Annotated in this window: 56 protein-coding genes and 1 pseudogene; 30 read left to right on the plus strand and 27 right to left on the minus strand. The window is 69.6% G+C overall.

Going from position 1 to position 55,540, the window contains the following annotated elements; genetic code table 11:
- Window positions 1–232: 232 nt before the first annotated feature.
- Window positions 233–457, minus strand: a complete 225-nt coding sequence (locus tag ACNAVT_RS27885; protein ID WP_416300482.1) for a hypothetical protein — start codon at window positions 455–457, stop codon at window positions 233–235.
- Window positions 458–631: 174 nt separating this feature from the next.
- Between ACNAVT_RS27885 and ACNAVT_RS27890 the strand changes: the two genes are divergently transcribed.
- A complete protein-coding gene (locus ACNAVT_RS27890; protein WP_416300484.1) occupies window positions 632–931 on the plus strand; it encodes a hypothetical protein in 300 nt (99 codons plus the stop codon).
- Entirely contained in the window at window positions 895–2,064 is a 1,170-nt protein-coding gene (locus ACNAVT_RS27895; protein WP_416300485.1) for an MFS transporter, read from the plus strand. Before ACNAVT_RS27890 ends, ACNAVT_RS27895 begins: the two co-directional genes overlap by 37 nt.
- Here the strand turns inward: ACNAVT_RS27895 and ACNAVT_RS27900 are convergent.
- Window positions 1,998–2,828, minus strand: a complete 831-nt coding sequence (locus ACNAVT_RS27900; protein ID WP_416300487.1) for an alpha/beta fold hydrolase — start codon at window positions 2,826–2,828, stop codon at window positions 1,998–2,000. The two genes, ACNAVT_RS27895 and ACNAVT_RS27900, sit on opposite strands and share 67 nt — an antisense overlap.
- Before the next feature lie 132 nt (window positions 2,829–2,960).
- Here ACNAVT_RS27900 and ACNAVT_RS27905 point away from each other — a divergent pair, with 132 nt between their 5' ends.
- Window positions 2,961–3,938, plus strand: coding sequence for a sigma-70 family RNA polymerase sigma factor (locus ACNAVT_RS27905; protein WP_416300489.1), 978 nt, complete (start codon window positions 2,961–2,963; stop codon window positions 3,936–3,938).
- Here ACNAVT_RS27905 and ACNAVT_RS27910 read toward each other — a convergent pair.
- Window positions 3,852–4,244: an STAS domain-containing protein gene (locus tag ACNAVT_RS27910; protein WP_416300491.1), complete on the minus strand. Its 393-nt coding sequence runs from the start codon at window positions 4,242–4,244 to the stop codon at window positions 3,852–3,854. The genes ACNAVT_RS27905 and ACNAVT_RS27910 overlap by 87 nt on opposite strands.
- 45 nt (window positions 4,245–4,289) lie before the next feature.
- On the opposite strand from ACNAVT_RS27910, the gene ACNAVT_RS27915 reads away from it, so the two are divergent.
- Window positions 4,290–5,537, plus strand: coding sequence for an FAD-binding oxidoreductase (locus ACNAVT_RS27915; RefSeq protein ID WP_416300492.1), 1,248 nt, complete (start codon window positions 4,290–4,292; stop codon window positions 5,535–5,537).
- A 15-nt stretch (window positions 5,538–5,552) separates the two neighbouring features.
- Here the strand turns inward: ACNAVT_RS27915 and ACNAVT_RS27920 are convergent.
- A protein-coding gene (locus ACNAVT_RS27920) for an IS5 family transposase (protein WP_416300563.1) occupies window positions 5,553–6,418 on the minus strand; the annotation gives its coding sequence in 2 pieces (ribosomal slippage) (window positions 5,553–6,073 and window positions 6,073–6,418; 867 coding nt in all).
- A gap of 113 nt (window positions 6,419–6,531) precedes the next feature.
- Here ACNAVT_RS27920 and ACNAVT_RS27925 point away from each other — a divergent pair.
- Together ACNAVT_RS27925 and ACNAVT_RS27930 are read left to right on the plus strand one after the other, a co-directional pair.
- Window positions 6,532–6,744 (plus strand): annotated as a pseudogene (locus ACNAVT_RS27925) (phosphatase PAP2 family protein); the annotation flags it as partial.
- A 90-nt stretch (window positions 6,745–6,834) separates the two neighbouring features.
- Window positions 6,835–7,710, plus strand: a complete 876-nt coding sequence (locus ACNAVT_RS27930) for an alpha/beta fold hydrolase (protein WP_416300565.1) — start codon at window positions 6,835–6,837, stop codon at window positions 7,708–7,710.
- A 79-nt stretch (window positions 7,711–7,789) separates the two neighbouring features.
- On the opposite strand, the gene ACNAVT_RS27935 is transcribed toward ACNAVT_RS27930, so the two are convergent.
- A complete protein-coding gene (locus tag ACNAVT_RS27935; protein WP_416300493.1) occupies window positions 7,790–9,049 on the minus strand; it encodes a cysteine desulfurase-like protein in 1,260 nt (419 codons plus the stop codon).
- Between the two features lie 133 nt (window positions 9,050–9,182).
- On the opposite strand from ACNAVT_RS27935, the gene ACNAVT_RS27940 reads away from it, so the two are divergent.
- Window positions 9,183–9,794 (plus strand): helix-turn-helix domain-containing protein, encoded by a 612-nt coding sequence (locus tag ACNAVT_RS27940; RefSeq protein WP_416300494.1) that lies wholly within the window; start codon window positions 9,183–9,185, stop codon window positions 9,792–9,794.
- Between the two features lie 76 nt (window positions 9,795–9,870).
- Here ACNAVT_RS27940 and ACNAVT_RS27945 read toward each other — a convergent pair whose 3' ends face one another.
- Window positions 9,871–10,743 (minus strand): LysR family transcriptional regulator, encoded by an 873-nt coding sequence (locus ACNAVT_RS27945; RefSeq protein WP_416300495.1) that lies wholly within the window; start codon window positions 10,741–10,743, stop codon window positions 9,871–9,873.
- Window positions 10,744–10,812: 69 nt separating this feature from the next.
- Here ACNAVT_RS27945 and ACNAVT_RS27950 point away from each other — a divergent pair, with 69 nt between their 5' ends.
- The 5 genes from ACNAVT_RS27950 to ACNAVT_RS27970 all read left to right on the plus strand — a co-directional run bounded on the left by ACNAVT_RS27950 (window position 10,813) and on the right by ACNAVT_RS27970 (window position 16,652).
- A complete protein-coding gene (locus tag ACNAVT_RS27950) occupies window positions 10,813–11,799 on the plus strand; it encodes an EamA family transporter (protein ID WP_416300496.1) in 987 nt (328 codons plus the stop codon).
- 150 nt (window positions 11,800–11,949) lie between these two features.
- Window positions 11,950–13,032 (plus strand): CapA family protein, encoded by a 1,083-nt coding sequence (locus tag ACNAVT_RS27955; RefSeq protein WP_416300497.1) that lies wholly within the window; start codon window positions 11,950–11,952, stop codon window positions 13,030–13,032.
- A 271-nt stretch (window positions 13,033–13,303) separates the two neighbouring features.
- Complete coding sequence (locus tag ACNAVT_RS27960; protein WP_416300498.1) at window positions 13,304–14,083, plus strand: ABC transporter ATP-binding protein; 780 nt, start codon at window positions 13,304–13,306, stop codon at window positions 14,081–14,083.
- Entirely contained in the window at window positions 14,068–15,990 is a 1,923-nt protein-coding gene (locus tag ACNAVT_RS27965; RefSeq protein ID WP_416300499.1) for a hypothetical protein, read from the plus strand. Before ACNAVT_RS27960 ends, ACNAVT_RS27965 begins: the two co-directional genes overlap by 16 nt.
- Window positions 15,991–16,271: 281 nt before the next feature.
- Window positions 16,272–16,652 (plus strand): VOC family protein, encoded by a 381-nt coding sequence (locus ACNAVT_RS27970; protein WP_416300500.1) that lies wholly within the window; start codon window positions 16,272–16,274, stop codon window positions 16,650–16,652.
- A gap of 90 nt (window positions 16,653–16,742) precedes the next feature.
- On the opposite strand, the gene ACNAVT_RS27975 is transcribed toward ACNAVT_RS27970, so the two are convergent.
- On the minus strand, window positions 16,743–18,047 hold the full coding sequence (locus ACNAVT_RS27975; RefSeq protein ID WP_416300501.1) for an APC family permease: 1,305 nt from the start codon (window positions 18,045–18,047) through the stop codon (window positions 16,743–16,745).
- A gap of 67 nt (window positions 18,048–18,114) precedes the next feature.
- Here ACNAVT_RS27975 and ACNAVT_RS27980 point away from each other — a divergent pair, with 67 nt between their 5' ends.
- Genes ACNAVT_RS27980 through ACNAVT_RS27990 form a run of 3 tightly spaced genes read left to right on the plus strand, consistent with a single transcriptional unit; the run spans window position 18,115 to window position 20,053 of the window.
- Window positions 18,115–18,885 (plus strand): ArsR family transcriptional regulator, encoded by a 771-nt coding sequence (locus tag ACNAVT_RS27980; RefSeq protein WP_416300502.1) that lies wholly within the window; start codon window positions 18,115–18,117, stop codon window positions 18,883–18,885.
- 13 nt (window positions 18,886–18,898) lie between these two features.
- Window positions 18,899–19,294: a VOC family protein gene (locus tag ACNAVT_RS27985; RefSeq protein ID WP_416300503.1), complete on the plus strand. Its 396-nt coding sequence runs from the start codon at window positions 18,899–18,901 to the stop codon at window positions 19,292–19,294.
- Window positions 19,295–19,315: 21 nt separating this feature from the next.
- A complete protein-coding gene (locus tag ACNAVT_RS27990) occupies window positions 19,316–20,053 on the plus strand; it encodes a SanA/YdcF family protein (protein WP_416300504.1) in 738 nt (245 codons plus the stop codon).
- Between the two features lie 311 nt (window positions 20,054–20,364).
- On the opposite strand, the gene ACNAVT_RS27995 is transcribed toward ACNAVT_RS27990, so the two are convergent.
- The gene (locus ACNAVT_RS27995) at window positions 20,365–21,150 is read right to left on the minus strand and encodes an aminoglycoside adenylyltransferase domain-containing protein (protein WP_416300505.1); all 786 of its coding nucleotides are present in this window, start codon (window positions 21,148–21,150) and stop codon (window positions 20,365–20,367) included.
- Window positions 21,151–21,230: 80 nt separating this feature from the next.
- Window positions 21,231–22,154 carry a ketopantoate reductase family protein gene (locus tag ACNAVT_RS28000; RefSeq protein ID WP_416300506.1) on the minus strand — a complete coding sequence of 308 codons (924 nt, stop codon included), beginning with the start codon at window positions 22,152–22,154 and terminating at the stop codon, window positions 21,231–21,233.
- Between the two features lie 86 nt (window positions 22,155–22,240).
- Here ACNAVT_RS28000 and ACNAVT_RS28005 point away from each other — a divergent pair, with 86 nt between their 5' ends.
- Window positions 22,241–22,804, plus strand: a complete 564-nt coding sequence (locus tag ACNAVT_RS28005; RefSeq protein WP_416300508.1) for a CGNR zinc finger domain-containing protein — start codon at window positions 22,241–22,243, stop codon at window positions 22,802–22,804.
- Between the two features lie 133 nt (window positions 22,805–22,937).
- Entirely contained in the window at window positions 22,938–23,552 is a 615-nt protein-coding gene (locus ACNAVT_RS28010; protein WP_416300510.1) for a TMEM175 family protein, read from the plus strand.
- A gap of 165 nt (window positions 23,553–23,717) precedes the next feature.
- Here ACNAVT_RS28010 and ACNAVT_RS28015 read toward each other — a convergent pair whose 3' ends face one another.
- Window positions 23,718–24,659, minus strand: a complete 942-nt coding sequence (locus ACNAVT_RS28015) for an aminoglycoside phosphotransferase family protein (protein WP_416300511.1) — start codon at window positions 24,657–24,659, stop codon at window positions 23,718–23,720.
- A gap of 294 nt (window positions 24,660–24,953) precedes the next feature.
- On the opposite strand from ACNAVT_RS28015, the gene ACNAVT_RS28020 reads away from it, so the two are divergent.
- Entirely contained in the window at window positions 24,954–25,112 is a 159-nt protein-coding gene (locus ACNAVT_RS28020; RefSeq protein WP_416300513.1) for a hypothetical protein, read from the plus strand.
- Window positions 25,113–25,127: 15 nt separating this feature from the next.
- On the opposite strand, the gene ACNAVT_RS28025 is transcribed toward ACNAVT_RS28020, so the two are convergent.
- Window positions 25,128–26,543, minus strand: a complete 1,416-nt coding sequence (locus ACNAVT_RS28025; protein ID WP_416300515.1) for a nitrilase-related carbon-nitrogen hydrolase — start codon at window positions 26,541–26,543, stop codon at window positions 25,128–25,130.
- 152 nt (window positions 26,544–26,695) lie between these two features.
- On the minus strand, window positions 26,696–27,112 hold the full coding sequence (locus ACNAVT_RS28030; protein WP_416300517.1) for an SRPBCC family protein: 417 nt from the start codon (window positions 27,110–27,112) through the stop codon (window positions 26,696–26,698).
- Between the two features lie 284 nt (window positions 27,113–27,396).
- Here ACNAVT_RS28030 and ACNAVT_RS28035 point away from each other — a divergent pair, with 284 nt between their 5' ends.
- From ACNAVT_RS28035 to ACNAVT_RS28045, 3 genes are read left to right on the plus strand one after another with little or no spacing between them, the layout of a single operon-like run.
- Window positions 27,397–27,759 (plus strand): DUF2089 domain-containing protein, encoded by a 363-nt coding sequence (locus tag ACNAVT_RS28035; RefSeq protein ID WP_416300519.1) that lies wholly within the window; start codon window positions 27,397–27,399, stop codon window positions 27,757–27,759.
- Complete coding sequence (locus ACNAVT_RS28040) at window positions 27,756–28,016, plus strand: hypothetical protein (RefSeq protein WP_416300520.1); 261 nt, start codon at window positions 27,756–27,758, stop codon at window positions 28,014–28,016. Before ACNAVT_RS28035 ends, ACNAVT_RS28040 begins: the two co-directional genes overlap by 4 nt.
- A 22-nt stretch (window positions 28,017–28,038) precedes the next feature.
- Window positions 28,039–28,470 (plus strand): SHOCT-like domain-containing protein, encoded by a 432-nt coding sequence (locus ACNAVT_RS28045; RefSeq protein WP_416300521.1) that lies wholly within the window; start codon window positions 28,039–28,041, stop codon window positions 28,468–28,470.
- 214 nt (window positions 28,471–28,684) lie between these two features.
- Here ACNAVT_RS28045 and ACNAVT_RS28050 read toward each other — a convergent pair whose 3' ends face one another.
- Window positions 28,685–29,800: a MerR family transcriptional regulator gene (locus tag ACNAVT_RS28050; RefSeq protein ID WP_416300522.1), complete on the minus strand. Its 1,116-nt coding sequence runs from the start codon at window positions 29,798–29,800 to the stop codon at window positions 28,685–28,687.
- A 245-nt stretch (window positions 29,801–30,045) separates the two neighbouring features.
- Here ACNAVT_RS28050 and ACNAVT_RS28055 point away from each other — a divergent pair, with 245 nt between their 5' ends.
- The gene (locus ACNAVT_RS28055) at window positions 30,046–30,978 is read left to right on the plus strand and encodes a GNAT family N-acetyltransferase (RefSeq protein ID WP_416300523.1); all 933 of its coding nucleotides are present in this window, start codon (window positions 30,046–30,048) and stop codon (window positions 30,976–30,978) included.
- Window positions 30,979–31,191: 213 nt separating this feature from the next.
- Here ACNAVT_RS28055 and ACNAVT_RS28060 read toward each other — a convergent pair whose 3' ends face one another.
- Complete coding sequence (locus ACNAVT_RS28060) at window positions 31,192–32,349, minus strand: citrate synthase (protein ID WP_416300524.1); 1,158 nt, start codon at window positions 32,347–32,349, stop codon at window positions 31,192–31,194.
- Between the two features lie 68 nt (window positions 32,350–32,417).
- On the opposite strand from ACNAVT_RS28060, the gene ACNAVT_RS28065 reads away from it, so the two are divergent.
- Window positions 32,418–33,617, plus strand: coding sequence for a citrate/2-methylcitrate synthase (locus ACNAVT_RS28065; RefSeq protein WP_416300525.1), 1,200 nt, complete (start codon window positions 32,418–32,420; stop codon window positions 33,615–33,617).
- 168 nt (window positions 33,618–33,785) lie between these two features.
- On the plus strand, window positions 33,786–34,997 hold the full coding sequence (locus ACNAVT_RS28070) for a glycoside hydrolase family 3 N-terminal domain-containing protein (RefSeq protein ID WP_416300526.1): 1,212 nt from the start codon (window positions 33,786–33,788) through the stop codon (window positions 34,995–34,997).
- A 69-nt stretch (window positions 34,998–35,066) separates the two neighbouring features.
- On the opposite strand, the gene ACNAVT_RS28075 is transcribed toward ACNAVT_RS28070, so the two are convergent.
- Window positions 35,067–36,263, minus strand: coding sequence for an acyltransferase family protein (locus ACNAVT_RS28075; RefSeq protein WP_416300527.1), 1,197 nt, complete (start codon window positions 36,261–36,263; stop codon window positions 35,067–35,069).
- 319 nt (window positions 36,264–36,582) lie between these two features.
- Between ACNAVT_RS28075 and ACNAVT_RS28080 the strand changes: the two genes are divergently transcribed.
- Window positions 36,583–37,479: a lysostaphin resistance A-like protein gene (locus ACNAVT_RS28080; protein WP_416300529.1), complete on the plus strand. Its 897-nt coding sequence runs from the start codon at window positions 36,583–36,585 to the stop codon at window positions 37,477–37,479.
- 216 nt (window positions 37,480–37,695) lie between these two features.
- Here ACNAVT_RS28080 and ACNAVT_RS28085 read toward each other — a convergent pair whose 3' ends face one another.
- Window positions 37,696–38,331 (minus strand): HNH endonuclease family protein, encoded by a 636-nt coding sequence (locus tag ACNAVT_RS28085; RefSeq protein WP_416300531.1) that lies wholly within the window; start codon window positions 38,329–38,331, stop codon window positions 37,696–37,698.
- Window positions 38,332–38,751: 420 nt separating this feature from the next.
- Between ACNAVT_RS28085 and ACNAVT_RS28090 the strand changes: the two genes are divergently transcribed.
- On the plus strand, window positions 38,752–39,030 hold the full coding sequence (locus ACNAVT_RS28090) for an SHOCT domain-containing protein (protein WP_416300533.1): 279 nt from the start codon (window positions 38,752–38,754) through the stop codon (window positions 39,028–39,030).
- A 150-nt stretch (window positions 39,031–39,180) separates the two neighbouring features.
- On the opposite strand, the gene ACNAVT_RS28095 is transcribed toward ACNAVT_RS28090, so the two are convergent.
- Window positions 39,181–39,783: a TetR/AcrR family transcriptional regulator gene (locus tag ACNAVT_RS28095; protein WP_416300535.1), complete on the minus strand. Its 603-nt coding sequence runs from the start codon at window positions 39,781–39,783 to the stop codon at window positions 39,181–39,183.
- Between the two features lie 252 nt (window positions 39,784–40,035).
- On the opposite strand from ACNAVT_RS28095, the gene ACNAVT_RS28100 reads away from it, so the two are divergent.
- A complete protein-coding gene (locus ACNAVT_RS28100) occupies window positions 40,036–40,905 on the plus strand; it encodes a class I SAM-dependent methyltransferase (protein WP_416300537.1) in 870 nt (289 codons plus the stop codon).
- 113 nt (window positions 40,906–41,018) lie between these two features.
- On the opposite strand, the gene ACNAVT_RS28105 is transcribed toward ACNAVT_RS28100, so the two are convergent.
- A complete protein-coding gene (locus ACNAVT_RS28105) occupies window positions 41,019–41,477 on the minus strand; it encodes an iron chaperone (protein WP_416300539.1) in 459 nt (152 codons plus the stop codon).
- A 113-nt stretch (window positions 41,478–41,590) separates the two neighbouring features.
- Window positions 41,591–42,046 (minus strand): carboxymuconolactone decarboxylase family protein, encoded by a 456-nt coding sequence (locus ACNAVT_RS28110; RefSeq protein ID WP_416300541.1) that lies wholly within the window; start codon window positions 42,044–42,046, stop codon window positions 41,591–41,593.
- Window positions 42,047–42,210: 164 nt separating this feature from the next.
- Here ACNAVT_RS28110 and ACNAVT_RS28115 point away from each other — a divergent pair, with 164 nt between their 5' ends.
- Complete coding sequence (locus ACNAVT_RS28115; protein WP_416300543.1) at window positions 42,211–44,460, plus strand: ATP-binding protein; 2,250 nt, start codon at window positions 42,211–42,213, stop codon at window positions 44,458–44,460.
- 113 nt (window positions 44,461–44,573) lie between these two features.
- Here ACNAVT_RS28115 and ACNAVT_RS28120 read toward each other — a convergent pair whose 3' ends face one another.
- Both ACNAVT_RS28120 and ACNAVT_RS28125 read right to left on the minus strand, forming a co-directional pair.
- Window positions 44,574–45,548, minus strand: a complete 975-nt coding sequence (locus ACNAVT_RS28120; RefSeq protein ID WP_416300545.1) for a BtrH N-terminal domain-containing protein — start codon at window positions 45,546–45,548, stop codon at window positions 44,574–44,576.
- 55 nt (window positions 45,549–45,603) lie between these two features.
- Entirely contained in the window at window positions 45,604–45,996 is a 393-nt protein-coding gene (locus ACNAVT_RS28125; RefSeq protein WP_416300547.1) for a VOC family protein, read from the minus strand.
- Between the two features lie 77 nt (window positions 45,997–46,073).
- On the opposite strand from ACNAVT_RS28125, the gene ACNAVT_RS28130 reads away from it, so the two are divergent.
- Together ACNAVT_RS28130 and ACNAVT_RS28135 are read left to right on the plus strand one after the other, a co-directional pair.
- Window positions 46,074–47,615 (plus strand): MFS transporter, encoded by a 1,542-nt coding sequence (locus ACNAVT_RS28130; protein WP_416300549.1) that lies wholly within the window; start codon window positions 46,074–46,076, stop codon window positions 47,613–47,615.
- A gap of 2 nt (window positions 47,616–47,617) precedes the next feature.
- Window positions 47,618–48,232 (plus strand): TetR/AcrR family transcriptional regulator, encoded by a 615-nt coding sequence (locus ACNAVT_RS28135; protein WP_416300551.1) that lies wholly within the window; start codon window positions 47,618–47,620, stop codon window positions 48,230–48,232.
- A 127-nt stretch (window positions 48,233–48,359) separates the two neighbouring features.
- On the opposite strand, the gene ACNAVT_RS28140 is transcribed toward ACNAVT_RS28135, so the two are convergent.
- The 6 genes from ACNAVT_RS28140 to ACNAVT_RS28165 form a co-directional block, all read right to left on the minus strand.
- Window positions 48,360–50,249, minus strand: a complete 1,890-nt coding sequence (locus ACNAVT_RS28140; RefSeq protein ID WP_416300553.1) for a CocE/NonD family hydrolase — start codon at window positions 50,247–50,249, stop codon at window positions 48,360–48,362.
- Window positions 50,250–50,452: 203 nt separating this feature from the next.
- Window positions 50,453–50,929, minus strand: coding sequence for a response regulator (locus ACNAVT_RS28145; RefSeq protein WP_416300567.1), 477 nt, complete (start codon window positions 50,927–50,929; stop codon window positions 50,453–50,455).
- Entirely contained in the window at window positions 50,821–51,699 is an 879-nt protein-coding gene (locus ACNAVT_RS28150) for an ABC transporter ATP-binding protein (RefSeq protein WP_416300555.1), read from the minus strand. The genes ACNAVT_RS28145 and ACNAVT_RS28150 overlap by 109 nt, the downstream gene beginning before the upstream one ends.
- A gap of 151 nt (window positions 51,700–51,850) precedes the next feature.
- Complete coding sequence (locus ACNAVT_RS28155; RefSeq protein ID WP_416300557.1) at window positions 51,851–53,680, minus strand: glycoside hydrolase family 15 protein; 1,830 nt, start codon at window positions 53,678–53,680, stop codon at window positions 51,851–51,853.
- A gap of 76 nt (window positions 53,681–53,756) precedes the next feature.
- A complete protein-coding gene (locus ACNAVT_RS28160) occupies window positions 53,757–54,230 on the minus strand; it encodes a hypothetical protein (protein WP_416300559.1) in 474 nt (157 codons plus the stop codon).
- Window positions 54,231–54,804: 574 nt separating this feature from the next.
- The coding region (locus ACNAVT_RS28165; RefSeq protein ID WP_416300561.1) for a hypothetical protein at window positions 54,805–55,540 on the minus strand (736 nt) is incomplete at its 5' end.

The following is a 55,540-nucleotide window of genomic DNA, read 5'->3' on the forward strand; positions in this document are numbered from 1 at the left end:
GCGCGGCGCCGATGATCGTTCTCGCGTTTCGCCCAGGTAATCCGCCGCGGTAAGCGCGGCGCCGCCATGATCATGATGCTTGCCGTAACTTCGCCGTCACATCTGGTACAACCGTCTATCGGGTCGATAGGAAACGCGTGGCGGATTCATGCTTCCGTTTGTTCCCGAACGAGGCTAATTGTTGCGGCTTTCCAACGCAGGTCGTGGGCTGCGGCGCTGCCCAGCGGCCGGGTCACTGTGCGCTGGACTCTCGACCCCGGGCGAGATAGGCCATCGGACCTGCGGGCTGGACGAACATGGCCAACCACCAGAGGGGCTTTGGACCGCGAACCAGATCGGCTGGCCGTCGAGCCAGGTCAGCCGCTGCGATGGCGGTGAGCACCAGCTCAACCGACGCCAGGGCGATGATCGCGCGGCGCTGCTCCCGGGAGAGGTCCTTCCACTTCTGCTTGGCCATGGTCAGTTCTTCCCTTCGCCGGCAGTTGCCCCTGACCCACGTTAGGCGGGCAGGCGCCAAAAGGTTCCAGGACCACCGGCTGGAGTCGGTGGAGGCACTCGGTTTATCCAGGTGTGCCGTGGGTAAGGCGCGCAGGTGCGCCAGGGACCTCTCGCGGAAAGTTACCCGGGGGCCGTGGCCCTCGTCGTCTGTTCCCTGGTCCCGTACCTGGTCCTGACGGTGGCCGTCTTTCCGCTCGGAGAGCTCATCTCCGCGAGCCTCGACACTTCCCGCCCCGCGTTGCAGATGACCGTGAGCCTGTCCGCCGGCGCGTATGCCGTCGGCACACTGCTGGCCGCGCAGTTCGCCATGCACCTCCCGCCGAGACGAATGCTCATCGGTTACGAGGTCTGCTTCTTCGCCGCGTCCAACTCGCTGCCGGGGGCCCGAACGCGGCGGTGTTCATCACGGCCTTCATCGCCCAAGGGCTGCTGACCAGCCTGATGCTGATCGCCGCGCTGCCCCCGCTGGTCACCTCCTGGCCAGCGACCAAGATGCCGATCAGCGCCGGCATCCTGAACCTGTGCATCTTCGGCGCCGTGGCCGTCGGCCCGACCATCGGCGCACTACAGGCTGCCGCGGGTAGCTGGCGGTTGCTGTTCTGGGGCGTCGCAGCGGTGGCCGGCGTGGCGCTCCTCTTCTCGGTGCTGACCTTCCCCGACACCCCGCCCCAGGACCCCAGCACGCCTTGGGACATCGTTGCGCTGGGTCTGGGTATCACCGGCTGCGGCGCAGCCTTCTATGGGGCGGGTGCACTGCAAGCCGGCATGAGCGCCGACGCGCGGTCGTTGGTCCCCCTCATCGTCGGAGTCGCCCTGATCGTGTTCCTGGTCGTCTACGAGTACCGGCTGCCTAACCCGCTCGTACCGGTCAAGGCGCTGACCACCTCGGTCCCCCTGGCGGGGCTCTTCGCCGCACTCGCCGCCAGTGCCGCCGCCTTCGGCGCCATGGTGCTGCTCCTGGGGGTGCTGCGTACCGTCGGCAAACCCATCACCACGGCGCTCGTCTTCCTCCCCGAGTTCATCGCCGCCATCGCCGTCGCCGGACTGTTCGCGGCACTGTTCCGTACCCGGTTCACCCCGCTGCTGACCGCGGGTGGGCTGCTGATGGTGGTGGCATCCGCGGCGCTGCTGGTGGTCGCGCTTCCGGCGATCGGTCCCGCCCTCGCGGGGGCCACGGGCCTGATCGGGCTGGGCGTCGCTGCGGCGGTCTCTCCAGCGCTCTTCCTGGTGGGCCTGTCCCTGCGGGCGAAAAGCATCCGGTACCCGCCTTGCGCTCTGGATCTGTCTCGCCATCGCCGCCGTCGGGATCGCCGGCGCAGCCGCGCTCTACCTGTCCGGCCGTCCACGCCTGGAAGCGCCGGACCTGGAACGCTGGCAGGGGCGCGGGGAACCCGCATGGGAATCCCCACCCCTGCTCAGCGCCCTGCCACGCAAGCGGCGGTAAGCGTGGGCAGAACCGACGTGCTCAGCCCAGAGCCGCCGGGCGGCGCAGCGGCAGTTCAGTCCTGCTTGTCCAGGAAATCGAGCGTGACCGCGGCGAAGAGCGGGGAGTCGGCGATGTCGTAGTGCGTCAGCCCGGGCAGGATGGCCAGCGCGTGACCACCCTTCGGTCGGCTCTCGCCCGTCCAACCGCCGTCGCGCAGTCCGCCGTCGAGCAGCTTGAAGACCTCGACGAAGTGGCTCGGAGGCGCCATGTCAGCGTCGGCGGCCACGATCAGTGCGGGCACCTGCAAGCCCCGGACCTCCTCGGTGTAGTCGAAGTCCTTCGCCATCGCCTCACCGATCTTGTCCAGCAGTCGAGGGAAGTCCTCGGGGCGGGGCGCCACCCGCTGATAGAGCTCGTACATCGGGGTGTCCTGCATGAACTCGGCGGCCGCCCCGCTGACCTGGCCCTGCTGCTGGAGCAGCTCCGGATAGATGGCGTTGCGGCGGATGTTCGCGGACGCCGCGACCAGGCGGCCCACCTGGTGCGGGTACTTGATCGCGACCTGGAGTGCGACCCCGCCGCCGAGGGAGTAGCCGACGACGTCCGGCTTCTGCAGCCCGAGGTGGTCGATGAGTGCGGCGACGTCGTCGGCCATCAGCGTCACGTCGAGCGGCCGGTCGATGTCGGCGGTCCGGCCATGCCCCTGTAGGTCGACCACGATGACCCGGTAGTGGTCGGCCAGCGAGGGCAGGATCGGCCCGAACATCTCGCCCGAGCAGAGACCTCCGTGCAGCAGGATCATCGGGCGTCCTACGCCGTACGTTTCGTAGTACAGGTTGATGCCGTTGACCTCGGCGTACTGCCCCGAGCCGGCGGATCCGGCGCTCCACTCCGTGCCTGTCATGGCGTGCTCCTCTGGGTTCTCATCGAGCTGACACCGGTACTGACCAGCCGGGCCCCGGAAACTCATCGCCGCCGACACGGCGAGGTTCGAGAGGTGCACGTACAGGTGGAACAATCGACTAGGTTGAGCGGGGTGAGCGATGTGACGACCAGTGCCTCCATCGAGTCACAGCTGGAGGCGTACCGGTCGGAGCTGACCGGCTACTGCTACCGGATGCTGGGGTCCGTCTTCGAGGCCGAAGACGCCGTGCAGGACACCTTCGTGCGGGCTTGGCGCGGCTTCGACCGGTTCGAAGGGCGGTCCGCGCTGCGGTCCTGGCTGTACCGGATCGCGACCAACGTGTGCCTGACCATGCTGGCCAGCGCCCAGCGGCGGGTCCTGCCGATGGATCTCGGTCCGGCCGGGTCCGGCCGCGCCACCGAGCCGGGAGAGCCGCGCCCCGACCAGATCTGGGTGGGACCGGCGCCGGACAGCCGGGTGCTGCCGGAGAACAGCGACCCGGCCAACGTGGTCGCCGAGCGCGAGTCCGTCCGGCTGGCGTTCGTCGCGGCGCTGCAGCACCTGCCGCCGCGGCAGCGGGCCGTGCTGATCCTGCGCGAGGTGCTGGCCTGGTCGGCCCAGGAGGTGGCCGAACTGCTCGACACCTCGGTGGCGAGCATCAACAGCGCCCTTCAGCGGGCCCGGGCCACACTCGCGGCTGTCGACACCGCCGCAGACGTGTACAAGCCGCTGGACGACGAGCAGAAGGCGCTGCTCGCGCGCTATGTGAAGGCCTTCGAGGCGTACGACCTCGAGGCGCTCACGACGCTGCTGCACGAGGACGTGACCCTGTCGATGCCCCCGCTGCCGCTGTGGCTGCGCGGCCACGACGACATCCATGCCTGGATGGCCGGCACGGGCAGCGGTTGCCGCGGATCTCGTGTGGTGCCGGTCGTGGCAAACGGCATGCCGGCGTTCGGGCAGTACCGGCCCAGCCGCACCGGCTCGGGATACGACCCGTGGGCCCTGATCGTGCTGGAACTGTCAGCCGGGCGGATCGCGGCGATCACCAACTTCCTCGACACGGCGCGTCTCTTCCCGTTGTTCGGTCTGCCGGCCCGCCTCGGGTAACGCGTCGGTCAGGCCGACCAGGTCGACCAGCCGCAACAGGCCCGGTTGGGCTCCCTCGACGATCAGCTGCCAGCCGTGCCGCCGCGCGGTCAACCGCAGCCGGGCCAGCGCCTCGACCGTCACCACATCGGGGCGAGCCATGCCGGACACGTCGCAGCTGACGATGCCGGGACCACGGCCACGCAGCAGCTCGGCGAGTTCGGCGCAGCGGACGGGGATGTCCGCGCGGGTCACCGCCGCGTCGACAACGAACGAGATCCAGGAGGCCGACACCTGGGTAGGACTGCCCGCCGCCGTGGAACTCATCGCACGGACCCGATGAGTTCCGTACGACCCACGGGTCTGACAGGCATGACCATTCGACAGACACTGCGTACCGACGGCCCGACCTTCCTGCCCGGGGACGAGGGCTACGACGCTCACCGCAAGCCTCTCAACCCGGCGCTGGACCCTCACCCCGCGATCGTGGTCCGGGCCGCCGGCACGGCCGACGTACGTCAGGCGGTGCTGGCCGCGCGTCGCCACGGGCAGCCGTTCGCCGTTCAGGCGACCGGTCACGGGACCCACGTGGCGCACGACGGCGCGCTGCTGCTCAACACCGGCGCGATGGCGTCGGTCCTGGTCGACCCGGACCGCCGGGTCGCACGCGTAGGCCCCGGCGCCCGGTGGGGCGATGTGCTGAAGGCGGCTGGTCCGTTCGGGCTCGCGGCGCTGTCCGGCTCTTCGCCGGACGTGGGCGTGATCGGCTACACGCTGGGCGGCGGCCTGGGCTGGCTGGCCCGCAGGCACGGCCTCGCGGCTGAGAGCGTGCTGCGCGCACAGGTCGTCACCGCCGACGGCAAGCTGGAGACAGCCAGCGCCGACCGGAACCCCGACCTGTTCTGGGCGCTGCGCGGCGGCGGAGGTTCGTACGGCGTGGTCACCGCGCTCGAGTTCCGCCTCTATCCGGTCGCGCGGGTATACGCCGGCACGGTCACCTTCGGCCGCGAGCGGGCCGCCGAGACCATCGCCTTCTACCGGCAGTGGATCGAACGGGCGCCGGATGCCCTCAGCACGGCGGTGCTCCTGACCCGCGACGACTCGCTCGTGGTCAAGGCCATGTACGCCGGTGACGCCCTCCGCGGCCGCGCGCTTCTGGAGCCGCTGTGGAAGGTCGCCGGGCCCGTCGTCGCGGACGACATGCGGGTCGTCGACTACTCGCTGGCGGCCATGGGTGGCACCTTTGCCCGAACGTTCGACCAGGTCCACACGCTTGACGACGACCTCGTGGCCGCACTGGTGGCCGAGCCGGACGCCACCGTCGAGATCCGCCACTGGGGCGGCCGCATCGCCCGAGACTCCGGTGCCGCCGCCCATCGCGACGCGCCGCTGTCGGTCACCCTCGACACGTCCCCGTCGTCGCTCACGGCAGCAGGGCTAAGCCGCTGTGGCCTTGGCAGTGGCTTTCTGAACTTCCTGCACGACCCGTCCCGGACCGCGTCGGCATTCACGGCGGAAAACTGGGCGGCGCTGCGCCGGATCAAGGCGACTCACGACCCGGACAACTTCTTTGGCGCCGGCCTTGCCGTGCCGCCCGCCGCGGTTACGGCCTCCGCCTAGGGCCTGTCCTGCCGATCATGAAAGCCAGATGATGGCGGCGATGAGGACGAGGCTGGCGCGGTAGAGGGATGCGCGTTTGGCGTAGCGGGTGGCCAGGTCACGCCACTGCTTGAGGCGGTTGAAGCAGCGTTCCACCACGTTGCGCTTCTTGTAGATCACCTTGTCGAAGGCGGGTGGCCTCCCGCCGGCGCTGCCCTTCGCAGCCCGACGGGCGACCTGATCCGAGCGCTCCGGGATGACGTGCCGGATCCCGCGCTGCCGCAACGCTCGCCGGGTGGAGTCGTGGGCGTAGCCCTTGTCGGCGATCAGTACCTCGGGGCGCTTGCGGGGCCGGCCAGGTCCGGGCTCGTTGACCCGGATCGCGTCCAGCAGCGCCAGCAGTTGGGGGTTGTCGCCGGCCTGGCCTGGGGTGAGCAGGATCGACAGCGGCCGTCCGCGGCCGTCAACGGCGAGGTGGATCTTCGTGCTCAGCCCGCCTCGTGATCGGCCGATAGCCTCGCCATCTTGCGCACCAGGCGTCGCCGGACTTGTTGGGGAGCCCCCTTTTTGCGGGCGCCAGCGGCATGCTGGTGCGCCCGCACGATCGACGAGTCGATGCTGATCGTCCACTGCACCGGTGTGCCGTCGTCATGGACCTGCGCCGCCGCCAGAATCCGATCCCATGTCCCGTCGGCGGTCCACCGGCGCAGGCGTTCGTGGCAGGTCTTCCACGGCCCGAACCGTTCCGGAAGGTCACGCCACGGCGCACCCGTGCGCAGCTTCCACAGAATCCCGTTGATGACCTGGCGATGGTCCCGCCACCGCCCCCGCGCACCACCCGGATCGGGCAGCAGCGGCGCGATCACCACCCACGCCTCATCAGTCAGTTCACCACGACGCACCACCGGCACATCGTCAACGATCAACCACTACAAGATCGGCAGGACACGCCCTAGTCCGGCATCCTCATACGGCCTCACTTCCCGTAGAACGCGAGCCGAGCACATGTCAGGTGATGGGAAACGGCCAGAACCACTTCTCGGCCATGCCCAGTCTCCACGTGGGACGGTCGATGTGGTGCGCGTATGCCGTCCGGTCCGCGCTGCGGGCCTCCCACCCGCGATGGGCGCTGATGTCATGGGCTTTCCCGCTGGTCATGGTGGCGGTCGTGCTCACCACGGGGAACCACTACGTCCTTGACGTTGTCGTAAGCGCCGCGATGCTCGTTCCCTCCATCGCCGCGGCATCGCTTGATCGGCGGCCGCGACCCGCGCACTTGACACCCCGATCCGCTTCTACCGGCCGTAGTCTCACCGGCATGACGAAAACGCAGACGCACACCCTCGCCGCACCCGAGGTCGACCTGGTCTACGACGTCCGCGGCCCGCTACCCCCGTCCGGCGGGCGCCCCGCGTTGCTCATGATCGGCCAGCCGATGACAGCGGAGGGCTTCGACGCGCTCGCCGCACACTTCACGGACCGCACCGTCGTCACGTACGACCCGCGCGGTCTGGGCCGCAGCACCCGCAAGGACGGCCGGTCCGACCATACGCCGCAGCATCAGGCGGCCGACCTGCACCGGCTGATCGAGGAGCTCGGCGCCGGTCCGGTCGACGTGTTCGCCAGCAGTGGCGGTGCGGTGACCGCACTCGAACTGGTCGCGACCCACCCCGGCGATGTCGTCACGCTGGTAGCGCACGAGCCGCCGATCAACGCTGTGCTCCCAGACGCCGTGGCCGCCGAGCGCGCCCGGGCCGGCTTCCACGAGGCATACCAGGCGAAGGGCAGCGGTGCTGGCATGGCCGCGTTCATTGCGATGACCTCCTGGCAGGGCGAGTTCACTGACGCCTACTTCGCCCAGCCCGCGCCCGACCCGGCGATGTTCGGCATGCCGACCGAGGACGACGGCACGCGCGACGATCCGCTGCTGTCGAAGAACTCGTGGGCGATCAGCGACTACCGTCCCGACGCGAGCATGCTCACCGCGGCACCGACCCGGATCGTGATCGCGGTCGGCGAGGAGTCGGCGGGAACGTACACCGCGCGTACGGCCGCGGGCACCGCGGCGCTGCTCGGCCAGCAGGCCACGGTGTTCCCAAGCCACCACGGCGGCTTCCTCGGTGGTGAGTTCGGTTACGCGGGCAAGCCCGACGAGTTCGCGGCCAGGCTGCGCGAGGTGCTGGGCGCGGGCTGACCGTCGCGGGAATGCGCAGCCTGACCCTGCTGGGCCATGTCGTAGCGCGCACTACGTTCGGCCCGGCAGGTTCCGCCGGTCACTTGGCGAGGAAGGCGGCCAGACCGTCGAGGACGCGCGCGATGTCGGTGTCGTCGCTGTAGGGGGCCAGGCCGAGCCGAAGCGCGTGCTCGTCGTCCAGGCCGAGGCGGCGGAACGGCTCGTACGCGTAGAAGGATCCGGCGGGGGCGAGCACGTCACGGCCCAGGAGGAACTGGTACGCGTCCCAGGTCTTGCGGCCGGGCAGGGTGAGCAGCAGGGTCGGGGTGCGGTCGGCAGCACGGGAGTGGACCACCACGTCGGAGCCCAGTGCCGCGAGTCCGTCTTCGAGCAGCCGACGAAGGCGCATCTCGTGCTCGTCAACGGCATGCAGCGAGGCCCGCAGCCGCTCCCGCCGCGAGGAACTGCCGTCCGCGGTTCCGACGGTCGCGGGGGCGATGTCTGCGAGGAAGTCGACGGCGGCGGTGGCGCCGGCGAGGGTCTCGTAGGGGAGGGTGCCGAGTTCGAAGCGTTCGGGGACGGCGTTGGTGGAGGGGAGCAGCTTGTCCGGATGCAGGGTCTCGAGCAGGTCGGGGGAGGCGGCCAGGACACCGCAGTGCGGGCCGAGGAACTTGTACGGGGAGCAGACGTAAAAGTCCACACCGAGGGCGGGGACGTCGACGAACTGGTGCGCGGTGTAGTGCACGCCGTCGACGTAGACCAGCGCGCCGACGGCGTGTGCAGCGTCGGCGATCGCCCGCACCGCGGGCTTGGTGCCGAGCAGGTTCGATGCGGCGGTGACGGCGACCAGCCGCGTCCGCTCGGTGATGGCGGCCTCGACGGAGGTGGGATCGATCTCGGCGGTTGCGGGATCGATGTCGATCCACCGCACGACCGCACCGGCATTCTCGGCGGCGATCACCCAGGGCCGGACGTTGGCGTCGTGGTCGAGCCTGGTCACGACGACCTCGTCGCCCGGGTGCCACTGCTTGGCGATCACCCGGGAGAAGTCGAAGGTCAGCTGCGTGGCGCTGCGGCCGTGGACGATCCCGCGGGCGGGAACGCCGAGCAGGTCGGCGTAGGCCTGCCGGAACGCGGTGACCGCCGCGTCGGCGTTGGCCTCCGACACCGAGCCGGTGCCGCGGTTGGACAGCGGGCTGGTGATCGTGGCGGCGATCGCGTCGGCGACCGGCCGCGGCGTCTGTGTGCCGCCCGGACCGTCGAAGTGCGCGATGCCCGAGGCCAGGGACGGGAACTGCGCCCTCAGCGCAGCGACGTCGAACTCGGTCGACCCACTGGCGGCGGATTCGATGGAGGTCATTGTCAGTCTCCTGGGGGTCGAGCCACATCGTGGCGGTCATGCACCGAACGTATCGGCGCATGCAATATAATGCAGGTTGCCCACGCCTGCAATATGCTGCATGCCGCGGCCGGGCTCTTGCTGGACGAGTCGCATGCCCACCGAGCTCAGTGCGGAGGTGCCGATGGAGACCAAGGCCAGCTGGAGCGACCCGTTCATCGAACGGGTCGGCCAGGAGGTTCGCCGGCGCCGCCAGGAGGCCGGCATGACGATGCAGCAGCTGGCCGACGCCTCTGGGGTGAGCGTGCGGATGCTCAGCCACATCGAGCTCGGCGAGGCCAACCCCAGCCTCGTCACCGTCGCCAAGGTCGCCCACGCCCTCGGCACCGACTTCGCATCCCTGGCCCGCGAGACCCGGCCCGGCTCACTGGTCGTCAACGCCCCTGGTACCGCCACCGGCATCTGGTCCTCAGCTGCCGGAAGTCACGCGGTGCTGTCCACCGCGAGCACATTGCGCCCCTCGGCAGCCCTGTGGGACTGGATTCTCGTCCCCGGGGACTCCTACCAGGCCGAGCCGGACCCGCACGGCAGCGAAGAACTGTTCCTGGTCATCAGCGGCGTCCTCACCCTGATCGCCGACGGTCACGACGACACGGTTCTCGACACGGGGGCATCAGCGCGGCTCGCCACCGACCGGGACTACGGCTACCGCAATGACGGCAGCGAACCGGTCAGGTTCATCCGCGTCACCCACGTCACCGCCTGACCGGCATCGCCGAGCAGGCCGCAAGCGAGATCGTGCGCGTCAGCACCGGAGACATTCGGGCCGGCGACGCACTCCACTACGCCTGCCTGGGTTGGACCGCCCGGTACGTTTCGCAGGCCAGGTTGACGAGTTCGGCGAGGTGGGCGGGTGGGTCGTCCTTCCACCAGGCCACCCAGACCGGTATCGGTTGGGCGTCGCGTACGGCGCGGTAGGCCACCCCGGGTCTGGGGTTCTGGTTGGCGGTGGCCTCGGAGGTGATGCCGACCGCCTGGCCGGCGGCGATGAGGGTGAGCCACTCGTCCACGCCGTGGGTGGTGCGGATGGTCGCGGGTTCGGCGCCCGGCCCGAACAGGGCGCGGGTGGTGGTGCCGGTTCGGCTGTCGATGGCGACGGTGTATCTGGCCAGCTCGGCGGTGCGGATCGATCGTCGCCGGGCCAGCGGGTTGTCCGTGGCCACGGCGGCGTAGCGGGCCTCAACGCCGAGCAGTGCGGTGTCGAAGCGGGGATCGACCAGGTGCCGGCGGATCACGGCGACATCGGCGGTGCCCTCGCTGAGCCCGGCGGTCGGGGTGTTGGACTGGACGAACACCAGCGGCACCTCGGGGTGGGCGGCGGCCCAGGTCTTCTGCAGTCGTCTCGTGTGTTTGCCCAGCGCCGCCCAGGCGTAGCCGACGCGCAGCTCGGTGCGGGATTCCTCGACGATCCGTTGCAGGTGGGCGACCTCGTCGAGCACCCGGCGCGCGGCGGCGACGACGCGGGTGCCGGTGGGGGTGAGCGAGACGTGCCGGGTCGTTCGCTGGAGCAGGCGGGCGCCGAGCGCCGCCTCCAGGGCGCTGACGGAACGCGAGACCGCCGCTTGGGAGACGCCCAGGACAGCCGCCGCGTCGGTGAAGGTGCCGGCGTCGACCACCGCGACGAGCGTACGGAGCTGACGCAGCTGCACATCCATACGCCAACCGTATAACTCTGGCGGCTCCTGCATTTCTCGTATCAGTCGACGTGGGTCGACACTGCGTGCATGACCGTGAAGACGGCAAGTGAAGTTGCTGCTCCGGGCCCCCGCCAACCGGCCGGTGCCGGCCGTGGGCCGCTGCTGCGCGGGATCGCCACGATGACCGCAAGCGCGGCGAGCAACCAGGTCGGGGCGGCTGTGGGGGCGCACGCGTTCGCCGCCATCGGGCCCGCCGGGGTTGTCGCCGTGCGGCAGTTCGTCGCGGCGGCGGTGCTGCTGCCGGTCGTACGCCCGAACCTGCGTCGCTTCACCTGGGCGCAATGGTGGCCGACCCTGCTGCTCGGGCTGGTCTTCGCCACGATGAACCTCAGCCTCTACACCGCGATCGACCGCATCGGGCTCGGCCTGGCCGTCACTCTGGAGTTCCTCGGCCCGCTCGCCGTCGCCCTGGCCGGTTCCCGCACCCGGCTCGATCTGCTCTGCGCGGCGGGCGCCTGCGTCGGCGTGTACGTCCTGGTCCTACCCGGCCCGGCCAGCGACTACCTCGGAGTCGGGCTCGGCCTGCTCGCGGCGGCGTGCTGGGCGGCGTACATCCTGCTCAATCGGCTCGTCGGGGTCCGCCTGCCGGGATTGCAGGCACCGGCGGCGGCAAGCCTGGCGTCTGCGCTGCTCTACCTGCCGGTCGCGGCCGCCCTGCTCGCGCAGGGACGACTGGCCGGCACCGCGATCCTCTACGCCGTCGGTGCGGGCATCCTCAGCTCGGTCGTGCCCTACGCCGCCGACCTGGTCGCGCTGCGTACCGTGCCGGCCCGCTTCTTCGGCGTGTTCATGAGCATCCACCCGGTCTTGGCCGCGCTCGCCGGCCTCGCCCTCCTGGGCCAGGTCCTGAAACCGCACGAATGGCTCGGCATCGCCATCGTCGTGTCGATCAACGCCCTGGCTGTCCGGACCGCCTCGACAACCGCGGATTGCCGCCAACATCCAAAATCCGCTCGCGCTCAGGTACGCGGATCGGCGCGGTCGCGGCGTCCTTGGAGCGACGGACCACCGTGACGGGGGAGCGACGGAGTGCACATCGGGTTCGAGGCGACGCCGCGGTCGCGCCAGGGACAGGGACAGGGGAGCACGTGGGGAGCAGCCGGTGCGCTGAACGGCGTTTGAGCTGCTCTCCGGTGTCCTCCTCGGCCCCACTATCCTGTGCGGGTGATCAGCACCAGGGTGCGTGTGGCGATGGCGGCCCTCGCGGTCGGGACGGCATTGGCCGGGTGTACCACCGAAGGGTTGGACCGCCCGGCGGCCGAATGGAAGCCCCCGGCAGCGACGAGGTCGAACGCCGCAGCATCGCCGAGCGCCGGCGCCCCGCCGGTCGAGCTGCGGCTGGCTTTCGCCGGCGACGTGCACTTCACGGGCCGCACGCTGCGTCTGCTCGACGACCCGCAGACGGCATTCGGCCGCATCGCGTCGGTGCTACGCGACGCCGACCTCACGTTGGTCAACCTTGAGACGGCAGTGACGGACCGCGGCACCCCGCAGCCCAAACGCTTCCAATTCCGATCGCCGGAAACCGCGTACTCGGCGCTCCGCGCGGCGGGGATCGACGCGGTGTCGATCGCCAACAACCACAGTCTCGACTACGGCCAGGTGGGGCTGCTGGACACCCTCGACGCGGCGGCGGACGCGAATTTCCCGGTGTTCGGCGCGGGGCGCAACGCCGACGCGGCGTACGCACCGTGGCTGACCACCGTGAAGGGTGTGCGGATCGCGGTGCTGGGGATGTCGCAGGTGCACGAGCTGGCCGCGCAGTGGAAAGCGACGGAAACCCGGCCGGGAATCGCGATGGCGTTCGACGAGGCCCGGGCCGTCGCCGCTGTGCAAGCAGCCCGCAAGCAGGCAGACCTGGTCATCGTCTTCATGCACTGGGGCGTGGAGGGCAACTCCTGCCCTACCGGGGAGATGAAGACGTTCGCCCGCGAGATGGCCGCCGGCGGAGCGGACGTCGTGATCGGAACCCACGCGCACACCCTGCTCGCCGACGGTTGGCTGGACAAGACCTACGTGCACTACGGGCTCGGCAACTTCCTCTGGTACAGCGAATCGCACAGCACCGACTCCGGCGTCCTGCGGCTGACCGTGCGGGGGCGGACGGTGACCCGCACCGAGTTCCTGCCAGCGACGGTGTCGGGCACCGGGCAGCCCGTGCTCGTGTCCGGCGCCGCCCGCGAGCGGATCGAGGACAAGGTCGCCACGGCGAAGAAGTGCACCGGCCTCACGCCGAAGCGGCCTTGACACCGTCGCCGAGCGGGTGATGAAGCTGGTGGTAACGCCGCTGGACGCCGGGGCGGCGCCTTGAACGGGTAATCCGGGTCCTGGAGTTGATCGCGAATCCGGACTTCGGTCGGGCCCGCAGGTTACGCCGGCGATGTCGCCTTCTGCCCGGGGTCGTCCGCCTACGTCCGACCCTGTTGGCGCGCCGTCTCGGGCAGACTGAGGCCGGCCGTGTCGACCAGACGTCCTTCGGGGGGTTCCCATGGAAACAGAGACCACACAGGACGCTGTGGTGAAACGACCCGGAGCGGACGGCCGCGCGCCGGCACTGCGGCTGACCGGCCTGCACAAGGCGTTCGGTGCGAACATCGCGGTCAACCACGTCGACCTGACCGTGCCGCAGGGATCGTTCTTCGGCCTGGTCGGCCCGAACGGTGCCGGCAAGACCACCGCGCTGTCCATGGCGGTCGGCCTGCTGCGCCCCGACGAGGGCCGCTCCGAGGCGTTCGGCGTGGACGTCTGGGACAACCCGGTCCAGGCGCGGGCGTTGATGGGCGTCCTGCCCGACGGGCTGGCGATGCCCGAACGGCTCACCGGCCGGGAGCTTCTCACGTTCCTCGGGCAACTGCGCGGGATCGAGCCGGCCGTGCTCGCCGAGCGCACCCAGGAGCTGCTCGACGTGATGGAGCTCAACGACGCCGAGACCACCCTCGTGGTGGACTACTCGACCGGCATGCGCAAGAAGATCGGCCTGGCCACCGCGCTGCTGCACGGGCCGCGACTGCTGGTCCTGGACGAGCCGTTCGAGGCGGTCGACCCGGTGTCCGCGGCCGCGCTCAAGGCGATCCTCGTACGGTTCGTCGAGTCGGGCGGCTCGGTGGTGCTGTCCAGCCACGTCATGGCACTGGTCGAGCAGCTGTGCGACACGGTCGCCATCCTGGCCAACGGCCGAGTCGTCGCGGCCGGGCCGCTGGCCGAGGTCCGCGGCGAGCAGACGCTGGAGCAGACGTTCGTCCGGCTGGTCGGTGGCGGCGAGCACGCCGGCAGGGGGCTGTCGTGGCTGACGTCCTGATCCGGATGAAGCTGGCGATCATCCGGCACTCCATGACCGGTGGCAAGGCCGCCTGGATGTTCACCGGCGCCATCTTCGGGCTGCTGTTCGCCACCGCCACGATCTGGCTGACGTTCGTCGACATCGCCAAGCCGGGGGTGCTGGGCGATCTGCTCGCCTGCGTCTGGGCGATGTGGATGCTGGGCTGGGTGGTCGGCCCGCTGTGGGGCGGTTCGGCCGTGCTGCGCGCCGACCACTTCGCGTTGCTCCCGCTGCCGCGCCGAAAACTCGCGGTCGGGCTGCTCGGCGCCGCCTTCGTCGGCATCACCACGGCGGTCACGGCCCTGGCCTTCCTCAGCCTGATCACGTACGCGGCGCACCTGGGCGTGGTGCCGGCCCTGATCGCCGTGCCGGCCGCTGCCGGGGAACTCGTGTTCGTGGTGCTGCTGTCGCGCGTCGCGTACGCCCTCTTCGGTTTTGTCGCCACCTCCCGGATCGGCGCCGCGATCACCGGCGTGCTGTTCGCCGCCATGATCGTCCTTTCCCAGTCCGGCTGGATGATCATCGTGGCGGTCATCTACTCGGACGTGCTCTCCACCGGGTTCTCGTCGTCGTTCTCCACCACGTTGCGCTGGATCCCGTCGAGCTGGGGCGTGGTCGCGGTCGACGCCGCCGATCACGGCGACTGGCTGCTGGTCCTCGGCGCGCTCGCCGGCCTGGCCGTGCTCATCGGCCTGCTCCTGCTGATCTGGGCAGCCACTCTCGGCACACCACGCCGCTCCCGGGTCACCATTCGCGGCACCAGCCACGCCCCCGTACCGACCGGCGGCCTGTTCGCCGGCCCGACCGGCGCGGTCTTCCGCAAGGAGCTGCGCACCTGGTGGCGTGACCCGCTGCGGACCACCACGGCCACCGTGCCGATCGCCTGGGCGCTGTTCACCGCGCTGCTTCCCCTCACCTTCGACGCGAAGGAGCTGCTGCCGTGGGCCGGCCCGGCCGTCGCCCTGTTCGCCATCACCTCGGCCTGCAACCTGTACAGCCAGGACGGCACGGCACTCTGGCAGACCATCACGGCCGGCACCGAACATGCGGACGTACGCGGCCGGCAGTGGGCCTACCTGGCCGTGTTCGGCCCGATCTCGATCGCCCTCAGCATCGGCTTCACCGTCTGGAGCGGCCTCACCTGGGCCTGGCCGTGGGTCGCCGCCACGGTGCCGGCGCTGCTCGGCGGCGGCGCCGGCCTGATCATCTACGCCTCGGTGGCCGCGATGGTGCCCGGTCCCGACGCGCACAGGCGCCCGGACAACCCGCTCGAACGCGCCGACACCACCGGACAATCCCATGTGCTGTTCTGGCTCGGCCTGATCCCGGTCGCCCCGGCGCTCACCGCGGTGATCCTCGGCGACCAGTTCGACCTGCCCGTGCTGCTCTGGGCCGGCGGACCGATCAGCCTGGCGACCGGCATCGCGCTCGCCTGGTGGCTCGGCTCGGCGGCGCGTAACAAGCTCACCGCCAAGGGCGCGGAGATGCTGCACATCATGCGTACCGGCCGGAACACGGCAGCGGGCCGGGCGGCGGCGGCCGGCGGCACCAAGATCGAGGTGTCCAAGCGGGACGCGACGATCGCCGGGCTCTGCTGGGTCGGCGGCCCGATCCTGCTGTTCCCTCAGGGCTTGGTGCCGCTCGTGTTCATCCTCACCGGCGTCGACGTGAAGTCCTGGTTCCTGGCGATGTACCTGCCGCACGAGTGGGGGACACCGGTCGCGGGTGTCAGCCTCCTGATCGGCATCTTCCTGTGCGCCCAGGCCATCCTGATCGCCGCCCGCAACAAGAACATCGCGGCCCAGCGCGAGGCCGCCGCGGCCCGCGAGCGCGACGAGGCCGCGGGCGGCGACCCGGCACAACACCACCAACTCGAATCCGTCTGACAGGCGAACCTCGGGGCGGGGCGGATATCGGCATGATGTTCGCCCCGCCCCGTTCCGGGCGACCCCAGCGCCGCAGCGCAGCCTGCCCCGTCCCGGTCGGCCAGCTGCCCACCTGGGCGCGGGCCGACCAGGCGCCGCGAAGCTCGGCCGCGGCGGCGACCAGGTGCCCGAGGGGACGCCTTCGCGGCGAGCTCGAGCGCAGCCACAGCGATCCCAAAAGTGGATAAATCGGAAGCAGCCCGGCCTGGTGCTGGTTACGCTGTCGCGGGAGGTGAGCCAACATGTTGACCGACACACCGGTGCAGGCGGCCATTCCAGCGAGCGACATGGAACGAGCCAAGCGCTTCTATCGCGACACCCTCGGCCTGACGATCTCACGGGAGGCCGAGGACGCCGTCCATTTCGAGTCCGGTGGAACGCAGTTCTTCATCTATCCCACCTCCGGTGCCGGGCAGGCGCCCCACACGTTGGCGGCCTGGTTGGTCGCCGACCTCGACGCCGAGATGGCGGATCTCCGGGCGCGAGGCGTGACGTTTGAAGAATACGATCTCCCTGGTCTCAAGACCGTCAACGGCGTCGCAGAATTGCCGACGATGCGAGGCGCCTGGTTCAAGGACAGCGAAGGCAACATTCTCGCCGTGAGTCAGCCCCGCGAAGGGTAGTCCCGCGTAGTCGCCATCCGCCCCTCCGGTCGACCACGACGACGGGCACGCTCCCGCCGGCCCGACCGTGTTCCGGCGCTCTCGGGCCGTTCAATCGGGGTGTCCGGCCGCTCGGGTGGTGAGCGCCAAGCGGAGGCCGCGATAGAGCAGGCCGGCGGCGAAGACGGCCAGGCCCGCGACCACGGCTGTGATCGGCAGTGCGGCGACAAGGATCACGCAGCCAAGAGCGCCGAGCAGCTGCAGAGGGCGCGGGAAGCGGCGCTGTTGCCGGGGCTGGGTGAAGGCCGAGATGTTGGCAATGAGGTAGTAGATGAGCACGCCGAAGGAGGAGAAGCCGATGACGTTGCGCAGGTCGGTCACGAGCACGAGAACTCCGACGACGGCGGCAAGAGCGATCTCGGCGTGGTGCGGCACCCGGAAGCGTGGATGTACAGCAGCCAGCCAACTGGGTAGATCACGTTCGCGAGCCATGGCCAAGCTCGTACGCCCGACACCCGCGATCAGAGCCAGCAGGGAACCCAGCGCCGCTGCGGCGGCGCCGATGCGCACGATCGGCGAAGCCCAGCTCCAACCAGCGGTTTGCACCGCGGTAGCCAGGGGCGCGGTGGCGTGGGCGAGGCGATCAGGGCCGAGCACCAGCAGCAGGCTGACGGCCACCGCGAGATAGACGACCATGGTGATGACCAGGGCGAGCACGATCGCACGGGGGATGGTCCGGCGTGGGTCACGGACCTCTTCACCCATGGTGGCGATGCGTGCGTAGCCGGCGAAGGCGAAGAACAGCAGCCCGCCCGATTGTAGGATTCCGTACCATCCCCCGGACGGTCCCGCCCAGCTCGACCCGTGCGACCAGGTGCCCACACCACCGGCGACGTTCAATGCCACTGCCAAGGCCAGTACCGCCAGGACGATCGTGACCAGGACGCGGGTCAGTCGGGCGGTGCGGGTGACGCCACGGTAGTTGACCGCCGCCAGACCGATTACCGCTGCGAGCGCAACCGGCCTGCGCCATCCATCGGGCGCGGCGTATTCCGCGAAGGTCAGCGCAATGGCAGCACAGGAGGCTGTCTTGCCCACCACGAATCCCCATCCGGCGACGAAGCCCCACCAGTCGCCCAGCCGCTCGCGCCCGTAGATGTAGGTCCCTCCGGAGGTGGGATACACGGCTGCCAGCTGCGCCGAAGAGGTCCCATTGCAGTAGGCGACGACGGCCGCCAGGGCCAAGCCGATCAGTAGGCCACTACCGGCGGCCTTCGCGGCGGGCGCGAAGGCGGCGAACACCCCGGCACCGATCATCGATCCCAGACCGATGACCACCGCGTCGGAGGTGCCCAACCGCCGTGCCAACGTCGTGGGGTGGCCTGGGCTGTGCGCCTCTTGCCCGCTGTCAGTCAACGCTGCTCCTCGTCCCACCGGAGTGGACGCCTACTCAATCAAATCGGTTTGATGTATTCTGCTGATCATGGTGCCGTCGGGTCAAGCCACGCCGGCGTTCGTACGATTGGCCGCCCACCCGCTGCGGTGGCGGCTGCTGACCGAACTCGCGAACAGCGACTACCGGGTCCGCGAGTTGGTGACTCTGGTGGGTGAGCCGCAGAACCTGGTCTCCTACCACCTGCGGCTACTGCGTGACGGTGGGCTGCTCACCACCACGCGCAGCAGCTTCGACGGCCGCGACAGCTATTACCACCTGGACCTGGATCGCTGCGCGGAGGCGATGGCCGACACCAGCGCCGGGCTGCACCCGGCCCTGCGCCGGGAGCCCACCCCGCGCATACCCCCGGTTGACCTGCGGGGCTCCCGCCTCGTTGTGCTGTTCATCTGCAGCGGGAACAGCGCCCGTTCACCGATCGCCGAGGCCCTGCTACGCCACCACACCGGCGGCCAGGTCGAGGCGGCCAGCGCCGGCAACCGGCCCAAGCCCCACCTTCACCCCAACGCCGTACGAGTGCTGCACGACCAGTTCGGCATCGACATCGCCGACCAGCGCCCCCGGCACCTGGACACGATGACCGGTCGCCGGTTCGACTACGTGATCAGCCTGTGCGACAAGGCCCGCGAGATCTGCCCTGACTTCCCGGACCATCCCCGCAGGGCGCACTGGAGCATCCCCGACCCCGCCGCGGACGGCAACACCGACCAGGCCAGCTACCCCGCCTTCCGACACGCTGCGACCGACATCGACACCCGCATCAGGCACCTGCTGCCCGTCCTCAGCACCACCGGCTGTTGAAGGAGAGCCAGCCATGACCGCACCCGACCAGTACGCCAGTGTCCGCTACCTCGTCGATGACGTCCAAGCGGCCATCGACTTCTACACCACCCATCTCGGCTTCACCCTGAACACCAGCGCCGCGCCCGCCTTCGCCGACGTGGTACGCGGCCCGCTGCGGTTGCTGCTGTCCGGGCCAGCCAGCTCCGGTGCCCGCGCCACCCCCGCCGACGCCACCACCGCGGGACGCAACCGGATCCACCTGGCCGTCGACGACCTCGACAGCGAAATCGACCGGCTGCGCGCCGCCGGCCTGCCATTCCGCAGCGAACTGGTCACCGGCCCCGGCGGACGCCAAATCCTGCTCGCCGACCCCGCCGGCAACCTCATCGAACTGTTCCAACCCACTCGCGGGACCACTTCCGCTTGAGGCGGTGCCTACCATCGGGCCGTGACCGTCACGCCAGGCCCTTCCGGGTCGATCCCGCCCGCTCACGCGGACGGCCCGCGCCCCGAAGAGTCACCGGCCCGTCGGCGACGTCGGCTCGTCCGGCGGGCCCTCGTCGTCGCGGCCGGGCTCGTGCTGCTCTTCGCCGCCCCGGCGCTCTGGATCCGGGCGACCTCCGCGGGCCATCTGTACACGAACGGTGATGCGCCCGAGGCGCCGGTCGTGATCGTGTTCGGCGCGCAACTGGCGCCAGGAGGCACCCAGCCCATGCCGTTCCTGAAGGGGCGGCTGGACGTGGCGGCCCAACTGGTCAAGGACGGCAAGGCCCGCGCCGTGCTCGTTTCCGGCGACCGTGGCGGTGCCTCGGGCGACGAGATCGCCGTGATGACGGCGTACCTCGTCGCCGCGGGCGTGCCCGCCGAGCACATCGTCGGTGACCCGTACGGTCTCGACAGCTACGACACCTGCAAGCGCGCTCATGACGTGTACGGCGTACGCCACGCGCTGCTCGTCAGCCAGTCCCTGCACCTGCCCCGCGCCGTGGCACTGTGCCGGCATCTCGGCATCGACGCGAACGGAGTCGCCGCCCGCTGTGAAGGCTGTCGGACGGTGACTCTGGCGAAGAACAGCGCGCGCGAGGTACCGGCGGCGTGGAAGGTGGTTTACGACCTGGTGACCGCGCGTCCACCCGCGGTTTCCTCAGTTCCCGACCCGGCGCTCCAGCAAGCCCTCGACGAGTAGACAGCCGTCCCATCGCCGGGGCACTGGCCGGAGACCGAGCGGGCCGCAGGTTCAGTTGTCGGGGTCGAAGGCGCCGTCCCATTCGAACACGGGGTTGGGCACGTCGTGGCCGTACCTGTTGGTCAGGGTGGCCTGGCCGATGAGTTTCGACGGTCCGCCGGCGACGTACGTGGCGTCGGACTTGACCGGGAATTGGGTCAGCCTCCGTCCATCGGTGTTCCGGCAATGTGGCATCAAGCCGCGGCGCGACAAGGGTTCGCACTGCGTCTACTGCAACGGGCTGCCCGATGAGGCCGCGATCGGCTTGCGGCTCAGGCGATCTGGTCTCCCCAGCGTTGCCAAGCGTCGTCAGTTACAGCGTCGATGCTGCGGGCCACTTCCCGCAGGTCCGCCGCGGTGAATGACTCATGCTGGCCGGTGCGCCACCGGACCGCGCGGTGGGCTAAGGCTCTCCATTCGGGGAAGACCTCGGCGAGGTGTGCTGCGGCGCCGGCCTTCGAGGTGATGTCTTCGTGGGCGAGCGTGTAGTGCAGCCGGGCTGGACCGAGAATGCACCACGCTACGGCGCTGGCATCCACAGGGGCGTCCGCGGGTAGCTCGGCAATGTGCTGATAGATGCTTGGGGCCGCTGGCTTCCAGTAGTCACGGAGGTTCTCGAGGTTGTAGCGGCGCAGCGCCGCCGGGTCGACGTGTACGCCGAGTTCGTCGACCTCCGGCCCGCGAACCCGGATTCCGTACCGTTGCAGGGTCAGCCAGAGCACAGGAGTCAATTCCCCGCATGGCTCGTCGGTGCGAGGCTCGCCATCGACGACGAACGGAACAACGCGACGATCAATGGGAAACTCCTCGAACGCCGCCTGATCGAGGTATACACCGTCCAGGTGCGGCCTGGCTGGCATGGCCTCGTGAACCTTCGCCAGCGCAGCCAGGTCACTTGGGCTCGCGACGCGTGATGTTCCGATGATCGTGTCGACGTCGCTGGCGTTGGGCACCCAGGCGCCGAGTGCCGCCGAACCCACGACGTAGAGCTTCTCGACGAAGCCCGGCAGAGCTTCGTCCACTGCTCGGAGATAGGCGTCCGTCAAGTCCTTGATCACAGGTGCACCGTAACAACGGGCGTGACACCTGGCCCGGATGCCGAAGGAGGCCAAGCGGCGGCTGGGCTTGGAGGCAGCAGCTATCCGCAGGTGAGACGCTGTTCGTGCACGCGCAGAGCCACCGCCGTCGCGTCCAGCAGAGGAGTGGGTACGCCGAGCGCACGGGCCCGCACCGTGAGGTCGCCGAAGATCTGCTCGGCCTCGGTCGGCTGACCGGCGATCAGGTCCCGGTAGAGCGAGGCGGTGTCGGCCGAGCCGGGCCGGGTCACGAAGGCCTGGACGTTGTCGAGGGCCTGCTTCGGCACCGGATACCCGGCCGCTGCGGCGACGGCCGCGGCCTCGGCGGCGATCTGCTGGCCGAGGCGGTCGCCTGCGGGGACCGCCACGGCGTCGCCCACCGAACCGCGCACCAGGGTGTTGAGGGCGCCGAGGGTGCTGATGAAGACCCACTTGTGCCACATGGCTCTGCGGATGTCCGGCGAGACGAAGAAGTCGAAGCCGGCGCCGGACAGCACCTCAGTGATCCGCTCGACACGCTGCGACGAGCCGCCGTGCTGTTCGCCGATGACGATCTCGGCCAGGGCACCCAACCGGACGATGTCACCCTCGGCGTCGAGCGTGGTGAGCACGCGGACTACGCCGCCGAGCACACGGTCCACGTCGAACCGCTCGTTCAGCGCGTCCATGTGCGCCATGCCGTTCAAGAACGGGATCATCGTGGTACGCGGGCCGACCGCAGCGGCGACGTCGTCGATCGCCGCCGGCAGCGCGGTGGCCTTCACCGAGACGAGCACGACGTCGTAGTGCCCATCAAGATCGGCGGCCGTGAGCAGCCGTGGCGTGAGCACGGTGTCGGTCCCGAGGCCGGTGATTCGTAGCCCGCGCTCGCGGAGCACGTCGGCGCGCCTGGGTCGGACGAGGAAGGTGACGTCCCGGCCGGCCTGCTGGAGTTGGGCGCCGAAGTAGCCTCCGGTCGCGCCCGCCCCGACGACAAGAGTCCTCATGCGCCGATACGTTACTAGTCGAGCCGGTAACACAACAGCGCTCCAGGCGTGACCTGGGTTACCGGTTGAACCGGTATCATCGAGTGGTGTTCCAGGATGAGGCGGCGTTCCGGTTCGTCGGCGGCCGGGTTTCGGTCGACTTCACCGCGACCCACGGCCTTCGGTGGCGCGACCCCAGCCTCGAGCGCATCCCTGCCCCGGCCGACCTCGCGCGCTGGTTCCTCGAGGCGGGTCTGACCGACATCCCCGTGCCGGTTTCGGCCTCGGCCCTCCGCAGCGCCCGTGAGCTGCGCGAAGCCCTCTACCGGTTGATGCGGGGCCGGGTCTTCCAGGAATCGCTGGACCGCCGAGCCATCGATGTGGTGAACCGCTGGGCGGCCAAGGCGCCACCCGCGGTCCGGCTCACGGCCGACGGTACGGCGAAACATCTCGTGGAACCCGCCGTCAGCGGGCTGCTGGCGTTCGTGGCTCGCGACGGCGTCGACCTGATCGGCAGCCCCCACGCCAACCGCCTGCGCCAATGCTCCAGCGACACGTGCACGCTGCTCTACCTGGACACCTCGCGGGCAGGCAGCCGCCGTTGGTGCTCCATGCAGGCCTGCGGCAGCCGCGACAAGATGGCCCGCTACCGCCGGCGCGCCGACGAGTGACCACCCGTCGCCATTCAAGCGTCCCCCACCGATCTCTGGTTCGGCAGACGCCTCGTCGCAGCGTCTGCTGTGCTTGTCTCCTACCAGGTCGCGGTGCACGACCGCGTGACCGAGGAACAAGGAGGGTGGTGCGGTGCCGACCAACCGGCTGGAGGCGTTCAGTGACGGCGTCCTTGCCATCATCATCACGATCATGGTGCTGGAGCTCAAAGTCCCGACAGGCCACACCTTCTCCGACCTCGTCCGCACGACCGGCGTCGGGCTGCTGACCTACCTCCTCACCTTCGTCTATGTCGGCATCTACTGGAACAACCACCACCACATGTTCCACCTGGTACGGCAGGTCCGTGGCGGAGTGCTGTGGGCGAACCTGGCGCTACTGTTCTGCCTGTCGCTGTTCCCGTTGACGACGGCCTGGGTCGACGACTCAAGGTTTGAACCGACCCCGGTCGTCATCTACGGTCTGAACCTGCTCAGCGCGGCCATCGCATACTTCGTGCTCCAAGCGGTGATCATCCGGCAGCAGGGACCGGCATCGGCGCTGAGACGAGCCATCGGCACCGACATCAAGGGCAAGATCTCGCCCGTGTTCTACCTCGCGGGGATCCTCAGCGCACTGCTGATCGACCGGAGCGGACCTATCGGAGTTGGGCTCGCCATGGCGTGTTTCGTCACCGTGGCGATCATGTGGGTCGTACCCGACCGCCGCATCGACCGGGCGATTCGCGAGAAGGAGACCCCCGACTGACGCCCATACCCCGACCACCACCGGCGCCGCGCCGAGCTGCGCGGCCGCTTCACGTACCAGTGCTGTCGGACGGGCCGACTGCCGGCGATGCCCGGGTTGCGGCGACGAAACAGGAACCCTCGCGGCGACCGGGAGAATCCCGTTCCCTTCAGGGCCGGGAGGATGTCAAGGCTCGGGTTTGATGGCGGCGGCGCTGGCCGTGTACTCAGAGAAGATCTCGCCGAGGACGTGCAGCGCGCTCGCGGCCGGCTCGTCGGCATCGCTCAGGGTGGAGGCGCAGGTGGCGAGCGTCTTCCAGAGGGCCCAGCCACGCCCGCGCGCCCATGTCGCCTCATCGACCGACAGCCGTTCCCGGAACGCCTGCCGGCCGTCAGCGGTCAGCAGTGTCCACGCGATTGCCAGGTCACAGGCTGGATCGCCGACGCCACATGTCCCGAAATCGATGACAGCTGCCAACTCCCCATCGATGAGCAGGAGATTTCCTTGGGCGACGTCACCGTGGAACCAGCTCTGCACGCCGTCCCAGCGTGCGTCCAGTGCGCTCTGCCAGATCTCGCGGGCCAGGTCGATGTCGACGTGGCCGTCGAGTGCCGTGAGCGCGCGCTGGGCTTGCACCTCGTAGGTGCGCAGCGTGCCGCCGCGGAACCAGTTGTGCTGTCCGGGGCCGGGACCATCAGTGGTGTCGACGCGCTGCAAGGCCGCCAGGAACCCGGCCAGGTCGAGCGCGAACCGGACGGGGTCGACGATCCTGTCCGCGCAAGCAGACTCGCCGTCGAGCCATGGGTAGACCGACCACGAGTAGGGGTAGCCCGCGCCGGGTTCACCTTTCGCCAGTGGGCTGGGGATGGGCAGCGGGAGTCGGGGGGCGAGCGCCGGAAGCCACCGGTGCTCCTTGTCGACCGCCAAGGCGTACTCGGATGCGCTGGGCAACCGCACTGACATCCGCGGGCCGAGGTGGAAGGTCCAGTTGTCCCAGCCGCCGTTGGCTACGGGCTGAACCGAGAGGCCGGCCCACTGAGGGAACTGGTCGGCGACAAGCCGACGCACCTGATCCGCGTCGACGGTAATGCGTTGGGGCAGGGGACCGAGGTGCGGTGTGTTGCTCACTGAGAGGTCCTTGTCTGACGCGGAAACTGAAGTGTGGTTCTGAACGACAGCTCACCGCCTGAGCAAACCCTTTGGCTACTCCATTTCGGATGTTGGCCTTGGCCGCGCGACGGGTTCAGGTGGTGCAGGAACGAAGGCAGCAATCGCCGACGCCCCTCGGGGGTGGGGCCGTGCTGCTGCCGGTCACACCTGTCGGCCTGATCACGCTGCTGCATCGGGTCGCCAGCCGCAGGCACGGCCTGCGGCTGTCCGCCAACGGCGTCGAGTTCCTGCCGTAACGGTGCGGTCGTACGTATGCGGTGGGCCGACATCCAGGGGATCACCGTGCTGGGGCAGCGCCGGACCGGTGTCATCGCACCCACTGGCGCCGCCCGGGCGATCGCCGACCGCGATTGGCGCACCGGCCGTATCGGCGAGTGGTTCCGGGTGTACCGGCCCGACCTCATGCCCTAGTGGATGGCGCCTGGGTCAGATCAGCGTTACCGCGATCAGGGCCGTCGCGGCCACGCAGCACCATCCAAACCAGTCTCCGAGTCGACTGTAGAGACTCGGGGTCGCGGCCAGCGGGATCTTGACGTCGATGGCCCTACCCTCGGCGGGGTCAGCCTCGACGACGATTCTGCCAAGTGCGTCGCTTACCGTGGCTCGGCCAGCGCGGGCGACGCGCGCCACCGCGACGCCCGATTCCACACCTCGTAATACCGCCATTCGGCTGTGCAGCCAACCATCACGGTCGAAGTCCCATGCTGGAGCCAGCAGCAGCTGCGCACCGCCGCGCCGGTAGGCGCGAGCCAGCCCAGGAAAGTCGAGATCTTTACAGATGAGCACACCTATGCGCCGATCAGTTGGCAAGTACAACAGGTCGCGACCCGGTCGGTAGGCGGCCTCGAGTCCCGGCAGCAGGTGGTGCTTCTGGTACTGGCTCGGCGGCTCGCCGGCAGCGCCGAAGGCCGCCGCGACATTGGCCGACGCGGTCTCACCCAGGCGAGCCACTCCGACCACGAGATCCACGCCCAGGTCGACCGCCGCCTGTGCAAGGGGCTGCATCTGGTCGACCATCCGGCTTTCGTCGACGCTGAACGTCACCTCGGGCAACGCGATGACTCTGGCCCCCCGACCCGCGAGGAGCCGCACCTGATTGATGTACCGGGAGACCAGTGCCGCGCCCTCCGGCGAGTCGATCGATACCGGCCCTCCGGGCTGCTCGACCGCGGCCAAACCGACGTGCACCGGCTCTGCGAGCACGGCACGCCGGCCGCGCCGGACGACGTACCCGATGAGCACGGCGACCAGTGCCACAGCGGTGAGGACCACTGCCGCCCGTTCACCGTCCGTGTGCGATGGTGCCGTCACGGCAGCGGCAACACTGGCCGGAAGCGCGAGCAACGCTACGATGCCCCAGACTCCGGTCAACGAGGCCACCTGTGTGACGACCGGAAGGTCCGCCTGCGAATAGGCCAGGCTCCACCACGCGCCGTGCGGCGACCCAAGCGCCACGAGGAACTCCATCGCCGCCCACGCCACGGGCAGGGTCAGGGCGGCCAGCGCCACATGACCGTCGACGAGGTGCGCCCGCGCAAGCCCCACGATGAACGCGACCCCTGCACAACCTCCGACGAACTGCATCGCGACCAGCAGCCGGGGCAGTTTCACGTCGCGGGTGTAGTACGACCAGAACCCGGATTGGCCGATAAGCCAGGCACCGGCGGCCACGCTGACCGCTACCAACCACGGCACTCTCGGCGCGAGCACGAGCAGCGGCAGCGGTGCTGCCCACACGGCAACCGCAACAGGTCGAAGCCCTGAACCCAGCCGATACAACCAGCCAGAGATCACGGCAACCGTCACACATACGGCGACCTGCCCGACCACCACACCGCTCACGACACGCCCAGATAGGACATCAGCGTTCCCGTCCGGTAAGGATAGCCCCGGATAGTACCGGCGGCTGTCGATGCCGACCGCGTCAGCCGAACGGCCGGTGCCAATTGTCTATCGCACGGCGCCTCCCGTACCTGAAACCTCTGAGGCGCGCCCTACCCGCTGGACGACGTTGCTCGGCGTTCGAGGGCCTTCTTGAGCAGGGCGAGGTTGGCGTTGACCAATGCCGTGTCCCGTTCGAACTCTGCGTCGGTCATCCCTGGCGAGCGGCGGAGCGTAAAGACCACCTCGCAGCCAGCGCCGCTCGCAACCACCCGCAGCGGCACATACACCGTCTCACCGGAGGGCGTCACTACCTCGTGGTCGAGCACCCCGTAGTCGTTTTTCGGGGCGAACGTCACCCGAACCCGGCCCTCCGGCGTCTCGATGAACCAGTTGTCGTCCATCCGCACCACTGAGCTGCCCAGGCCCGGCGCCCACCGAGGCAGGTTCGCCGGATCGGCGGCGAATGCGTAGACCTCCTCCACCAGCCGATCGATGTGCACCGATAGGTGCCGGGACTCAGCCGTCATGGGGCGATGATGTCACGGCCTGCGCCGGATGAAGCGCAGCACGGGATAGTGGGCTTGTCGGCATACTGCCGGCCCGTCTGGTTGCGGGTGCGTCGACGACGCCTGGCTGGGACGACTGCACTGCTGGCCATGACTGGGACAGGCGGATCGCGGACGACTGGACTCGGATGGTCCAGGCCATTCAAGATCAAATTAGGAAAGTTAAGATCCACGCGTTGACATATTAAAAAAGTCAATATAGAAATGAATGGAGGGTGATTCCGTCAAGAGCAGGGGAGTCGAGGGTGGACTGGCAGGAACTGACGGACCTGACGCACGGACGGCCGTTCGTGGTCGAGCGGGTCCGCCTCGCCGGCAGCGGCGTCGTGGTCGAGGGTCAGTTCGAGCCGCCGCAGCTGGCTCAGCTCAGCGTTGACGACCAGGTGTTCGTCGCCGCCTTCGTCCGGTCACACGGTTCGATCAAGGAGATGGAGCGGATCTTCGGGGTGAGCTACCCGACGATCAAGTCTCGGCTGAACCGGATCGCCGAGCACCTCGACTTCGTCGACACCGACCCGGCGCCCACCGGCGCCGACGTCGTTGACCGCCTGCGGCGGGGGGAGATCAGCGTCCAGGAGGCGCTGGCCGAGCTGGAGAGGTCCCGATGATCCCGCACCTGGTGACGGTACGCCATCGCCGTCCCAACGGCCGCTGGCTGCGGCTGTATATCCCTGTCCTGCCGGTGCTGCTGGTGCTGTCGCCGCTGCTGCTGCTCGCCGTGCTGGTCGGACTGGTCGCATGCCTCGCCACCCGGGTGAGCCCGGTGGGCGCGCTGCGCGGCATCGGGCGACTGCTGTGGGCGCTGCCCGGCACCCGGATCGAGGTTGAGCAGGGCCGAACGGCCGTGCTGGTAAGCGTCAGATGAGTCAGAAGGGGGAGGAGCAACAATGAACGAGCAGCGCCGCCAGATCCTGCAGATGCTCGCCGAGGGCAAGATCACCGCAGACGAAGCCGAGCGACTGATCGACGCCCTCCAACGAGAACAACCCGAGTCGCCGCTGGGAGCCGCACCCCGCCCGAAACCCCGACCCAAGCACCTGCGCGTCGTGGTGAGCTCGGCGGACAACTTCGGCGGCGACGGGCCAGGCCGGGTCAACGTCCGGGTCCCGCTGCAGCTGCTGCGCGCCGGGGTCCGGCTCACGAGCCTTATCCCACCGCAGGCGCTCACCCAGGTCAACGCGGAGCTGAACAAGTCAGGGGTACCGATCGACCTCACCCAACTCAAGCCGCAGCACATCGAGGAGCTCATCGAGCAACTCGACGACGTCACCGTCGACGTCGACCAGCCCGACGCCAAGGTGCAGGTGTTCTGCGAGTGACACCGCCGCGCCGCCGGACGCCGGCCCGGACCACGGAGTCGGGCAGCCGTCCGGCCGGCTGGCGGCCACGGGTGTCCACCCGCGTGACGGCCGGTGCAGCGTGCGCGACACCGCTGTCTACTCGATCATCGCAAGCGGGTGGCCCGCCGTCCGGGCGGAACTCAACCGCCGCCTCACAACGCCGAGACAGGTCCGCCACGCCGGTCGTCCGCCCTCAGGCTACGAGCAGGCGGAGACCGAGCTCCGCCGTGTCGAGGGCGACGAGGTCGCGGTTGCGCTCGGCCCACCGGCCTGAGGAAAGATCTTCGCGGAGTGTGCTGACTGCCCGTTGCTCAGCCTGCGGCCCGACTCTGGTCCATACCGAAACCGCGCGGCGTACATGTTCGTCCAGGTACGCCTCAGGCCGGCGCCAGTATGCCTCGAAGAAGCCGTCAGCGCAGTCCCACGGTACGAGCACCGGCTCCGCGCGTCCTCCGATCGCGCGGGTCAGATCGGCCAAGGATGGCCAGCCGACGAGGAGGTCTGCGAACTCAGGTAAGTAGTCGCGGGTGAGCCAGAACCGCTGACGCCAGCCGGTGTCATCGGCGTCGTACGTGAACACGACCACGCGGCGGGCCACACGTCGCATCTCGCGCAGCCCGGCGACCGGGTCCGGCCAGTGATGGACGGTGCTGACCGCCATCGCGGCGTCAAAGGACTGGTCCTCGAACGGCAGACTTTCCGCAGCGGCGGCCACGCACGGCGCCGCGCCCACGGGACGCTGCGCCCGCATGACCGCCGACGGTTCTACCGCCGTGACGTCGCGGTCGGGTGGTTCGTAGGAGCCGGTGCCAGCCCCGACGTTGAGCACCGTTCGTGCGTCCCCCAGCGCATCCCAGATGCGCGCGGCGATCCGTGGCTCGGTGCGCCGCGTCGCTGGGTATGCGGATCCGATGGCGTCGTACAACTGCGCGCCGAACACTTTCAGTTGCTCCTCTGGCGTCGTCCTGATTCCCATTGCTCGTGCCTCCAGTTCCCTGTCTATGGCCGTCACCATGGCAGCAGCGCGGTCGCGCTGGTCCATCAGCAGGCCGCGCAGCCGGCACAGGTGCGCGACTGCGTCGGTGGCCGGATCGTCAACCAGATTCGCGATCTCCCGCAATCCGAAGCCGAGCCGCCGGTAGGCGAGCACCTCTCGGAGTCGCTCCACATCGCCTGCGGAGTAGGCCCGGTGCCCAGCCGCGGTCCGCGTGGACGGCTCCAGGAGCCCGATCTCGTCATAGTGATGCAGCGTGCGGACGCTGACGCCGGCCAACTCCGCCACGCGCCCCACGGTCAGGTGCTCCTCCACGCCACCGACTATGTGGCATGACGCCGCGTGAGGAGCAAGCGCTTCGATCCGGAGAAACACACAGCCGGTCCAGGTGGTTCGTTAATGGGTTGCGCGTGAGGGACGCGCCGAATAGAACTGGTTGCCGGACCTATGAGGAAGGAGGGCTGGGCCATGTACGCCATGCACGCCGCGCTCGTGTCCTCCCGGGGTAACCAGCTGCGCTGATCCCGGAGCGGGCAGGGCGCCTCCAAACGGAGAATGCCTTGATTCTGCACCAGCATGACCTGACCCTGCGCCCGATCACCGGGCCTGATGAGCTGGACCTGTTCAACAGTTTGCCGTACGTCCTCAACGACGAGGTCGGTGACGACCTGGCTGCGGGCCGCCGCCGGCCGGAATGGCTGTGGCTCGCCCTGCGCGGTGATCGCGTGGTGGCCCGGGCCGGATGGTGGTCGCGGGTCGGGGACGAGCACCCGCTTTTGATGGACATCTTTGACATCGACGGCGACACCGACGACGGCGTGCGGTTGCTGAAGGCCGCGCTGCCCGCAGTGGTCCCCGCTGGCGTGGCGCCCCCGGAGTACGGCCGGTTCCTCCCCCCGGACTGGCGCGACCACCAACACACCCGGCAGGCGGTCGACGACCGGATGCGGGCTCTCGAACGTGTCGGAGCGAAGCTGTTCGTCGAACGGCTGCGCCTGGAATGGCGACCCGGTACACCCGTTCCCGACCTCAGCGGGCGGCTCACCTTCCGACCGGTTCGCGACCCGGACGAGCTCATCGAACTCATGACACTCGTGCTGGACGGCACTCTCGATGCGCACAGTCGCGACGGCCTGACCCGCATGACCCCCAGTCAGGCCGCCCAGGACCAGTACCACAACGAGCTCGACCGCTACGCCAGCCCGCACGAGTGGTGGCGGATCGCGACGCTACCGGACGGAGAACCGGTCGGGTTCGTGATCCCCGCACACAACGGTTACAACCCGATCATCGCGTACCTCGGAGTGCTGCCGGCACATCGCGGCCATGGCTATATTCACGACGTGCTTGCCGCGGGCACGAGCCTGCTCGCGGCGCAGAACGTACCGCGGATCCGGGCCGCCACCGACGTCGGTAACGCACCGATGGCGGCGGCCTTCGCCCGGGCCGGCTACGCCACCTTCGAGCGCAAGATCGACATGACCTGGCGATGACCACGCAGCGCTGGACCTGACCGACCTCAGGTCCAGCGCCCGTGGGAAGGTTCGTGAAACCCCGACGCGAGCCGAAGCTCCGAGCCGTCGGCTCGCCCGCGACCACCAACACCTGACTGCCAACTTCGAGGCCATGATCCGGCTCATGACCATCCGCCTCCCCGTGAGCCATCCCCTGCCGGCCTTCGGGGGAGGGCGCCGTGGGACGAACGCCTATGCCACGGGTGTCGAGCCGTCCGGCGGCACCGGTTGTGGCGCGTGAGGACCGACGTACCGCGAGTCCGGCCGGATGATCTTCGAGTCCTCGGCCTGCTCCAACACGTTCGCACACCACCCGATGACCCGGCTGGCGGCAAAGGTCGGGGTGAACATCTCCCGCGGCAGCCCGCACAGGTGCATGACGACACCTGCGTAGTACTCCACGTTGGTGTGCAGCTCACGGCCCGGCTTCAGCTCCGCCAGCAGTGACAGGATTCGCTCCTCGACGGCCACGGCGAAGTCCACCAGCTCTCCGCCGAGGCCCTGGGCGATTCCCTTGAGCATGCGCGACCGCGGGTCCTCGGTACGGTAGACGGGGTGCCCGAACCCCATGATCCGCTCGCCGTTCAAGATGCGCGAGCGCAACCAGGGGTCGGCCCGGTCGATGGAGCCGATGGCGTCGAGGGTGTCGAGTGCCCGGCTGGGGGCGCCCCCGTGCAGTGGTCCGGACAGAGCACCGAGGGCGCCGCCGACGCACGCGTAGATGTCGGCGCCGGTGGAGGCGATGACGCGGGCGGTAAAGGTTGACGCGTTGAAGCCGTGATCAACCGTCGCGATCAGATAGCGCTCGATCGCCCGGGCGTGCGGCTCGGACGGCTCCTCGCCCGTGATCATGTACAGGTAGTTGGCCGCGTGCGACAGGTCGTCGCGCGGTGCGACCGGTTGCAGACCCGCTCGCAGGCGGAACAACGCCGCGAGCAGGCTGGGCGTGAGGGCGCAGAGCGCCATCGCCTGCGCCCGCCGTTGCGCGGGCGAGGTGTCGTAGAGCGGGCGGGCGCCGGCGGCGAGGCCGGCGACGGCCAGCGCGGCGCGCAGCCCGCCCATCGGGTCGGGCGACGCCGACGCCGCCGCGATGCCGGGCAGCGCGGCGGCGACTTCCGGTGGGATGTGGCGCAGCGGCGCGATCACCTGGTGCAGGGCCTTGGGCTCGGCGGGCAGGGAGCCGTCGATGAGCAGCGTCCAGACCTCCTCCAGGGTGCGGTGCTCGGCCAGGTCGATCGCAGAGTACTGCCGGTAGTGGTAGAAGCCCTCGTGGCCGCGGACGCGGCCGATCGTGGTATCGGTGACCACGACGCCGGCAAGCCCACGCGGAACGGTGATGGTGTCAGCCATGCAAGCAGCGTCACGCCACCAGAGGGACCCCGTCAACGTTGATCCAGTCAATGTGAGACCGTGACCACATGTCCAAGGACCCCCTGCTGACGACTGCCGACGTGGCGCTGCGCCTGCGCGTCAAGCCGGAGACGATCTACGCGTACGTCAGCCGAGGGTTGCTCCCACGGGTCAAGGCCCCCGGCGAGCGGATCAGCCGCTTCCGGCTGACCGACGTCGAGCGGCTGGCGGCCCGCACGCAGGCGACCCGGCCGGAACGCGACGCCGCCCCGGCAATGCGGACAGCGACCACCCTGATCGCCTACGGCCGGCTCCACTACCGCGGACTGGACGCGGCCAAGCTCGCGCCGGTCACTCCGTTCGAGCAGGTCGCACACTGGCTGTGGACGGGCGAGTGGCACGGAGACGGCTTCGCGGCCTCCCCTGAAGTCCTCGACAGCACCAGGCGGGCGAGCAGCCACCTGCCCGCCCAGGCCCGCCTCTTCGACCGGCTGCCGGTGATCGTCTCCGTCGCGTCCGCGATGGATCCGCTGCGCTTCGACCTGGCACCCGCCACCGTGACGGCCCTCGCACCCGGGCTGCTGTCCACCATGGTCGACGCCCTTCCCTTCGCCGCCAAGGCAACCCCAGACGGCAGCCTCGCGGCCCGCCTGTGGTCGCGGTTGACAGTCGGGCCGCCGTCCCCGGCGGGCCTCCGGGCGCTCAACGCCACACTCGTGCTGCTCGCCGACCACGACCTGGCCGCCTCGACCATCGCGGTGCGCGTCGCCGCATCGACCAGAGCGAACCCCTACGCGGCCGTGCTGGCCGGCCTCGGCGCGCTCGACGGGCCGATGCACGGGGCGATCGGCAGCAGCGTCCACCGGATGGTCGAGGCCGCGCGGCGGGAGGGGGCGTCGGCGGCCATCGCCGAGTGGCTGCGTACCGGCAGGCTCCCCGGATTCGGGCATTCGCTGTACCCGGAGGGCGACCCGCGGGGAGCGGCCCTGCTCGACCTCCTCGCGGACCTGCCCATCGAGGGCGATCTGCGGCGCGCCGTCGACGACCTCACCGCCACGGCGGCACGGCGGAACGCCCTCCCCAACGTCGACTTCGCGGTGGCCGTGCTGGCGCACGCGACCGGCATGGGGCCGGGTGCCAGCGAGGTGATCTTCGCGATCGCCCGGACGGCGGGCTGGATCGCCCACCTCGTGGAGGAGTACGCCCAGCCGGAGAACCGGTTCCGGTGGAGCAGCGGCTACACCGGGCCGCCCCCTAGGTCGGCGTGAACGCCACCGGGCGCCGACGCGGGGACACCCCGGGCTCGGCCGCGCCCACGTCGCGCAGCTGGGCGTCGGGGGAGAGGTCCAGCAGCTGCGCATGCCGCGCTTCACATGACGGATGACGTTCCGCCGGGGCTGCGTGCGCAGAAAGTGGACGGAGCGTAGCGTGCGGGCGTGGACAGCGTGCACCTGCCCCGCCGACTGCTGCTTGCCGGAATCGGCTCAGCTGCCGTAGCGACCGCGACTGGCTGCGACTCGCACCGCGCCACATCCGTGACGCCGACGACCACACCGAGGTCATCCCCCACATCACACGGGGGCGCGACCACACCTCGGCCATCCCGCACAACACGCGGGGGCGACGCGGCGCTGCGACGGAAGATCGCCAGCTTGCTCGTGGTCGGGTTCCGCGGCACCCGTGTCACCGCCAACGACTGGATCGTGAAGGCGATCAAGGGTGGCCTGGGCGGCGTCATCCTGTTCGACCAGGACCAGGAGACCAGGACGGTACGCAACATCGAATCGCCCCGGCAGGTCAGCGCACTGGTGAAAGCCCTGAAAGACGCCTCTCCCGGACGGCTCATCGTCTCCATCGACCAGGAGGGTGGCCGGATATCGCGGCTCAACCCGAGCAACGGCTTCCCGGCCACCAGATCCGAGGCCGACATCGGCGCGGAGAACTCCGCGCCCGCAACCCGCGAGTGGGCCCGCGGGCTGGTGGCCGACCTGACGCGCGTCGGGGTCAACGTCAACTACGCCCCGGTCGTCGACCTGAACATCAACCCGCAGAGCAGAGCCATCGGCAAACTCGGCCGCAGCTTCTCGGCCAACCCGGCCGTGGTGGTCAGCAACGCCACCGAGGAGATCCAAGCCCACCGCGCGGCCGCGGTGAAGACCAACCTCAAGCACTTCCCCGGACTCGGCAGCGCCGCCGGCAACACCGACTTCGAGATCGTCGACGTCACCGACACATGGCGGGAAATCGAACTGGAACCCTTTCAGCGGCTGATCCAGGCCGGCTTCGCCGACTCGATCATGGCCGCCCATATCCTCAACAGAAAGCTCGACCCGACCCATCCAGCCTCCCTGTCGACCGCGACGGTGACGGGCCTGCTACGCGGCCGGCTCGGCTGGCAAGGGCCGGTGGTCAGCGACGACATGCAGGCGGCCGCGATCAGCCGCCGATACCCCGCCGCAGACGCAGTCGCCCTGGCCTTGCAGGCCGACCTCGACCTCCTCGTCTTCGCCAACCAGCAGGTGTACAACCCGCACGTCGTCGAGCAGACGCTCGACACGATCGTCAATCTCGTGCACACCGGCCGCCTCAGCGAGGACCGCATCGAGCAGTCCGTCGCGCGTGTGGACACCCTCCGCCCGAAACACTGACCCGACCGCCGGCACCGGATCTGCGGCGCCTCGATCGGTTTGATCTTTGTTCGATGGGTCGTGCCCCCATCACCTTGACCCAGGTGGTTGATCGGCACGCCGTCCGACACCAGCCAATTGGCGTACGGGTTGCGGCGTCCGCCGCTCTGCCCCGAGCTGCCTCGGTACGACCACCCGGTGCGCCGGCTGCCGCCGCGCCGCGAGCCGGTCCCGGCTCCACCGCAGCACGGGTCGCTCCAGGCACCAGTACGACAGTTCGACGGCCACGAGGGTCAGCGCGAGACCGAGGATCGTCCCGAGCCAACCGGTGCGCGAATCACCGAACATCATCCGCATGCTCTGGCCGGCCAGCAGGTTCCACAGGTAGAGCCCGTAGGAGATCTTGCCGATGTGCACGAGGGGCCGGGTCGCGAGCAGTCGCGCGGGCCCTCTTTCGGGTCGCGCGACGAGGCCGAGGATGAGCACCGCGGTCGCTACCGACAGCAGGGGCAGCGCGATCAGGTTCAGCGTGGTCGTCCCAATGCTGAAGGCCGGCACGAAGTAGGAGACCACCAGGAAGCCGAACGCCGCCCAGGTCAGCGGCACCGGGACGGCCAGCCGGCGTCCGTGTGTGGCGAGCGCCGCCAGGCACCCGACGGCCAGCGCGTCCATCCGTGCGGGCGTTGAGTAGTAGGCGAAGTGGTGCCAGGTGGTGGAATCGTTGAGTAGCGCGCGCACCGCGACGGCGACGGCGATCACCGCCCCGCAGCACCACATGGCGATGGTCCGTCCACGCGGCTGGGCGAGGGCGCGCCGCAGCACCGCGGGCCAGAGCAGGTAGAAGTGCTCTTCGACCGAGAGTGACCAGGTCCAGCCGAGTCCGCCGACGTCGAAGATCACCGGGTGCAGCAGGCTCGTGAGGTAGAAGAGCCCCACCGCGATCTGGATGGCGACGGTCCAGGACGGCTGCTGCGTACCCCAGACAACGGCGTGGACCACGAGCAGCAGCAGCAGCGCCGGCAGCAACCGGGCGGCCCGGCGTGCGTAGAACGCGGGCATGTCCACCGTGTCGGTCCTGGTGTGCTCGTCCAACAGCAGCGTCGTGATCAGGTAGCCGGAGAGGACGAAGAACATGGCGACGCCCAGGTGACCACCGGGGATGACACGTGGCACGGCACCCCAGTGGCTGAGGTGCAGCAGCAGCACGCCGATGATCGCCAAGGCGCGTACGCCGTCCAAGGCGGGCTGATAGCCGAGGTTACGAGCGGTTGGACCGTGCGAGAGCAAGGGGTCGGTCTCCTTTCGCTGTGCGTCAGGCCGTCCCCACGCGGCCGCGTCCCCGCTTCTCCCTACCCGGTTCGGCGAGATCGTATTGCCGTCTCGGCCCTGGTGCTCTGCGGGCAGCACCAGCTGAACGGCAGGCAGCAGGCCTCCGGGACCGGGAGCGCCCAGTCCCGGCTGCCTGCGCGGTTGGCCTGCCTCTGCCGCCTGCGCGGTTGGCCTGCCTCTGCCGCCTGCCCATTCCGGATCGGCACCCGGGTACCCGCCAACCGGGCCTTGGGCCGGCCTGGTTGACGGGTCCGAACGCAGGTGCTTGCGTGTACCGATGGCACTCAAGAAGGTCCTGGTGGGGCGAGACGGCCGCGTCCGCTCTGGGTGGAAGGTCGCAGGGTTCCTCACCCTGTCCGTCGCGTCCGTCATGGTCGCCGCAGTGCTCATAGGCATGTTCGCTCCAGCCTGGGCATTGCAGGACGGCCAGCCATGGCCGGTGGTGGCGCTCAGCGCGCTCCTCATCGTCGGTGTCTGTGCGCTCTGCCTTCGGTTTGAGGGCCGGAGTTGGGCAGACGAGGGCCTGTCACCCGATTGGAGACGACTCCGCCAGTTTGTCGTCGGTCTGGCCGGTGGCGTCGCCCTTGTCGGAGGCCTGGCGTGGCTGCTGATGCTCGGCGGGGTCCTGTACTGGCAGCCGAATCAGGCGTTCACCGCCTCGCTCCTCGTCTCGGGTACCGCCTACTTCGTGTTCGCTGTGCTGGTCGAGGAGTTGGCCTTTCGTGGCTACGCGTTGCGGCGGCTCACCGAGGGCATCGGCGCGACCAGGGCCGTCGCGCTTCTCGCGGCGATCTTCGGCGGCTATCACCTGCTCAGCATCGCGTCGAGCCCGGCAGTGAAGAGCGGCGGCGTCGAACTGCTCTGGACCGCGGCAGGGCCACTGGTCGGTGCGATCGTCTTCGGCGTCGCCGCGCTGCGCACCGGCAGCATCGCGCTCCCGCTCGGCTTGCACCTCGGCTGGAACTGGACGCAGTGGCACTTTTTCACGTTCCCCGGCGATGACAATCCGGTTGGGCTGTGGACGCCGGTGATCTCGGCGCAATACGCCGGAAACCCGGCCCCGTTCCGGATCGGATACCTGGTGGCGATGGCCTTGGCACTGGTGGCGATCGCCGCGATGACGCGTCAACCGCGCGACCGACACCCGGTAACCCTCGCGGCTGGACTGCCGTAGCCGTCACCAACACCGCAACGGGGCTCGGGCGGCACGCCCCCGGCAGGTACACCGGCCAGCGAAGCTGATTGCGGTCGGAGCGCCCTCGCCCCGCGGGACCGGGGGCGAGGGCGGTCCGCCACGGCCGCCGACAACCAGGACCAGTTCGCCTGGATTGACGCTCAAGGGCAAGACGTCGGTGGGCCTAGCCTGCCGCACCTCGCCCCGCGTTGACGCTCAGCAGGTGCCGAGCATGCTGTTGAGCGCGGACTTCTCCGCGCTGTCGACGGTGAGGTTGTAGTACCACTTCGTCTGGATCCAGGCCCTGGCGTAGGTGCAGTGGAAGGCCACTCGCGAGGGCTTCCACTTGGCGGGGTCCTTGTCGCCCTTCGCCTGGTTGACGCTGTCGGTGACGGCCCACAGCTCGGGGCCGCCGAGGTCGTTGGCGTACGTCTGGCGCGCGGAGGTCGTCCACGCCCAGGCCCCGGAGCGCCACGCCTCGGCGAGGGGGACCATGTGGTCGATGTCGATGTTGGCGGGGTTCGTCCAGGTCGCGCCGTCGTACGGGCTGTACCAGGATCCGGAGGTCGGGTAGCAGCTGCTGTCGACGGTGACGTTGGTGCCGTCGCGCTTGAGGACCTGCTCACGGGTGTTGCAGGAGCCGCTGATGGTGATCCAGTGCGGGAACAGGTCGCGGCTGTAGGTGGACTGGTGGGACTCCACGGCGACGGTGAGAGAGTTCAGCCGGCTGACGGCGGTGCTGTATGAAGGGATGTTGGGTGGGGTGGCGTGGGCAGGTACGGCGGTGACAGCGAGGGAAACGATGAGTGCGGCCGCCGTTGCGACGGCAGCTCTGACGGTACGGGGGGTCACGGGCCTACTCCTGACTGTGCGTCACCGCTGCCGGCCGGGGTTTCCGGTCCGACATCCGGCAACCGGATTGATGGAGGAGAATATAGCTACGGCCCTGGCCGTTCCGGAACACTGACCTGAACCTCACCTGAAGAGCGCGCGGACAAGATGCGTACGGCGACGACTTCTTGGCTGTGCGTGGCTTCGCCGCGCGGCTACCGGTGGTGCTGGCGCTGCCGGCGGACGGGTGACCGGCGGTACGGGACGCCGCGGCCTACACGGCAGCTCAGGCGTAGACGGCCGCCGAGCGGTCCGAGGTCGGGATACGTCGTGGGGCGTACGGCGGGTGTCGTTGCGCGACCGACGACGGCAGCCGTACCGGCGGGCCACTCTCGAGGCAGAGGGTTAGCAGAAGCGAGCCCGATACCGAGGGAGATTGTGATGCTGACGGATGTCGCGGGTTTTGTGTACGCCCATCCTGGCCCGGGTTGGGCAGACGGGCACGGGCCCTGGGGCGGCGGAGCGGGCTGGTGGCTGATCTTCCCCGCCCTGTTCTGGCTTCTTGTCCTGTCGTCCGTGGGTTACCTGCTCTACCGCAGGTCGCCTACGCGATCGGCGCGCAGCGCGGCAGAGCGGGTTCTCGCCGAGCGATTCGCGCGTGGCGAGATCGAGGCGGAGGAGCTGAAGCAGCGTCGGGCCGTCCTGCGAGGCAAGTCCTGACCGCCCGCCCCTGCTCGTCCGCCGAAGCTGGTGTGGCAGGCGGCGATGACCAGTGGCCTTACGAGCCGCGGTTCTTAGAGTGGCGGCCAGGGCGCCGGCCACCGTGACGGTCTCCGGTGCCGGGCACCCGTCGGGCGCCCCACCTTGCTTTCAGGCCGAGGGTGCTGGCTCGGAGGCCGGCGGGGTGAGCGCGGTGAGCAGGCCGGGCGCGGCGAGCCGCTGATAGATGCTGGCGAGGGCGGCGGGCCCGGGCCGGAACTCCTGGTCAACCCACCAGGTGAGCAAGCCGAGGGCTGCGGAGGTGTAGAAGGCGGCTGCGACGTCGACCGGTAGGTCGCTGCGGGCGGCTTCGATGTGCTGGCGCAGGTGGTCGCGGAGCAGGTCGCTGACGAGCCGGTACAGGTGGCGGTGCACAACAGTGCTGCCGCGCCGGCCGCACAGTGCCCGGTAGAGGTCCCGGTGGCGGTAGGCGTGGGCGAAGATCACGCCGGTCGGGCTGGTCGGATGCGGTGGCACGCCGGGGCTGAGGGCGTCGAGGTCGCGCTGCAGGTCGGTGCGCAGGTCGTCGAAGCCGGTCAGCAGCAGGTCGTCCTTGTCGCGGTAGTGGGTGTAGAAGGTGGAGCGCCCCACGTCGGCGCGGTCGAGGATATCCTGCACCGTGATCCGGTCGTAGCCCTTTTCGGGGATCAGGGCGATCAGTGCCTCACGAAGAAGGCGTTGGCTGCGCCGAACCCGGCGGTCCTGTCCTGGCATCTCGCCTTCCGCTTTCCGAACAGTTGCCGGCGGATGTCCGGTAACGGATCGTGGCGCTGTTCTGGTCGTTGAACCGGCTCTCGACCCCTGACCATACTCGGACATGGTGTTCGACATCGTACGAGTGTCCGACCATGGCCGGCAGCATTGGCCAGGTCAGCAGTCGGGTGCTCCTGGGGATCAACGTGGTCCTCGGGGTCTTCAAGCCGGGCCGGCGGCGGCCCGGCCAGGCGGCAACCTCGGAGGTGGCACATGCAGCCGATCGTCAACGTCGAGCAGGCCAAGGCGTGGAACGGGCCTGAAGGCTGGCACTGGGCCGACCACGCCGCCCAGTGGGACGCGGTCAGCGCAGAGCTCAGCGAACCGCTCCTCACGGCGGCCGGGATCAACCCGGACGACCGGGTGCTCGACCTCGGCTGCGGCAACGGCCAGACCACCCGGCTGGCCGCCCGGCGCGCCCGGGACGGATACGCGCTCGGGGTCGACCTGTCGGCGCCGATGCTGCGGAGCGCACGGGCCCATGCCGTCGGCGAAGGGCTGACCAACGTCCGGTTCGAGCAGGGCGACGTGCAGGTGCACCCGTTTCCGCCCGGCGAGTTCGATGTCGCCCTCAGCCGCGGCGGGCTGACCTTCTTCGCCGACCCCGTGGTGGCCTTCACCAACATCGCGCACGCGCTGCGACCCGGCGGGCGCCTGGCGTTCACCTGCGCGCGAGCCGTCGACGAACAGCAGTGGTTCACCGTATTCATGACGGCGCTCGTCGGCCGCGTCCCGCGCACCGACCCGAGGGCGGCATACGAGCCGGGCATGTTCTCCCTGGCCGACCCCCGGCGCATCGACGACTTGCTGACGGCGGCCGGCTTCCGCGACATCACCATGACCGGCGTCGACCCTGCCATGACCTACGGACACGACGCCGCGGACGCCACCGAGCTCGTTCTCGGCACCGGACCGGCACGCGCGCTGCTCGACAACGTCGACCGGCACGCCGCCACCCGAGCGCGGGATGCGCTCACCACCGCACTGGGCGCGTACGAGAACCCTGACGGCGTCCAGTTGACGGGAGCGTTCTGGCTCGTCACCGCCGTAACGCATGCAAATGATCAACGATTCCTTCGCTGAGCGCACCATAACTGCCGAACCAGCGACGCCGCGAGGCCGTCGCCGGTGTCGGCCCGGAGTGCAGCTGGCCAGCCTGCACCCATCGGGCCGGCTGACCAGCTGCACTCCGGTCCTCAGCTCACCGCCTGCTTCACGAGTGCGCTGATCCTGGCCTCGTTGTCGGCGGTCAGCTCGGTGAGGGCGAACGAGGTGGGCCAGTGGGCGCCCTCGTCGAGGTTCGCCTCGTCACTGAAGCCGAGCACTGCGTACCGCGTCTTGAACTTCGCCGCAGGCTGGAAGTGGCAGACCACCTTGCCATTGCGGGCGTACGCGGGCATCCCGTACCACAGCTTGGGGGTGAGGACCGGTGCATTGGCCTTGATCAGGGCGTGCAGCCGCTCGGCGATCACCCGGTCGGACATCGACATCTCGGCGATCTTCGCGGGTACGTCGCTCTCCGGGTCGGTCTTGGCGCCCCGCCGAGCGCTCGTCTTCAGCTCCTTGGCGCGCTCCTTCATCGCGTCGCGCTCCTCTTCGGTGAAACCGTCGTACTTCTTGCTGTTCGCGGCCTTGGTCTTCGTGGTGGCAGACATGGCAACTTCTCTCTCTGTGACGTGTGACTACGGGCGGTATTGGTCGGTAAAGCCCTGTCCGGGGCGGAGTCCTACGATGTTTCAGCCTTGATCGGTTGTGACCAGGGGCGATGTCACCACTTGCCCGCCTGCTGGCGGGTCGGCGCGTTGAGCCGGTTGAAGGCGTTGGTGATCGCGATGCTGAGCAGCAGCGCGGCCAGCTCCTTCTGGTCGAAGTGCTTGGCGGCCACGTCCCACACCTGGTCCGGCACCGGGTCCGGCTGGTCGGCGAGCCGAGTGACGGCCTCGGTCAGGGCCAGCGCGGCGCGTTCCTCGTCGCTGAACCATGGCGTTTCCCGCCACGCGGCGACGGCGTGCATCTGCTCGTCGGTCGCGCCGTGCTGGCGGGCCTGGTGTGCGCCCCCGGCCACACACGGGCCGCAGCCGTTGATCTGGCTGGCCCGCAGGTGGCTCAGCGCCAGCAGCTTGCCGTCCACTCCGGCGCCCGCGATGGCCCTGTTGACGGCCATCAGAGCCTCCATCGCCTCGGGGATCAGAACCGCCGGGTTCGGCATGCGCTCGGTCGACATCGCTTCTCCTTCGTCGCGGGTGTTTCTGACAGGAGTCATCCGACCATCGGCGTGCCGGAGCCCGCGCCGCCCGTGGGACACCGTGGGACACGAAGAACCCGGTTGAGCAGCGCAAACGCAGCGCCGATCCGGCCGCGCGGAACGGGACGGGTACGGTGTTGCACGTGTCCAGCCCCCAGGAACAACTGGTGGCTCAGCTCGTCCGGATCAAGGAGCTGAGCGGGCTCAGCCTGCGCGCACTGGCCCTCCAGGCGGGGCTGAGCAGCTCGTCGCTGTCGCGGTACCTGACCGGCCGGCTCGTGCCGCCCTGGGAGGCCGTCGTGGCACTGTGCCGGGCCGTGGGCCGCGACCCCCGGCCACTACGGGCGGTGTGGGCCGAGGCGGCGAAAGCCGGCGCGGCTCCCGCCCCGCGCCGCAATGATCTACCGGCCGACCTGTTCGACTTCACCGGCCGGGACACGGAGTCCGCGCTGGTCGAAGACCTGCTGTGCACCGTCGGCGCGGCCGCGATCGACGGGATGGCGGGCGTGGGCAAGACCAGCCTCGCCGTGCGTGTCGCCCATCGGCTCGCCCCGACGTATCCCGACGGCGGGCTCTACCTCGACCTGCACGGCTTCACCCCGGGGCAGGAGCCGCTGGAGCCGCATGCGGCGCTGGCCCGGCTACTGGGCGCGCTGGACGTCACACACCCCCCGGCCGGCACCGCCGAACGCGCGGCGCTCTGGCGGTCGGAGCTGTCCCGCCGGCGGGCGCTCGTCGTGCTCGACAACGCGGTCGACGCGGACCAGGTGCGCCAGCTGCTCCCCGGAGCGGGGAAGTCCGCAGTCCTGGTCACCAGCCGCCACCGGCTGGTCAGCCTAGATGGGGTGCCACCGGTGTCCCTGGAGCCACTGGCCGACGCCGACGCGGCGCACCTGTTCGGCCGGGCGGCCGGACTCGCGCTCACCGACGACGAAGCGGTCAGCCAGGTGCTGCGGCAGTGTGGCGGAGTCCCGCTGGCGCTACGGATGGCGGGCGCACGGCTTCGCCACCGCCCAGGCTGGACGGTGGCGGTGCTGGCCGAACGGCTGCACGCCACCCCCAGCCGCTTCGACTCCGCGTTCGGCATGTCGCTGCGGCAGCTCGACGCGGTCCAGCGCCGCACGTTCCGGCTGCTGGGCGTCCTGCCCGGCGCCGACTTCGACGCGGCGGCGGTGGGCGCGCTCACCGACCTGCCACCCGAGCGGGTCGGCACGGCGCTGGAGGAACTGGTCGACGCTCACCTGGTCCAGGAGCCCTCGCCCGGACGGTACCGGATGCACGACCTGATCCGGCAGTACGCGGCGGACATCGCCGCTGACGAGGAGCCACAGGCCGGTGCCGCCCTGCGCCGGGTTCTGAGGCACTATCTGGCGCAGGCCGTCGCCCACGATCAGACACTGCCCTCACCGCGCCGCAAGGAGCCCTCGCCGGGAGATCCGGCGAAGGCCATGGCCTGGTTCGACCTCGAGTACGTCAACCTGGTGGCCTGCTTCGACGCCGCGGTGCGGCTCGGCGTCGACGATGTGGTGGCCGAATTGCCGCAAGCCATGTGGGTCTGGTTCTTCCGGCACCGCGGAACCGACGACCAGGCACGCCTGCTCGAAGCCGCCGCGGCCGCCGCGGCACGTCTCGGCCGCGACCAGCAGCGGGCTTCGCTGCTCGCGGACCTCGGCTACGCCCGTGCCGCCGCCGGCCGCCTCACCGAGGCACTCTCCGCCTACGAACTGGCCGAGCAGTCCGGGCCGGACGACGAAGACCTCGCAGCTGGTCTGGCCCTACGCATCGGTTTCGTGCGCCGGGACCTCGGCGACCTGAAAGCGGCACAGGACCAGTTCCGGCGGGCACGCGAGCTGTTCGAGAACAGCGGCAACCACGCCGGGCAAGCACAGGCGCTGGCCTTCGACGGATGGGTGACGCTTCACCTCGGACGGCACAGCGAAGCCGTCGAACTCGCCCGGGCATCCGTCGCACTGGCCAACGGGCCCGCCCGGATCACCGGGCTGGTCACCCTCGGTGTCGCCCTGGCATCGCACGACCCGGCGGAGTCGCTGCGAGCGCTGCATGACGCGTTGCGGCTGTCCGAGCAGAACAATCTTCAACACAACCAGGCTTGGTGCCACAACTATCTCGGTGTCGCGCTGCGGATCATGGGATCACCCGAGAAGGCGCTCGAACACCACCGGCGCGCCTTCGAGCTGCTGGAACCGCTGGCCGAGGTACAGCTGGAGATCGACTTCCTGCACACCTACGCCGAGACATGCCGCGCGACGGGCCGCTATGACGAGGCGCTGGCGCTGCTCGATCGGACCATCGAACTCGCGCGTGAGCTGGGCCGGCCGCACGACGAGAAGCTCGCCCGCGCGGCGCGGGAGATCGTTCGCGCCGCCTGCTGAGCCATCGCCACCGTCCGCACGCTTCGCTCGGTCGCCAGCCATGCTCCCGAGTGAGTGCTCGTAGCTGATGTGAGCGCGTTCGAGCGGGTGCGGGAGCGCGATCGTTGAGGTGGTCAGTCGGTGCGAATAGCGGCCAGGGCCTGCATGGCGTGGCGTTCCCGGTCTGCGAGTTCGGTGAGGATTGCCGCTGCGCGGGTCAGATGGTCTGGTTCGCTGGTTTCTCCGGCGGCCGTGATGTGGTGGGAGACCTTGGTCCATAACGGGGCAATCTCGGCGTACAGCTGGTGGCCGAGGTGGAGGTTGTCGTCATCGACGATCGTGGCGCATTCGGCGAGGAAGTCGCGATACATGTTGCGAAACAGGGCGCCGCCGGTCCCGCCGCGTTCCATCAACGCTGCGGCCAGCGGGAGGTCGCGGGACGGGTCGCTTGAGCGGTCGAGCCAGCGCGCCACCTGTCGGGCCGCCTTGGCGATGCCGCGGTGGCCGAGGTTGGCAATGGGTGGGTTGAGGAAGGCGTGTGCGTTGTTGCGGATGGCTGCCCGGATGGCGCTGCCCAGATCGGGCCGGCCGGCGAGGCAGGTGATGGTGTAGGAGAGGTTGCGGGCGGTCATCGGTCCGCGTTCGTTGCGCGCCCGTTCCAAGCTCGTCCGCGTGGTCGTCACGGTGCCGCCCTGCTCGGTGGTGTCGATCAGGTAGGCGTGGGTGTCGTCGTAGCCGTACATCGCGGCGAAGTGCGCCCCGAAGTGGACCTTCGTGGTGAAGTAATCCAGGTGGTAGGAGTCGAGCTGCAGGCCGATCGGGCGGCCGGCGGTGAGGGCGGCGGCGACGTTCTGCCAAGCCTTACGGGGCGAGGCGGTCTCCTGGATGTGCAGCGTCAGACCCAGCCGGTCAGCCACGGTCCGGATGATCGCGGTCGGCTTGGTGCGGCCGCCGAGGAACGGAAAGTCCATGCTCTTGGCGTCCCAGTAGACGAAGCCCAGACCTTCGCCGAGGCCGAACAGCATGGGTTCGGACAGGTCGAGACCCTCGTGGCGCAGCAGCGCGCCGAGCGTGGTGGTCTCGCAGTGCTGACCGGCGGGGAACGCCACATTCTCGATGATCATTTGGTTTCCTGATCTGCTGGTCGAGCCATGCCGGACGGGCCTAAGGCGTGTTTCGTGAGTGGCGGACCAGGCAGAACGGATGCCCTGCGAGGTCGGCATAGACACGCCAACTGCGCCCGTCCGCTCCATCGTCCAACACCGTCGCGCCCAGGGTCAGCACCTGCTCCTGGGCGCGGTCCAGGTCGGCAACACCGAAGTCCAGGTGGAACTGCTGGGGCCGGGCCGGATCGGGCCAGAGCGGTGGCCGGTAGTCCGCCACCCGCTGGAAGGCCAGGACGAGGCCAGACGGCGTGTGTAGCGTCGCCCAGCCGTCGCTGAGTGCCCATCGCTGATCCGGCTGATTGACGGCACCGCCAAGGAGTGCCTGGTAGAACTCGGCAAGCTCGGCCGGATGAGAGCAGTCCAGCACGACACACTGCAGGTCAGCGATCATGGGCCGACCCTACAAGGCACTGGGCAGGGAGGTCGCCGACTTGGAAAACTATACCGTCTGGACGGTATAGTTCTGGCATGGCGATGAACGACATGGCGACCGCGCGCGCCCCAGGAAGGCTGTCGGGCCGACGCCGGTGGGCCGCGTTGGTGGTGCTGGTGGGCTCGGTCCTGCTGCTGGCGATCGACGGCACCGTGCTCTACCTGGCAGTGCCGTCGCTCACCCGCGACCTCGCACCCACGGCGACCCAGGTCCTGTGGATCGGTGACGTGTACTCGCTGGCCCTGGCGGGGCTGCTGGTCACCGCCGGCACGCTCGCCGACCGCATCGGCCGCAAGAAGGTGCTGCTCACAGGTAGCGCGGCGTTCGGCGTGGCCTCGGTGTTGGCGGCATACTCCACCAGCGCGGAGATGCTGATCGGTGCCCGTCTCCTGCTGGGCGTGGCCGGTGCGACGATCATGCCCTCGACGCTGTCGATCATCCGAGACATGTTCCCCGACGCGCGCGAACGTACCAGGGCGATCGCGATCTGGGGGGCCGGCTCGGGCGGTGGCCTGGCGCTGGGCCCGCTGGTCGGCGGTGCGCTGCTGGACCACTTCTGGTGGGGTTCGGTGTTCCTGGTCAACGTGCCGGTCGTAGCCGTGTTCCTGGTCGCGGGGGCCTTGCTGCTGCCGGAGTCGCGCGATCCAGCCCCCGGGCGCTTCGATCTCCTGTCGGCAGGGCTGTCGGTCGCGGCGATCACACCGCTGATCTACGCGATCAAGCACGCGGTCGACCATGGCCTGGACGCGAGGACGGCGTTGTCCGCGCTGGTCGGCCTCGCCGCGGGCGTCCTGTTCGTCCGGCGACAGCGCCGCACCAGGACGCCGATGATCGACGTGGCCCTGTTCCGCAACGCCGCGTTCAGCGGCGCAGTGCTGGCCGACGTCATCGCGATCTTCGCGCTCACCGGCCTGTTGTTCTTCTTCTCCCAGTACCTCCAGCTGGTACGCGGCTTCGACCCGCTCCAGGCCGGGTTGGCGGAGATGCCCATGACGATCGCCATGACCCTGGTCATCGGGGTGATCGGCTGGGTCGTGGCCCGCCTGGGCGTGGGACGTGCGGTGGCCGCCGGGCTGCTCGTCGCCGCGGTCGGGCTGCTCCTGGTCGCTACGGCAGAGGACGCGGACCACTACCTGTGGCTGGCGCTGGCTCTGCTGCCGGTCGGGCTGGGCGTGGGCCTGGCGATGACGCTGACCGTCGACGCGGTCGTCTCGGCGGTCCCGCGGCAGCGGGCAGGCGCGGCATCGGCCATCGCCGAGACCGCATACGAACTCGGTGTCGTGCTCGGCATCGCGGTCCTGGGCTCCGTGATGACCCTGCGCTATCGTTCCGGCCTGGACGTGTCCGACGCCGCGCGTCCTGCGGTCGAGGAGTCGGCGGCCTCCGCACTGGCCGCGCTCGACCCCGGCTCCGACCTGGCGGGGGCCGTGCGAGAGGCGTTCATCGAGGCCATGCAGACCACCTCTGTGATCGCCGCCGTGATCACCGCCGTGGCGGCCCTCGTCGCCTGGCGCACGATCCCCTCCGGTAAGAAGGAGGACACGGCGGGCGCCAGGAGCACGCCGGGAGGGGAATGAGCATGGCGCGCAAGGCTGGGCGCACGCCGGAGGAGACCCGCCGGGCGCTGCTCGAGGCGGCGGGCGCGGCCATCCGCACCCGCGGGGCCTCCGTCAGCCTGGACGAGATCGCCCGCGAGGCGGGGGTGTCCAAGGGCGGGTTGCTCTACCACTTCCCGACCAAGGACCTCCTCGTGCACGCCCTCGCCCACGACCTGCTGGAGACATTCCGGGCCGAGGTGGCGGCCGCCGTCGACCCCACCGACCAGGCCCCCGGCAGACTCACCCGCGCCTACATCAGGGCCTGCCTGGCCTCCCCGCCCGACGAGGCCGCGCTCCGCGAGAGCATCGCCCTCGTGACCCAGCTCAACAGCCTGCCCGAGATCGCCGACCTCGCCCGCGCCGACGCCCGCCGCTGGAACGAGCAACTACGCGCCGACGGCCTGCCCGAACACGTACTGTCCCTGGTCATCGCCGCCGCCGACGGCGCGAGCACCGCCCCGCTGTGGGGCGGCAGCGTGTCCGACGCCCGCCAGCTGGAGCGCCAACTCAACCGGCTCACCCTCGACCAGGAACTCTGGCAGCACCTGCAGCCCGACCCGCACGCCGGCGATCGCGGCCCCCGAGGCAACCCGTAGACGTGCGCGGAACTCTCCCAAGTTGTTGGCGTTCGCTGCGGTTGGGGGCTCGTTCCCGGCGTTTGCCGGGAACGAGCCCCCAATCGGCGGTGTCGTCAGCAGGGTGAACGTTCCTGATCAGCGTTGATCAGCGGAGCGGGATCCCGGCCTCGCGAGCGGCTTGCTGACCGCCGAACACCGGCAGGGAGAGGTGACTGACCTTGGTGTTGACGGTGATGGTCGGCCGCGAGGTGAGCCTGTCGGCGGAGTAGCTGCGGTAGCTGCCGACGATGATGACGCCGATCCGGTTGCCGGCGGAGAAGACGTAATCCTCGGGCAGCAGCGGAATGCTGAGCTCGTACGCCTGGCCCGGCGTCATGGGCTCGTCCACCGCGAGGGAGTTGCGGTTCTGCCCGTCCAGGATTCCCTTGCTCACCCGCCACTGGGTGACGTTGGTCGGCCGGTACGCCACGGGCTTGTAGCACCCGTCGTCGGTCGGGCTCGACTCGCCGAAGCACTCCTCGGGCAGCGTCGTCTGGGCGACTCCGTCGCCGGTTCGGCTGTTCTGCGTGCTCGGCCCGTACTCCACGAGGATCGCGCCGAAGTAGGCCCCGTCGAGGCTCGACGACGCGGTCAGGTTGATCACGGGGGTGCCCGAGATACGCAGGTCCGCTTCGAGCGGCGGGGACAGGAAGGCCAGACGGTTCTCCGACGGCTGGTTCGGGTTGTCCATCATCGCCGCTTCGAGCTGGTTCGGGTTGTCGACGAACGACCGAGTCGTCGGCGCGCCCTGGGCCGGAGTGAGGGCGAGCCCTCCGGCGCTGTCGGCGCCCGGACGCAGCCACATGTTGACGTTGCCCGTGCGGGGGATCGGCCAGTCGGCGTGCTGCTCCCAGACACCGACGGACGGCTCCACATCGACCTTCGGCTCGCCCACGATGCCGTTGTCGATCCCCTGCAGCCAGTAGTCGAACCAGCGGTGGAGCGTGTCGACCCACACGTCCCGACGGAAGTCGAACGGATCGATGTGACCGACGCGGCCGACCCACAGCTTGCGCGGCACGTCGTACGTCTTCAGCGCATCCCAGAACTTGCTGAAGTGGTCGGGCCGGACGTTGTCGTCCTGGATGCCGTGGACGAGGAACACGCTGGCCTTGATGTTCGCGGCGTCGTCCAGGTAGTTCCGCTCGTGCCAGAACGGCGTGTAGTTGCCGTGCTCGTCGCCGTCGTTGGCCCCGATCTCATTCCAGATCGGCGTGCACCTGGACTGACGTCGCGGGTCGTCAGCCGTGATGGTCCGGGCGAGCGACCCCAGGTAGTTGTTGCCGCGCGTGACGATGCCGCCGGTACGCGTGTAGTCGTAGTAGTTGTACGGCCCAGAGATGGGAACGACGGTGGACAGGCCACTGACGCCGGACGCTGCCGCAGCCATCGCCAACGAGCCGTCGTACGACTTTCCGATCATCGCGGACTTGCCGTTGTGCCAGTCGACCACGACCGGGTTGCCCTGAGAGTCGTGCCCGCTGCGGCGGCCGTTGAGCCAGTCGATGACTGCCGGTCCGGAGGCGTTCTCGTTCGCGCCCTGGATCGTCGGGCAGCCGGTGGAACCGGCCGTGCCGGGCATGTCGACGAGTGCGATGGCGTAGCCACGAGGCACGAAGTAGTTGTCGTAGAACAGCGGCCAGCGGTCGAGAAGACCATCACCATCGATGTCGGCCTTGAGTTCGGACTCGTTGCCGCGCCCCAAGGTCGCGTAGTAGGGGCTGTCGTCGATGATGACGGGCACCTTCAGGCCCTGCTTGGTGGCCGCCGGCCGGATGAGGTCGACACGGATGACATCCTTGATGCCGTCCCGGTCGCTGTCGAAGTCGGTGTCGACCCAGATCCGTTCGCGGACCGCGTCGGCGTAGCCGAACACTGGCTGGGTGACTTTGTCCTGCACGACGATCGTCGGGGTCTCGACCCGCTCGGCGGCGCTCGCCGGTGCCGCCACGGTTAGCATCGCCATCGCTGCGCCGACCGAAATGATCGACCTCATACCTTGCCTCCTCATTCGGCTCGCGGGCAGCCTTCACCTGGCGCGCCGACTCGATCACTACGGGCACGCTACGAAAAGGCCGATTGATCGTCATCAGGCAGATGCACGAACTCCGTGGCAGGCCGCATAGACATCTGCCGAGGCACTGCACGGGTCGTCGCCCGACCTCGTTGTGCGGTTCTTACGTGGAGACTGATCGTGTCTCAGAGCCAGCCGTTGGCTCTGGCAACGCGGGCCGCCTCGATCCGGTTACGGGTGTCGGTCTTGCCGATCGCGGTCGACAGGTAGTTGCGGACGGTGCTCTCGGACAGGTGCAGCCGGGCGGCGATGTCGGCGACCGGGGCGCCGTCCACAGCGGCCGCCAACACGTGCCGTTCCCGGTCGGTGAGCGGGTTCGGGCCAGCGGACAGGGCCGCCGCCGCGAGAGCCGGGTCGATCACGCGCTGGCCGGCCAGCACTCGCCGGACGGCCACCGCCAGTTCCTCCACCGGCCCGTCCTTGACCAGGAAGCCAGCTGCACCGGCTTCCATCGCCCGCCGCAGGTAGCCGGGCCGGCCGAACGTGGTGAGGATCAGCACTTGGCAGCTGGGCAGTTCTCTCCGCAGCGTTGCCGCGGTGTCCAGGCCGCTGCCGTCGGGCATCTCGATGTCCAGCAACGCGATGTCCGGATGGACCCGCAGGGCGGCTTCCATCGCCTCGGTGGCGGTCCCGGCCTCGGCCACCACCTCGATGTCGGGTTCGAGATCAACAGCAGGGCCAGTGCGCTGCGGAAGGCGACGGTACGCCCGCCGGCCAGGGCACGGATCTGCGCGGGCGGCCCGTCGGCCACCACCCGGCCCGCGGCGAGCACCACGACCCGGTCGGCGAACTCGTCCGCCTCCTGCAGGTGATGGGTGCCGAACAGCACGGTGTGGCCCTCGGCCGCGTACCGGTGGATGGCGGCCCAGAACGCCTGCCGGGCAGCGACGTCCATGGCTGCGGTGGGCTCGTCGAGGACCAACAGATCCGGATTGTCCGCCAGCGCGAACGCGAACCGCGCGCGCTGCGTCTCTCCGCCGGAGAGCTTGTCCAGCCGTCGGTCTGCCCGGTCGCTCAGCCCGGCCAACGCGAGAATCCGATCGGTGGCCAGCGGGCGCGGGTAAAGCGCCCGGGCCAGCTCGACCACGTCCCGGACGGTGGCGGTGGGCACGAACCCGGCGCCCTGGAGCATCGCGCCGACCCGGCCGGCTCGGACCGCCTCGGTGGGGGGCTGGCCGAACAGGGTCACGGCGCCCTCGTCGGGCGGCGTGAGGCCGAGCATGATCGAGATGGCGGTTGTCTTGCCCGCGCCGTTGGGTCCGAGCAGGGCGAGAGTGCTGCCCCGAGTGATGGTCAGGTCGAGGCCGTCGACGGCGCGGACCGGCCCGAACCGTCGGGTGAGTCCCGTCAGGCGTACCACGATGTCTTCCATGCCAACACGCTAGGAATCGGCGGACGGCGCAGGCAGAGCCGCCAATACTCGAGCTGCCGGGACAAATGTCCTGGCGGTGCGTGCGCCAGCTGTCCGTCAGGACCACTGGCTGCCACCGTTCAACGGCACGAGCGCAGGCGTTGCCCCGCAATCAGGCGGATCGAGGACCAGTTGCCGGGGCGTCTCGAATGGCGAGTGCGGCTTGGATGAGCGCGGCGTGGGTCAGCGTCTGGGGGTAGTTGCCGATGTGGGCGCCGGTCGCGGGGTCCATCTCTTCGGCGTAGAGGCCGAGTGGGCTGGCGTGGTCGAGCATGGTCTGGAACAGCTCGACCGCCTCGGTGCGGCGTCCGGTGCGAGCGAGGGCTTGTACGAGCCAGAACGAGCAGGGCAGGAAGGCCCCTTCGGTGCCGGCGAGGCCGTCACGTCCCGGTGGGTAGCGGTAGAGGAGGGGACCGCCGGCGGAGAGCCTGTCCCGAATGGCGTCGATGGTGCCCTGCACACGCGGCGATTCGATGCTGTCCATGTCCAGCAGCGGCAGGACGAGTAGGGCCGCGTCGAGGTCCTGGGAGCCGTAGCTGCGGACATAGCTGCCGGCCGCTGGATCGAAGCCTCGCGTCCGGACTTCCGCGGCGATCGCATCTCGTGCTACCTGCCAGCGGCAGCGTTGGCGAAATGGCAGCGGGTGAGTGTCGGCGATGCGCAGGGCTCGGTCCAGGGCGAGCCAGCCCATGAGCTTGGAATGTACGTGTTGGGAGGGCGTGCGGACCTCCCAGATGCCAGCATCAGGTTCCTGCCAGCAACGGGCGACCGTGTTGGCGAAGCCGCGCACCGCTCGCCACGTCTCCGTGTAGAGGATGTGTCCCGTCTGCGCGAACGCCCAGGCGGCGTCGATCACCCAGCCGTAGCCGTCGAGCTGGTGTTGGCCGGTGGCACCGTTGCCGATCCGTACCGGGGCGCTGTCGAGATAGCCGGGCCAGCCGGGCAGTTCCCGTTCCGCCGGTACGTGGCGGCCGTGAAGGGTGAACACTGCCGGCAGGCGTGGCCGCTGCAGCCGGCTGGCGTACAACAGCCAGGCGAGGAAACCGTGGGCTTCTTCGGGCTTGCCGACGCTGAGGAAGGCGCTGACGCCGATGCTGGCGTCCCGGGGCCAGACATAACGGTAGTCCCAGTTCCGTATCCCGCCGGGATTCTCGGGCAGGGACGTTGTGGGTGCGGCCACCGGGGCTTGCGAGGGCGAGTAGGTCAACAGTCGCAGGGTCAGCAGGCTTCGTACCACAGGTTCTCGGAAAGGCAGCGATTCGTCGATTTCGGCGGTCCAGGCCCGCCATCGGTTCTCGTCCTCGAGGAGCACGTCCCAGGCTGCCTCCGGCTCGACATGGATCAGAGGTTCGCGGTGGACCACGGCCAGCACGAGGGTGACCGGACGGCCTGGGCTGACCGTGATCGAGGTGGGTCGACCCGGTTCGATGGTGAGCTCGGGTGCGCAGCCCAGGGAGACCGCGAGGGGCCCCCACTCGCACACCAGCCCCTGCCGCCGCTGCTGGGCTCGGGGCCGGCGGTGCCGTGCGCCGAGGCGGGGGTCGAACTCGACGACGGCGTCGACCGCTGCCTCCTCGGCCGACAGACGCCGTACGATCAGCGTCGCCGGTAGCAGGCGGTTACGGACCTCGGCCACCATGCCCTCGGTGAGCGTGAGGCGGCCACTGCCTACCGCCCAGGTCGTCTCCAGTGTGGCCGTGTGCTGCCGGTAACGCCGTTCGACGACTGCGGCCGGCTGGGCCGGGCCGACCCGGAACCATCCCGCGTCCGGTCCCCCGACCAGCCGGCCGAACAAGGGCTCACCGTCGAAGCGGGGCACGCAGAGCCAATCGAGGCCGCCGTCACTGGCGACGAGGGCAGCGGTGCGGGTGTCGCCCAGCAGGCCGTAGTCGCTGATCGGCGCTGGGAGTCGACGGCACGTCACGTCGGGCCCATCTGTCATCGAGATCGCCTCCTACCGAGTCGCGCGGGCGCTGGTGAGCGCAGCGCAACAGGCGGGAACCATCGCAGGGTGCGGCTCAGGGCTTGAGGAGCAGCCCGAGGACGACCCCGAACATGACGTGGACGACAGCCGTGACCACGGGAGTCTGGACGCCGTAGTTGAGGGCGAACAGGCCGGGTGGCTCCAGCACGGCCGTGCTGGCCAGGCCCGCCCGCTGCGATGCCATGTGCGGGTGAACACCCGGTAGCAGCGGCAAGAGCACCGTCAGTGCGATCCCGACGTGGAGCATCCCGAGCAGCGCTCCGATCCACCAGGTGGCGCGGTCCAGCAGGGCGAACGTGGCTGCGTAGCCGAGGGCGAAGCCCTGACCGACGCCGAGGTGGAGGAAGAACCCGACGACCCGGGCCCGGTCGGGATCTTCGGTGAAGAGGGTCCCGAGCACCAGGGGAAGGTCGAGGCGGGTGAGGCCGGCCAGTTGAGCGGTGATCAGCGCTGCGGTGAGCGCCGTAGTGGCCACGAACCCGAACAATGCCCATCCGGCCCAGTCCATGTCAGCAGTGGTCGACGCCGCGGGCGTTTGGTGTGACGAGCCGGCCGGTGTGGGCGGCACGGGCGATGGGGATGCCGGGTCTCCTGACGTCAGTTGTTTCGGCACCGGCGCCGGCCAGCCGCGCGCATGACCGGGTCTGAACTCTCGAGCAGCGGCTGAGCGCCGTCGGCACGCGGCGCGGCGACGTCCTCTCAGTCATCGGTTCACCCCTCGGCTGGACGACGTGAAGGTCCTACTGGTCTGATCGGGACACCCCGCCCCGCACAAATAGGACTACAGCTGCCGTTCCCGGCCTTTCACCATAAGCCACCGGACATGTGACACCGGCCGGCTCGCCGAGATAGGGCCGTCGCTGGGTCACCCAGGCCGTCGATAGCCGCCAGACGACGGCCAAGACGACCGGTGGCACCTGCAGAGCGAGCTGGTCAGCCGCCATGCGCTGGCAGCCGACCTGGTGGGGCGACATGGGCACGGCCAGGGCCGGGGTTCCTCGTGCCCTGGCCGCTCGGCGACCACGACGACCGACTCGCCCTGCAACCGCAGGGCCGAGATGATCTAGGCGAGCGGTGACAGGTCAGGATTCGTACTTGCTGCGATGTGTGGATCGCGGTGGACGAGGCGGCCGCCGCCGAACGAGGTGCGCGTCAGCCACGCGGGGTGTGAGTCCGCCCGTGACCCAGCACAGGACGAGGGTCGCGACGAGACTCACGAGCCCGGCGATCTGCCAGAAGCGGGCGTCGGCAACTTCGCCTGGGGTCTCGGGTGCGATGAGGCCGCTGGGATCGACCAGCACGGTCATCGTCTCGCCTACCGCGAATTCGTCCCAGTCTCGGCAGATATCGCCAAAGATGGGGTTGCCGTCGGTGCGCTGCAGGCGGTAGCAGTGCTCTGTCTGCTTGCCCGAACGGCTGACGTCGTGATCCACGACTGTCGCCACCACCGGCTGCCCCCGCAGATCCAGCACAGTGAGCCGGGGGGCAACCACCATCGCGAGCACCCAGAGGACGGACGCGACGAACGCCGCCATTGCAACGGCCTTCACCGTGAGTGAAGCACCCCTCCACACGGTTTGGGTCAACACGAGTTGGCTGGCAACCACCATCGCTATGACCAACGAGAAGACAGCCAGCCACTGCGACCAGGCGAACAGGCTGGCGAGCACCGCGACCCCGCCAGGCACCGTGAAGCACGCAATCAAGGAAAGCCGATGGCGACGCGCGGTGCCGGAGCGAGGGCGTGAAGGTGCCACGGCCTGGATTGTGGCCGGGGCTTGCAAGGACAAAAGGCCGCAATGGGTTTGCAAGGCAGGG

The organism is Micromonospora sp. SL4-19 (assembly GCF_047921475.1).
Taxonomy (GTDB): domain Bacteria; phylum Actinomycetota; class Actinomycetes; order Mycobacteriales; family Micromonosporaceae; genus Micromonospora.

What these genes read in the sequence shown, in the direction of transcription:
- ACNAVT_RS28110 (WP_416300541.1), bottom strand. Translation starts at nt 42,046, where the DNA reads ATGTCGACCGAGCGCATGCCGAACCCGGCGGTTCTGATCCCCGAGGCG.
- ACNAVT_RS27950 (WP_416300496.1), top strand. Translation starts at nt 10,813, where the DNA reads ATGACCGTGAAGACGGCAAGTGAAGTTGCTGCTCCGGGCCCCCGCCAA.
- ACNAVT_RS28060 (WP_416300524.1), bottom strand. Translation starts at nt 32,349, where the DNA reads ATGGCTGACACCATCACCGTTCCGCGTGGGCTTGCCGGCGTCGTGGTC.
- ACNAVT_RS27945 (WP_416300495.1), bottom strand. Translation starts at nt 10,743, where the DNA reads ATGGATGTGCAGCTGCGTCAGCTCCGTACGCTCGTCGCGGTGGTCGAC.
- ACNAVT_RS27885 (WP_416300482.1), bottom strand. Translation starts at nt 457, where the DNA reads ATGGCCAAGCAGAAGTGGAAGGACCTCTCCCGGGAGCAGCGCCGCGCG.
- ACNAVT_RS28155 (WP_416300557.1), bottom strand. Translation starts at nt 53,680, where the DNA reads ATGACAGATGGGCCCGACGTGACGTGCCGTCGACTCCCAGCGCCGATC.
- ACNAVT_RS28030 (WP_416300517.1), bottom strand. Translation starts at nt 27,112, where the DNA reads ATGACGGCTGAGTCCCGGCACCTATCGGTGCACATCGATCGGCTGGTG.
- ACNAVT_RS27910 (WP_416300491.1), bottom strand. Translation starts at nt 4,244, where the DNA reads ATGAGTTCCACGGCGGCGGGCAGTCCTACCCAGGTGTCGGCCTCCTGG.
- ACNAVT_RS28130 (WP_416300549.1), top strand. Translation starts at nt 46,074, where the DNA reads ATGGCGATGAACGACATGGCGACCGCGCGCGCCCCAGGAAGGCTGTCG.
- ACNAVT_RS28135 (WP_416300551.1), top strand. Translation starts at nt 47,618, where the DNA reads ATGGCGCGCAAGGCTGGGCGCACGCCGGAGGAGACCCGCCGGGCGCTG.
- ACNAVT_RS28045 (WP_416300521.1), top strand. Translation starts at nt 28,039, where the DNA reads ATGAACGAGCAGCGCCGCCAGATCCTGCAGATGCTCGCCGAGGGCAAG.
- ACNAVT_RS27900 (WP_416300487.1), bottom strand. Translation starts at nt 2,828, where the DNA reads ATGACAGGCACGGAGTGGAGCGCCGGATCCGCCGGCTCGGGGCAGTAC.
- ACNAVT_RS28105 (WP_416300539.1), bottom strand. Translation starts at nt 41,477, where the DNA reads ATGTCTGCCACCACGAAGACCAAGGCCGCGAACAGCAAGAAGTACGAC.
- ACNAVT_RS28000 (WP_416300506.1), bottom strand. Translation starts at nt 22,154, where the DNA reads ATGAGGACTCTTGTCGTCGGGGCGGGCGCGACCGGAGGCTACTTCGGC.
- ACNAVT_RS28140 (WP_416300553.1), bottom strand. Translation starts at nt 50,249, where the DNA reads ATGAGGTCGATCATTTCGGTCGGCGCAGCGATGGCGATGCTAACCGTG.
- ACNAVT_RS27980 (WP_416300502.1), top strand. Translation starts at nt 18,115, where the DNA reads ATGGTGCCGTCGGGTCAAGCCACGCCGGCGTTCGTACGATTGGCCGCC.
- ACNAVT_RS28160 (WP_416300559.1), bottom strand. Translation starts at nt 54,230, where the DNA reads ATGGACTGGGCCGGATGGGCATTGTTCGGGTTCGTGGCCACTACGGCG.
- ACNAVT_RS28125 (WP_416300547.1), bottom strand. Translation starts at nt 45,996, where the DNA reads ATGATCGCTGACCTGCAGTGTGTCGTGCTGGACTGCTCTCATCCGGCC.
- ACNAVT_RS27940 (WP_416300494.1), top strand. Translation starts at nt 9,183, where the DNA reads ATGCCCACCGAGCTCAGTGCGGAGGTGCCGATGGAGACCAAGGCCAGC.
- ACNAVT_RS28100 (WP_416300537.1), top strand. Translation starts at nt 40,036, where the DNA reads ATGCAGCCGATCGTCAACGTCGAGCAGGCCAAGGCGTGGAACGGGCCT.
- ACNAVT_RS28090 (WP_416300533.1), top strand. Translation starts at nt 38,752, where the DNA reads ATGCTGACGGATGTCGCGGGTTTTGTGTACGCCCATCCTGGCCCGGGT.
- ACNAVT_RS28020 (WP_416300513.1), top strand. Translation starts at nt 24,954, where the DNA reads ATGCGGTGGGCCGACATCCAGGGGATCACCGTGCTGGGGCAGCGCCGG.
- ACNAVT_RS27930 (WP_416300565.1), top strand. Translation starts at nt 6,835, where the DNA reads ATGACGAAAACGCAGACGCACACCCTCGCCGCACCCGAGGTCGACCTG.
- ACNAVT_RS28095 (WP_416300535.1), bottom strand. Translation starts at nt 39,783, where the DNA reads ATGCCAGGACAGGACCGCCGGGTTCGGCGCAGCCAACGCCTTCTTCGT.
- ACNAVT_RS28080 (WP_416300529.1), top strand. Translation starts at nt 36,583, where the DNA reads ATGGCACTCAAGAAGGTCCTGGTGGGGCGAGACGGCCGCGTCCGCTCT.
- ACNAVT_RS27970 (WP_416300500.1), top strand. Translation starts at nt 16,272, where the DNA reads ATGTTGACCGACACACCGGTGCAGGCGGCCATTCCAGCGAGCGACATG.
- ACNAVT_RS28065 (WP_416300525.1), top strand. Translation starts at nt 32,418, where the DNA reads ATGTCCAAGGACCCCCTGCTGACGACTGCCGACGTGGCGCTGCGCCTG.
- ACNAVT_RS27985 (WP_416300503.1), top strand. Translation starts at nt 18,899, where the DNA reads ATGACCGCACCCGACCAGTACGCCAGTGTCCGCTACCTCGTCGATGAC.
- ACNAVT_RS27935 (WP_416300493.1), bottom strand. Translation starts at nt 9,049, where the DNA reads ATGACCTCCATCGAATCCGCCGCCAGTGGGTCGACCGAGTTCGACGTC.
- ACNAVT_RS28040 (WP_416300520.1), top strand. Translation starts at nt 27,756, where the DNA reads ATGATCCCGCACCTGGTGACGGTACGCCATCGCCGTCCCAACGGCCGC.
- ACNAVT_RS28150 (WP_416300555.1), bottom strand. Translation starts at nt 51,699, where the DNA reads ATGGAAGACATCGTGGTACGCCTGACGGGACTCACCCGACGGTTCGGG.
- ACNAVT_RS27915 (WP_416300492.1), top strand. Translation starts at nt 4,290, where the DNA reads ATGACCATTCGACAGACACTGCGTACCGACGGCCCGACCTTCCTGCCC.